At 43.3% G+C, this 40897-nt stretch carries 29 protein-coding genes and 2 pseudogenes (1 of these 31 running past the window's edge); 17 read left to right on the forward strand and 14 right to left on the reverse strand.

From position 1 onward, the window contains the following. The 5 genes and pseudogenes from UH38_RS12280 to UH38_RS12300 all read right to left on the reverse strand — a co-directional run. Nucleotides 1-258: the 5' portion of a helix-turn-helix domain-containing protein gene (locus UH38_RS12280; protein WP_045054938.1), read on the reverse strand. 234 nt of this gene lie to the left of the window's left edge; the window shows 258 of its 492 coding nt (coding positions 1-258); the start codon lies at nt 256-258; the stop codon falls past the left edge of the window. A 49-nt stretch (nt 259-307) separates the two neighbouring features. Continuing rightward, nucleotides 308-986 (reverse strand): annotated as a pseudogene (locus UH38_RS24820) (IS1 family transposase). A gap of 45 nt (nt 987-1031) precedes the next feature. After that, nucleotides 1032-2336, reverse strand: a complete 1305-nt coding sequence (locus UH38_RS12290) for a tetratricopeptide repeat protein (RefSeq protein ID WP_045054939.1) — start codon at nt 2334-2336, stop codon at nt 1032-1034. A gap of 386 nt (nt 2337-2722) precedes the next feature. Next, nucleotides 2723-4108: an S-layer homology domain-containing protein gene (locus tag UH38_RS12295; RefSeq protein ID WP_045054940.1), complete on the reverse strand. Its 1386-nt coding sequence runs from the start codon at nt 4106-4108 to the stop codon at nt 2723-2725. A 109-nt stretch (nt 4109-4217) separates the two neighbouring features. Further along, nucleotides 4218-6197 (reverse strand): hypothetical protein, encoded by a 1980-nt coding sequence (locus UH38_RS12300; protein ID WP_045054941.1) that lies wholly within the window; start codon nt 6195-6197, stop codon nt 4218-4220. A gap of 522 nt (nt 6198-6719) precedes the next feature. Here UH38_RS12300 and UH38_RS12305 point away from each other — a divergent pair. The 8 genes from UH38_RS12305 to UH38_RS12340 all read left to right on the forward strand — a co-directional run bounded on the left by UH38_RS12305 (nt 6720) and on the right by UH38_RS12340 (nt 15399). Further along, the gene (locus UH38_RS12305; protein ID WP_045054942.1) at nt 6720-8126 is read left to right on the forward strand and encodes an NADH:flavin oxidoreductase; all 1407 of its coding nucleotides are present in this window, start codon (nt 6720-6722) and stop codon (nt 8124-8126) included. 55 nt (nt 8127-8181) lie between these two features. Continuing rightward, entirely contained in the window at nt 8182-9648 is a 1467-nt protein-coding gene (locus tag UH38_RS12310) for a c-type cytochrome (RefSeq protein WP_045054943.1), read from the forward strand. Between the two features lie 15 nt (nt 9649-9663). Then, the gene (locus tag UH38_RS12315) at nt 9664-10107 is read left to right on the forward strand and encodes a hypothetical protein (RefSeq protein WP_045054944.1); all 444 of its coding nucleotides are present in this window, start codon (nt 9664-9666) and stop codon (nt 10105-10107) included. Further along, nucleotides 10094-11527, forward strand: coding sequence for a c-type cytochrome (locus UH38_RS12320; RefSeq protein ID WP_045054945.1), 1434 nt, complete (start codon nt 10094-10096; stop codon nt 11525-11527). The genes UH38_RS12315 and UH38_RS12320 overlap by 14 nt, the downstream gene beginning before the upstream one ends. Before the next feature lie 46 nt (nt 11528-11573). Further along, entirely contained in the window at nt 11574-12014 is a 441-nt protein-coding gene (locus tag UH38_RS12325) for an ester cyclase (RefSeq protein WP_052672363.1), read from the forward strand. Nucleotides 12015-12134: 120 nt separating this feature from the next. Beyond that, nucleotides 12135-12551, forward strand: a complete 417-nt coding sequence (locus UH38_RS12330) for an ester cyclase (RefSeq protein ID WP_045054946.1) — start codon at nt 12135-12137, stop codon at nt 12549-12551. A 75-nt stretch (nt 12552-12626) separates the two neighbouring features. After that, complete coding sequence (locus UH38_RS12335; protein WP_045054947.1) at nt 12627-14261, forward strand: lipoxygenase family protein; 1635 nt, start codon at nt 12627-12629, stop codon at nt 14259-14261. Between the two features lie 37 nt (nt 14262-14298). Continuing rightward, a complete protein-coding gene (locus UH38_RS12340) occupies nt 14299-15399 on the forward strand; it encodes a patatin-like phospholipase family protein (RefSeq protein ID WP_045054948.1) in 1101 nt (366 codons plus the stop codon). A gap of 25 nt (nt 15400-15424) precedes the next feature. Here UH38_RS12340 and UH38_RS12345 read toward each other — a convergent pair whose 3' ends face one another. Beyond that, on the reverse strand, nt 15425-15673 hold the full coding sequence (locus UH38_RS12345; protein ID WP_045054949.1) for a hypothetical protein: 249 nt from the start codon (nt 15671-15673) through the stop codon (nt 15425-15427). Nucleotides 15674-15845: 172 nt separating this feature from the next. On the opposite strand from UH38_RS12345, the gene UH38_RS12350 reads away from it, so the two are divergent. After that, nucleotides 15846-17282 (forward strand): RtcB family protein, encoded by a 1437-nt coding sequence (locus UH38_RS12350; RefSeq protein ID WP_045054950.1) that lies wholly within the window; start codon nt 15846-15848, stop codon nt 17280-17282. Nucleotides 17283-17301: 19 nt separating this feature from the next. Here UH38_RS12350 and UH38_RS25890 read toward each other — a convergent pair whose 3' ends face one another. Genes UH38_RS25890 through UH38_RS12370 form a run of 3 tightly spaced genes read right to left on the reverse strand, consistent with a single transcriptional unit; the run spans nt 17302 to nt 21172 of the window. Then, nucleotides 17302-19143: an ATP-dependent DNA ligase gene (locus UH38_RS25890; RefSeq protein ID WP_407640449.1), complete on the reverse strand. Its 1842-nt coding sequence runs from the start codon at nt 19141-19143 to the stop codon at nt 17302-17304. A gap of 23 nt (nt 19144-19166) precedes the next feature. Then, complete coding sequence (locus tag UH38_RS12365) at nt 19167-20222, reverse strand: ATP-dependent DNA ligase (protein WP_045054951.1); 1056 nt, start codon at nt 20220-20222, stop codon at nt 19167-19169. 11 nt (nt 20223-20233) lie between these two features. Then, nucleotides 20234-21172 carry an Fpg/Nei family DNA glycosylase gene (locus tag UH38_RS12370; RefSeq protein WP_045054952.1) on the reverse strand — a complete coding sequence of 313 codons (939 nt, stop codon included), beginning with the start codon at nt 21170-21172 and terminating at the stop codon, nt 20234-20236. A 334-nt stretch (nt 21173-21506) separates the two neighbouring features. Between UH38_RS12370 and UH38_RS12375 the strand changes: the two genes are divergently transcribed. After that, on the forward strand, nt 21507-22694 hold the full coding sequence (locus UH38_RS12375; RefSeq protein ID WP_407640450.1) for a histidine kinase: 1188 nt from the start codon (nt 21507-21509) through the stop codon (nt 22692-22694). Nucleotides 22695-22743: 49 nt separating this feature from the next. On the opposite strand, the gene UH38_RS12380 is transcribed toward UH38_RS12375, so the two are convergent. Together UH38_RS12380 and UH38_RS27240 are read right to left on the reverse strand one after the other, a co-directional pair. Continuing rightward, a complete protein-coding gene (locus UH38_RS12380) occupies nt 22744-24414 on the reverse strand; it encodes an alpha-amylase family glycosyl hydrolase (RefSeq protein ID WP_045054954.1) in 1671 nt (556 codons plus the stop codon). Nucleotides 24415-25275: 861 nt separating this feature from the next. Next, nucleotides 25276-25599, reverse strand: coding sequence for an MBL fold metallo-hydrolase (locus UH38_RS27240; RefSeq protein ID WP_052672365.1), 324 nt, complete (start codon nt 25597-25599; stop codon nt 25276-25278). A gap of 195 nt (nt 25600-25794) precedes the next feature. Here UH38_RS27240 and UH38_RS27885 point away from each other — a divergent pair, with 195 nt between their 5' ends. The 4 genes and pseudogenes from UH38_RS27885 to UH38_RS25375 form a co-directional block, all read left to right on the forward strand. Beyond that, the gene (locus UH38_RS27885) at nt 25795-25923 is read left to right on the forward strand and encodes a hypothetical protein (RefSeq protein ID WP_268748883.1); all 129 of its coding nucleotides are present in this window, start codon (nt 25795-25797) and stop codon (nt 25921-25923) included. Next, nucleotides 25916-29590, forward strand: coding sequence for a CAAX amino protease (locus tag UH38_RS12390; protein ID WP_045054955.1), 3675 nt, complete (start codon nt 25916-25918; stop codon nt 29588-29590). The genes UH38_RS27885 and UH38_RS12390 overlap by 8 nt, the downstream gene beginning before the upstream one ends. A 135-nt stretch (nt 29591-29725) precedes the next feature. Then, complete coding sequence (locus tag UH38_RS26290; protein WP_200892415.1) at nt 29726-29875, forward strand: hypothetical protein; 150 nt, start codon at nt 29726-29728, stop codon at nt 29873-29875. Further along, nucleotides 29866-30225, forward strand: a pseudogene (locus tag UH38_RS25375) (glycoside hydrolase 100 family protein); the annotation flags it as partial. The gene UH38_RS26290 and the pseudogene UH38_RS25375, both read left to right, overlap by 10 nt. Before the next feature lie 155 nt (nt 30226-30380). On the opposite strand, the gene UH38_RS12395 reads toward UH38_RS25375, so the two are convergent. Then, nucleotides 30381-32819 carry a GH116 family glycosyl hydrolase gene (locus UH38_RS12395; RefSeq protein ID WP_045054956.1) on the reverse strand — a complete coding sequence of 813 codons (2439 nt, stop codon included), beginning with the start codon at nt 32817-32819 and terminating at the stop codon, nt 30381-30383. A gap of 91 nt (nt 32820-32910) precedes the next feature. Here UH38_RS12395 and UH38_RS26295 point away from each other — a divergent pair, with 91 nt between their 5' ends. Both UH38_RS26295 and UH38_RS12400 read left to right on the forward strand, forming a co-directional pair. Beyond that, nucleotides 32911-33042, forward strand: coding sequence for an SDR family NAD(P)-dependent oxidoreductase (locus UH38_RS26295; RefSeq protein WP_144405672.1), 132 nt, complete (start codon nt 32911-32913; stop codon nt 33040-33042). Between the two features lie 334 nt (nt 33043-33376). Continuing rightward, nucleotides 33377-34054 carry a hypothetical protein gene (locus UH38_RS12400; protein WP_045054957.1) on the forward strand — a complete coding sequence of 226 codons (678 nt, stop codon included), beginning with the start codon at nt 33377-33379 and terminating at the stop codon, nt 34052-34054. A gap of 299 nt (nt 34055-34353) precedes the next feature. Here the strand turns inward: UH38_RS12400 and UH38_RS12405 are convergent, their stop codons facing one another. Both UH38_RS12405 and UH38_RS12410 read right to left on the reverse strand, forming a co-directional pair. Next, on the reverse strand, nt 34354-37290 hold the full coding sequence (locus tag UH38_RS12405; protein ID WP_045054958.1) for a two-partner secretion domain-containing protein: 2937 nt from the start codon (nt 37288-37290) through the stop codon (nt 34354-34356). Nucleotides 37291-37358: 68 nt separating this feature from the next. Then, the gene (locus tag UH38_RS12410) at nt 37359-39041 is read right to left on the reverse strand and encodes a hypothetical protein (RefSeq protein WP_045054959.1); all 1683 of its coding nucleotides are present in this window, start codon (nt 39039-39041) and stop codon (nt 37359-37361) included. An 838-nt stretch (nt 39042-39879) separates the two neighbouring features. Between UH38_RS12410 and UH38_RS25385 the strand changes: the two genes are divergently transcribed. Next, nucleotides 39880-40461 (forward strand): pentapeptide repeat-containing protein, encoded by a 582-nt coding sequence (locus UH38_RS25385; protein WP_045054960.1) that lies wholly within the window; start codon nt 39880-39882, stop codon nt 40459-40461. Nucleotides 40462-40897 lie beyond the last annotated feature (436 nt).

Consider the following 40897-nt stretch of genomic DNA (forward strand, 5'->3'; position numbering starts at 1 on the left):
TCTTGTTCTGCCTGGCGGCACTTTAACTTCTAGCATCGACTCGATACCCCCAACTCGATAGCGCCTTAACCACTCTTGCGCTGTCACTCGGTGGCGACCCAACAATTGGGCGGCCGTCTGTACTGTCGCTGCTTGCCCTGTTTTGAGCAGGTACAGTAACTGCATCCTCTCCTTACCTGTTGCTGTTGCTTGCGCTCCTAATAACTGTTTCAGCTCTGCTTGGCTCTCCTTAATCTCTAGTTTGTACACTCCTGCCATTATTGATGTTTGAACTGGCTCATTCCATTCTACTATCTGTAGCCTACCCTTAGAGAATTGGTATAAGATAGTGAAGTAGCAAGCGAATCGAATACTTCAGCATATCTACTGACGAGCGAGTAACACAAGGTTTGGCGATGTAACCGAGCTAGGTAATGGTGTAACCGTGTGTTTTCACGTCTTTACTCTCGTCATATATGTTTTATCCACAATATGGTCGGCATCATCAATGAACCTTTGATAAACTTTGTACCCATCTGTGACATAAAAGTAGCTATGCCAACAATGAACGCTCTGCCACAAGAGCTTGAAGGTTTCAACAAGCGCGATCGCCCAACACCCAACAAAGAATACCTAGTGTGAAGTGGTCTACCGCAGTCCACAGTCAGAGTTTGTTTTTTGAGCCAACGAAAGTTTGGAGTACACCCGCGTTCTGTAACCTCTGGAATTTTACTTTCTAGGGGTGCGTCTTCCAGGCGATCGCCAAGCTGTTTTACCCAGTGAATGATTGTAGTGTGATAGACGTGTTTGACTCGTTCAATTGCTCGAAAGCCCATCCCGTTGAGATCCAACTCAAAGCACTCTCTTTTGAGATTGTTGGAGTAGCCTTTGGGCGGCACGTGAACGCTCAAAAATTGACGCTGACAATCAGCACAGATGTATCTCTGTTTACCTTTTCTGCTCCCATTCTTACAGATATGAGTAGAGTTACACTCTGGACATTGCATTAAAAAACCTCTGTATTCCTCCTTCTATTATGCAACGCCTAATTGTTAGCTAGCTTGTAGTAAGTTTATGCTGTTACGTTGCATAGAGGCAAGATAACGACGGGCAGTAACGCGCTTTTCTAACATCTGCAATGCTTGATGATTTTGCTCGACACGCAACCATGCATCAAGATAAACTTGCTCGAATAAGTCGCGTTGAGCATGACTGCCACCAATCTCGTGCAAGCGTGACAAGATCGGACTAAATAGAGCGATCGCTTTTTGCCAATCTCCTCGCGCATGAGCATTCATCCCTCTAGCCGCAGGTAACGCTACTTCTTGCCATTGCGGTGATGCCTTCCTAGTATAAGCTTGCATACTAAATAGCATCTCGTTGACTAACTCAAATCTACCTGCCCGCGCCAAAGCGTAGACGTAATGCAAGTCTTGAAATGGTAATGCGTGTTCGTGGATTCTTGCCTTTAAGTATGGGGCAATTTGCTCCCAGCGATCGCCTACATCTATTCCTCTCAACTCTAAACGCAATAGCAATGAAATTGCGCCCACTTGATCTTTAGAAGATTCTTGCCAAGCTTTGCCCCAAATATGGCGATCGTATAACTCTAATACTTGCTTGACATCACCTTTTTCGAGGTAATACAACGCGATATGCCACCAATTATGGGTATATAGCATTGAATTACAATTTTCCCAAGTGTCAGTAAAGCTAGACATCCAGGCAATTCCTTCGTCAATCCGCCCTTGAGTTTCCATCACGTGAGCCACAGCGTGTTGCGCCCACGGATCGTGACGGTTGATTTCTAATGCTTGTCGCCCTACTATTTCAGCTTCTTGTAGTTGATGGCATTGTTCTAAACCAAAAGCAACCATGCCCTGCAAGTAATGATTTTCTGGCGAATATGGTAAAACTTTTTGGGCTATGTGTAGCAGTCGTTCTTTATTTCCTAGATAAAAATAGTGGTATTGTCCTCTTTGTACAGAGATCAAATCGCGGGGAAACTTCTCGGCTATTTCTTCGTGGTAGGCGATCGCCTTTTTTGTTGCACCTATAGCCCAAGCAGCAATAGCATAGATATATAATTGTTCGCGTACTGTAGCTGCACTTGCGTACTTTTGTGCTGCTTGAATATATGGAGATGCTTGGCGGCGCGATTGGGCGCTTTCTAAGGAAAGATAATGAGCCGCAGCATGAGCGTAAGAATACGCGCACGTTGGATCTATGGCGATCGCCTGCAAAATTATCTCTGCATTATTACCGTAGCTCAATGACTGCTCTGTATATAGATCGATAGCTGCGATCGCGCTTGAGGAATTAGTTGTTACTGCAAGTCCTTGGGAATCTTTTAGCATTTAGCGTTCTTCATCCTGTTGCTAGGTTTGGTTAAATTGCAAGTTTGCTGCATTCAACTAAATTTTTAGAGTTGAAGTTACAGTTGCCTGCAAGCGAATGTACTAAGGACAACAGCACATTCGTTGCCCTTCGTTTAACCAACAATTCTCAATTGCAACTCGCCCTACTTCGCCAGCGTGAAAGGATGTTTGCCCAGTGATGCGTTGCCGTTTCATGAATTCTGCTCTTTGTCTAATCCCCAGTTTATCGGTCGGAATACCGTAGTTAATGCTTAAGTAGATTGTACAGGGGTAATAGTGAAAACGCAATCATTTACACAAAAAAAATTAGGCGAGCAAATTGCAAATTCGCTCGCCTAGAAAGGAGAATTTTACGCCATCAGTAGTTATGGTGTTGTAGTTGGTGGTGATTCTGCTGTTGTTGGCGATGGTGCTGTAGGTGACGTTTCTGGCTGTGGCGTACTATTAGATTGCTCTTGGGGTTGATTTTTGACTTGCAGCACTTCTTTGGCGGATATGCCTTCGCTAGAGTTGCCAAAGTACCATAAAACTGCTGCTGCTTCAGCGCGAGTTACAGGTTTTTTGGGCTGAAATAGCGTTGTAAAGCCAAACGCCCGCCGAATATTCGACTGGTCGCTATTTTGGAAATCAGCAAGGATCGCCCGTAATGCTTTGGGGTCAATTTTACCTACATCCTGAAATCCCCAACTCTCTTTTACTGCCTCTTGTGAAGCCGCAGGCAGGGCTTGACGGGTATCCAAGGGAACTTTCCAAGCAATCAATTGTTCGCGCGTTAGCGGCGCGTTAGGGCGGAATAAGACGGCGCTACTATCTCCTGATAAAGAACTAGGAATTATACCTGCATCTGCTAATCCTTGAATAGCCGCAAAATCAGGATCGCTTGGTTTTACATCTTGGAAAGCACTTTGCGTTGTTGATGCCGCGCGAATTTGTTGCGCTGGACGGGTGCTATTAATTTGATTGTTTGCGGCGAATAACCAACGGGCGTATTCGCGGCGAGTAATGGTTTTTGTGGGATTGAATTGCTGCGCTGCGGTATTACTTTTGTTTGCAGTTGCTTGAGTTGATAGCACCCCTAGTTCTGCCAAATCTTGAATATAAGGACGCAATTCTGCTGGCGCTTTATCTATATCTGTAAATACTTGAGTTGATGATGGCGTAGTTGTATTGCTTGGTGTAGTTGGTTGCGGTGAAGATGGCGCGACAGGACCAATAAAGCCTTCTTCACCTTGTTGTGGTGCTGATGCTACTGGAGTATTAGCACTATTGCGGTTGTATTGAATCGTAAATTGCGTACTTTGCTGCCCTGTATTACCTTGAGTTGGAGCAGTATTGACCAAATTAGGTTCGATAACTATAGTTACTTGCAAATCGCCAGAACGCGCCTCGATGGTGCTGGTTTGCTCGTTACTTGGTTGGCTGAGAATTTCCCAATTTTGCGATCGCAATTGGTTTTCATAAAAGCTTTGTACTGCGGTAATCGGGTCAGAACTCGCCCAACGGGTTAATTGCACGTTTTCTTGCCCAGTTACTTCTTGCAGTTGGGCGTTTGGATACAGAGGAATCGTTGAGGGAAAATCGGCAGGTAAAGTAGCTGTGCGGTTTGGCGCATCTGACTGCGCCGCAGCTAGTCTCGGTTCGGCGCTAAGAATTTCTTCCAAATTGCTGCCTGTCGGACTATTGGCACAGGCTGTCAACGCAGTTAATAAAACTAAACTAACAAGTCCGGTAGCACGTCTATAAGGCAACACAGCAGTTTTAGGTTAGAAACTATACATATTTCTACGCTAGCGCAGATATACATAAAAGGGCAAAGGCGAAGGGAAAGGGGTAAAAATTTGCTCCCCTTCCCTTTCTTTTCTAGAAGGTTTTTACGAACTCGATGAGTGCCTTTTTGTCTTCATCTGATAAATCGCCGCCAAAAGTATGTCCTTTGTCTTCAAGAAAATCGGGAGACTGACTGACTTGTAAGAGCAAATTAGTGAGCTTTTCTTGAGACTTACCTGACAAATCTACTTTTTCTAAGAACTCCCTAGAAGCAACTTGCCCTAATAAATTCCTTTGGTCGAGATTTGCGAGCAAATTCACAGGCGTACCTTTAGCGATGGGAAGTCTTATGCCCAACGGCAGTCGCAAAGAACTGTCTGTAGTTGTGCGCTTGATGATTCCTTCGCGTTTGTCAGCCCAAAGCAATTTTTCCATTGCATCAGTATATGCATCTACTCTTGCTGCTACTGATGGATCTTTGACATATTTACCCAAAGAGTTGTTATGGAAAAATGGCGCTGTTGCCCATGCACTAACTAAAGATGGCGTGCGGTAATAACCCGTACCACCTGCTGGAACATCAAACTCGATGGGTTTATCTTCATCAAAGGGGTTCTCTAGAGTTAACTTCCCTGGGGATGGTAGTTGCTTGTACGTTTTAGATGAAAACTGTTCCCACAGATGTCCTTGTGTAGCATTAGTGCCTAACGCCCGCGCTGCATTCGTGCCAATTAATGTCACTGGGTAGCGTTTGTCGTCTGATAAGAAGTTACCATCCAAGAAATCAGAACTTAACACTGATTGTAAATACCATTGTTTCGCCTTTTCTGGTGCGATCGCAATTTCTTTGGGCGGCTGCTTGCTGGAATGACAGCTAGCGCAGCTATTAGCAAAGGCAATTTTACCCCGTTCTAATACTTTTTCATCCTTAATTAAGTGAGCTTTACCGCCTGGTGCATCGGCAAGATACATCGGTTGGATTGTCTCTAAAAATGATTCAGCATCAGGCATACGGGCTTCTGTGTTGCGCCAATCTTCGCAAGTTTTCCTAGCTGTATCGATATCAAATGGTCGCTGCTGCGTTCTGCCTTGAATTACATCGTGTCGTGTCATCCAGTAATCGCCGCAAGTACCGATATTGACATAGACGCGCAAAGAGGCATTGGCAACACCTGTTGAATCTGCACCATCTTTGAGGATGTGGTTTACAGCTTGGGTAGAACCATCGTTCATTACTTCTGGATAACGGGGGCGACTTCTTAAATTAAAGATGGGGTTAATCGCATTAGGATTATTGATATGGTCGTTGCTAATGCGCGAAGTATCAGATGTTCCTGGCTGTTGATTGTTAATGACGTGCCAGCGAAAATCATCTGGCTGCAAACTTGCCCCAAATAACTGCCCTTCTTCTAAATACTGGTTGCCCAAGCCTGCTACTAAATTCTCCCACAAGGGTTTTGCTGGATCTTTGGGCGGATTGAGAGGATTAAAGGCAATATGACAAACACCACAAGTCAAGCCGATGCGATAAGGAGGTTCCATATTTGGCTCTTGTCCGTATCTTTGCACGTCCCAATTTGTGGCAACGAAGTTGGGGTTTTGAAACTTACGCAATCCCATAATCCCTGTGGAATTGGGATCTCGGCATTTATCTAGCCACAACCCATATTCATCTGGTGCTGTTGCTTGTTCGCATCCTGGATCGTTAATCGCCCCGATGCGGCTAAAGCGTTCGTCATGTTGGCGCGAGTCTATTAGTGATAGTAAGTTGACTGCGCCGTTAGTCCTCTGTTTGAGAGCGTTATAGAACTTTTCGTTGCCACCAGTCCATAAATACCAAGTACAGCGCCCTTGATTTTCGGCTTCGCTCAAGTTTGGATCTGGCGGTAAATAACCAAGTTCGTTGCAGTAGTTGGCTTCTGTATCGTTCAGCGGTTGGCTGTATTGGCTAATTTGAGAGGTTGGTTCATTTTGGGCTGCTATAGCTGTAGGCGTGCCATAAAAGCTATTTACGCACAAGATTGAGGCGAGGATAATTACCCAGCCGATAATACCTAGACGTTTTTTCTTCATAAAATCTCCTGTTGTCAGGAAGAAACTTTTAAGTGGATATTCAATTTTTCACGAGCGAACTATTAACAGTTACTAAATAATTAGCAACAAAACTTTAGGTTGTAATTAGGGTTAATCTAACAGCAACTTTCGCTTTTTTATTTAGCTTGTGTCAGTGATGGTAGAGCAGACTTTATTAGTTTGAGGCGCAAAGCCTGAGAGACTCCAGTTTTAAGCTTTACTACTCAAGATTTTGAGCAAAGAACGAAAAAATGACCAATCTCTAATAAAAATTGTCCAATGCCGATGCAATTTGCGCCTTGTAAACTTGTTATTGAGATAAAAATACTTTCATTTTCTTATTTTCGATCTTTTTTGTTTGTTTTGTCAACTTAATTTATTAAAGAGGTTATTAAATAAAAAAATACATTTGCCAAATACTCAACTTATTTATAAATAGCGCTTAAAGCCAAATTTTGGCTTAACTTAGGCAGATTAAATAAGTACGATCGCCTGTACTTTGTTGTTCGCCAATTAAAAATAATGAAAACAAATATAATCTTTCAACCGCTTGATTTTACTATCCTTACAGTAAAAAATCGGATCTTTCGCTCTAGTATTTCTGGGCGGTGGGATAACTATGATGGTTCGGGAACGCAAGCGCGAATTAATTGGGAAGAAAAATTTGCTCGTGGTGGTGTAGGAGCGATTATTTCGTCTTTTGTGCCTGTGAATATTCGCGGGCGAATTATGCCTAATTACGCCACTATCCACTCAGATGAATGTATCCCTTTTTGGCGCAAAGTTGGCGAAGCAGTACATAAGTATGATTGTAAATATATTCTGCAATTAAGCCATTCAGGTAGGCAACAAGATATTGCTGGTGTAGAAAACCAAGAAGAGGTAGCTTTAAGTTCTACCAGTCGCCCAGAACCATTTCACGGTTTTCGCTGTCGGGCTATGACAGTTGAGGAAATTCACCAGACTGTGCGCGATTTTGCCAATGGTGCGAGAAGGGCAAAAGAAGCTGGATTAGATGGCGTAGAATTGCACAGCGCAAACGGCTATTTATTTACTCAGTTTCTTAGTTCGGGAATTAACGATCGCACAGATGAATATGGCGGTACATTAGAGAATCGCGCCCGCTTTTTGTTGGATGTCATCAAAGCTATCCGCCAAGAAGTAGGCAATGACTTTCACCTGCAATTTAAGATTAGTGCGATCGAATATAACAATGCTGTCACCTTTTGGGAACAACCTGGCAACACCTTAGCAGATTCAATCAAAGTATGTCAGTGGGCGGAAGCAGCAGGCGCTAATGCCGTTCATGTCTCTACTGGCAGTTTATTTCCCCATCCTCTCAATCCTATCGGTGATTTTTCCTTTGAAATTATCCGCAAAACTTATGATGCCATGCTTTCTAGCGGTATCTATGCGCTGCGTAACTATTTTTTGTTCCGTTACTGGCTATTAAGACCTGTTTTCTCGTTTTTGTGGAATAGAGTCAAGCATAGTTTACCACCACAGCCAATTACAGGCGACGAAGTATTAGACCCTGCGATCGCGCAGTTGTTAGCAGCAAATCAAGGGATAAATCTGCACGCAGCAGGAGAAATTAAAAAGCACGTCAATATCCCTGTGTTGTGTACGGGTGGGTTTCAGCAAGCTTCTTTTATTAGCGAAGCTATTAGCGATCGGTATTGCGACGCGGTAACAATTGCCCGTCCTTTGATTGCTAATAAAAATTTAGTGCAGTGGTTTGAAAAGGGAGAAGATTTGCCACCTCGTCCTTGTACCTACTGCAATAAATGCCTGTTGAATGTAATTGAAAATCCTCTCGGCTGCTACGAACAGTCAAGGTATGACAGCTACGAAGACATGATGAAGGATGTGATGTCGGTGTTTCAACCTGTAGAAGCAGTTGAAACTTTGGCTAAGTGCGATGTTTAATTTGCTGATTTAAAAGCAACTATTTCTGTTTTACCGAATAATAGCGGTCTAGGTCATGAGTGTAATAGGAACCCCCACATCACTAGCAAACTCGCTCAAAACAGCTTTCAAAAGGTTGTGGATTTTTGTATTAGTTGCTGTCGCCGTAGCAATCTTTTTTCTCTTCTCGGTGGTGTCCAACTCCCCAGTGGATTATGCCAATATTGAAGACCATTTTAAGTATGGTTCTATTGGTAGCGAACCTGTAAATGGTATTCCTTACTGGATTTGGAAGGTATTGCCAGAAATATTCCCCGATAAGTTGCCAGCTAGAGGTTACGAGTCTTTAGGTTTTATTAGCGAACCTGATAAAGATTTGCCTATTGGCTTTTCTAAACGGCGGGTATTTATTGACAGAGTAGGCTTAAATTGCGCTGTTTGTCATACAGGTACGCTGCGGGAAAAAGTAAGTAGCGATCGCCAAATTATCACAGCAATGCCTGCTAATGTCACCAACTTAGAAGGATATATCAAATTTATATCCGCAGCAGCGCTAGACGAACGCTTTACACCTCGACGAATGTTGCCAGAAATTGAAAAAATTAGCGGTGGTTTAAACCCGATTCAAAAACTGATTTATCGCTATCTTGCTATTCCGCAAACTAGAGATGCGCTGATTAATCAAGGCAGCCAACTAGCATTTTTAAATAATCAACCAGATTGGGGACCAGGGAGAGTTGACACTTTCAATCCTTATAAGGCGATGCAGTTTCACTTTCCGATGGATAAGTTGCGTGAAGACGAACTTGTTGGCACTGTTGACTTTCCCTCTGTTTGGAATCAACAACCGCGCGAAGGATTGCAGTTGCATTGGGATGGGAATAATAGTGTTGTTGACGAACGCAATAAAAGCGCTGCTTTGGGCGCAGGAGTCACGCCCACGACTATAGATTTACCGCGCATTCAAAGAGTTGCCGATTGGTTGTGGACTTTGCCTGCACCTAAATACCCTTATGCAATTAACGAGAGTTTGGCAAGCACAGGAGAACAGTTGTTTGCCAATAATTGTGCTAGCTGTCATGTTTTTGGCGGTTCGCAGGTAGGGAAAGTTGTCCCGATTGAGGAGATTGGTACTGACCCTTATCGCCTCAATTCTTACACTTATGAGACGCTATCTAATCAAAATACTCTCTATGCTGGCTATCCTTGGCGGTTTAAGAATTTCCGCAAGACGAATGGCTATGCCAATATACCGCTAGATGGTGTTTGGTTGCGTGCGCCATATCTGCACAATGGTTCGGTTCCTAGTCTGCGAGAATTGTTGGAAAAACCAGAAAACAGACCTGGGCAGTTCTATCGGGGTAACGATGTGTACGACCAGGAGAAGGTTGGGTTTGTGTCCAATGTGGCGGCGGAGAATAGCAAGCAGTTTTTTAAGTTTGATACTACTTTGCCAGGAAACAGCAATAGCGGTCATTTGTACGGTACGGAGTTAGGTGCAGATGAGAAGGCTGCTTTGGTTGAGTATATGAAGAAGCTTTGAAAAGGGGAAGAATGTATGAATTATGCTCGGTGGTTTAGTCGGGTGGTGTGGTTGGGTATTGCGGTTAATGTGTTGTTTTTTGTGATTCCTGCTTGCTTTTTTCCGGTGGAGTTGTTGTCTTTTTTGCAAATGCAGATTCCTGTGCCGATTATTTGGGTGCGGACTGCGGGGATGTTGTTGTTTATTATTAGTGCTTTTTATGTTCCTGGGGCGATTGACCCTTGGCGCTATCGGTTAAGTGCTTGGTTGTCTGTTTTTCCTTCTAGGGCTTTTGGAGCGAGCTTTTTTATTGTGTCAGTGCTGTGGTTTGGGCAGGATTTGGGGTTTTTGTCTATTGCTTTGGTGGATCTGTTTTTTGGGGTAGTGGAGGGGGTTCTATTGATGTTGGTTGTGCGGGGTGAGAGTAACGAACCGCAGAGGCGCGAAGGACGCGAAGGAAAGGGATATGAGAGTTTTTAAGGAGCGGTTGGGGAGAGCGATCGCAACTATAGTCTTAATTTTTCTTGTTATAGTTGGCATAGTTGGATATGTTGGCTGGTACAACTTATTTCGCGAGGTTCCCCAACAGTTTGCTTCGGCTGAGGAACAATTTAAATATGGTTCGATTGGTACTGAACCACCGCAGGGTATTCCTTATTGGATTTGGTTAGTTTTGCCGCGTTTGTTTCCCGATAAGTTGCCTGGTGCGGGGGGTTATGCTTCTTTAGGGTTTACTTGGGAGGAGGGTAAGGAAACTCCGGTTGGTATTTCCCAAAAGACTGTAGGTTTTCCCCGTGTGGGGATTACTTGCGCTGTCTGTCATAGCGGTACTTATCGCAAGTCGCAGCCAGATAAGCCGACTATTGTTGCTGCTGCGCCTACTACTAAGTTTGATTTGCAAGGTTATATTCGCTTTTTGGGTGATAGTGCTAGCGACCCCAGGTTTACAGCCGATTATATTATGAGCGAGATTGGTTACAATCATGAGTTTTCTTGGCTGGAAAATCTGCTCTATCGTTGGCTAATTATTCCCCAAACTAAACGGGCTTTGTTGCAACAAAAGGCTGATTTTGCTTGGATGGATTCTCGCCCTAATTGGGGTCCTGGTAGGATCGATCCTTTCAACCCAGTCAAGTTCAATACGTTGCGCTTACCTAAAGATGATACGATTGGCAACTCAGATATGATGCCTCTTTGGAATCAAAAGCAGCATCAAGGTTTTGCTTATCATTGGGATGGTTTGGAAACATCTTTGACAGAAACGGTGCAAACTGGGGCGATTGGTGATGGTGCTACTAATCAGTCTCTCCCTGTTAATGATTTACAAAAGGTTGAAGACTTTATTACTCAACTTCCGCCGCCTAAATATCCGTTTGCTGTTGATGAGCAGTTGGCTGATGCAGGTAAGCAAGTTTTTGATAATTCTTGTGCTTCCTGTCATGCTTTTGGTGGTGCAAGAACGGGTACTGTTATCCCGGTGGCTGAGGTGGGTACTGACCGCCATCGCCTCGATATGTGGACTCAGCAAGCAGCAGATGTTTACAACGAATTTTCTCAAGATTATCCTTGGGATTTTGACCAGCTACGCAAGACTGATGGTTATGTGTCGGTGTCTCTAGATGGACTGTGGTTAAGAGCGCCATATCTGCATAATGGTTCTGTACCATCTCTGCAAGATTTGTTAGAGAAACCAGAGAACAGAAGTAAGGTTTTTTATCGGGGATACGATGTTTACGACCCCGACAAAGTTGGTTTTGTTTCCCAAGGAACGGAAGCAGAACGGGTAGGGTTTAAATACGATACTAGCGTTCCAGCCAATAGCAATCAGGGGCATTTGTATGGTACTGATTTGGCTGCTGATGAGAAGAAGGCGCTAATTGAGTATCTCAAAGGTTTGTAAGGGTGCAAGCAAATAACACTAATAATCGCGTAATGGAGAAATCAATATGACTACGATCGCATCTGTAAATACTAATAAGGAAATCGCTCAAAGTATCTGTGCAGAGATTAACCAGAAAAATGTTGATGCGTTAGATAACTTAATTGCTGCTGATGTCGTCACTCACGGCGATGCATTAATTCCGACTGTCTGGGGACGCGAGGCTGTAAAAAATGGCATCAAAGCGCTGCTAGCTGCTTTTCCTAACGTCCAATTTACCGTAGAGAGATTGTTTGCTGAGGTAGATAAAGTAGTAGTCCATGTAAGAGCAAATGGTACGCATACAGGCGCGTGGTTAGGCGCTGCGCCCACTAATAGAGACATGGTATGGAATGCAAGTGCGATCGCTCGTTTTGTCGATGGCAAGTTGGTAGAAGTCTGGATTATTCAAGACGAACTAGGCATGATGCAACAACTAGGTTTAATTCCTACACCTGGACAACAATAGACTACTGCATAATACAAGTGCTTTCCACACCCTGATAGTATCAACACCGCGTAGGTTTTCATCTGCGTCCATCTGCGTTCGTACCATACATCTTATGCCAAAACACAAGGAGAACAAACAATGACAACTGAAGAAAACAAAACAATCGTCCGTCGCTTTTACGAAGAAGTTATCAATCAAGGCAATGTTGATGCCATTGATGAGTTGATGGATACAGAACATCAAGATCATGGTGAAGTGTTGTTTGGTAGCGTTCATGGTAGAGAAGCCATTAAGCAAGGCATTATCGCCTTTACAACAGTTGTTCCCGATTACCACGTCACAGTTGAAGATATGGTTGCTGAGGGAGACATGGTAGGAGTACGCGGCATCATGAGCGGTACGCAAAGAGGGGCATTACTCGGCGTTCCTGCTACCAATCGCTTAATGAGATGGCAAGGCATCGCGATGTTCCGTCTAGCTGGAGGCAAGATTGTCGAGCGTTGGTTTAACGCTGACAGTCTAAGCATTACCCAACAACTAAGCGCACCGTCTTAACAGTGACCAGTAACCAGTGACCAGTGACCAGTTATGTTTTGGTCACTGATTCAATTGTATTCATAGCTAGTAAACATGATAAAACCATATTTACCTCAACACGAGCCTGATGCGATCGCGCGGCAAAATCGCTTAATCAAAAACCGCGCTGATTATGTTCTCGACTATAACTATCTGCCACCTATTCCTTTGCAAACTCCTGTTCCTCAACAAGAACGTTTTTCTGCTGAATACACTGCAAGGCGTTTAGCTAGTTTTGCTAATCTCGTCCCCAATATGTTGATGGCGAGGGCGAGAAATGCTTTCGATCCTTTAGATACGTTAGAGGAATACGCGGACTTATTACCAGTCTTACCAAAACCTAATGTCATCAAAAATTATCAAGCAGATTGGTGTTTTGCCGAACAAAGATTATCTGGTATTAACCCGCCAGCTATCCGCCGCATAGATGCTTTGCCAGAAAATTTGCCCATCTCTAACTCTTCGTTTCAACACTCTGTAGGTGCAGAACATAATCTGGAACAAGCACTCAAAGAAGGTAAGTTGTATTGTTTAGACTACCCGTTGTTATCTGGTATTGGAGGCGGTAATTACCAGAATTTACCTAAATATCTGCCCAAACCGCAAGCGCTCTTTTATTGGCGTAGTGATAATAGCAAAATCGGCGGCTCTTTAGTTCCGGTAGCGATTAAAATTCTCAATGAATTGGGAGGGAAAAATTTAGTCTATACGCCCAATGATGCACCTCTCGACTGGTTTCTTGCCAAAACCTGCGTGCAAATGGCAGATGCAAACCATCAGGAATTAGGCACTCATTTTGCTAAAACTCATGCTGTTATGGCTCCTATTGCGGCAATTACAGCTAGGGAATTAGGCGAAAACCATCCTTTAACTTTGCTGCTAAAACCTCATTTCCGGTTCATGCTGTTTGATAATGAGTTAGGACGCACGCAGTTTTTGCAACCTACTGGTCCTACTGAAGAACTGCTAGCTGGAACGCTGGAAGAATCTGTGCAATTGGTCGTGCAAGCTTATGAGGAATGGAGTATAGATACTACTTTTCCTTTAGAATTGCAGCAACGGCAAATGCATGACCCAGAGATTTTACCTCATTACCCGTTCCGAGATGATGGCATATTAGTCTGGAATGCTATACATCAGTTTGTTACTGAATATTTGCAGATTTACTACCACACTCCGCAAGATATCAGTGCAGACTACGAGGTGCAAAATTGGGCTAGGGAATTGGTAGATAGCGGTCGAGTTAAAGGAATGCCAGAGAGCATTGATACTCTAGCACAACTAATTGACATTATCGCTGTAGTCATCTTTACCTGCGCTCCTCTGCATTCTTGCTTGAATTTAGCCCAGTACGAATACATGACTTTCGTGCCAAATATGCCTTATGCAGCCTACCACCCTATTCCCACTACTAAGGGCGTAGATATGGCAACTATTGTCAAAATTATGCCGCCTTTTCAAAGAGCGATCGATCAAATATTGTGGACGGATATTTTGAGCGCTTTCCAATATGACAAGTTGGGTTTTTATGAGGAAGATTTTGCCGATCCCAAGGCTCAGGAAGTGCTACAGCGCTTTCAAGATAACTTGCAGCAGGTAGAAGAAAAGATAGAAATGCACAATCAGATTCGCCCAATACCTTACAACTACCTCAAGCCTTCTCGGATTATGAACAGCATTAATACTTAAAGCGATCGCACATCTCACATCATTTTAGGAAAAATATATGACTTGCAAAGTAAGACTATTATCAATTGATGGCGGAGGTATTCGCGGCATTATCCCAGCAATAATTTTAGCCCAAATCGAGCAGCGTACTGGAAAACGCATTGTCGAACTATTCGATCTAATTGCTGGTAGTTCAACTGGAGGGCTGTTAGCACTGGGTCTAACTATACCAAATAGCGATCGCCCGAATGAACCCCTTTATACAGCCCAAGATTTAGTCAATCTCTATCGCCAGCAAGGAAGAAGGATTTTTACCGAAGATGAGCATTGGTTAGAGACAGTTGCAGAAAAATCTTATAACCAATTGCGATCGTCTGTGCAAACTCCGCCAGTATCGCTGCAACTACCAGAAGTAGATTTAAATAGTATGCGCGCTCCCAAGTTTATCTCTACAGCTAAAGACGAAGTTTTTACGCAGTTTTTGGGTGACACTCCCATAGCCAAAGCGCTTAAAGAAGTGTTTATTACTAGCTATGACACTGAACTGCGATCGCCTATTTTCTTCACCAGTAACGAACAAGCCGAAAATATCGGCATCAACTTCCGTAAGGTATGCAAAGATGTTTCTATGAAGCAAGTGGCGATGGCAACTTCCGCTGCGCCAACTTATTTTGCACCATATCAAGTCCCAACAGATACAACTGACAGCGGTTATTATTCCCTAGTTGATGGCGGCGTGTTTGCCAACAATCCTACAACTTTGGCAATGATTGAGGCAATAATTTCCCATAAAAGAAGTAAGCAAGAGGTTATCGGATTAAATGACATTTTAATCGCTTCCTTCGGTACGGGAGCGCTCAGGCGCATTTATCGCTATCAAGATATCCAAAGGTGGGGTAGGCTGCACTGGGTTAATTCACTGTTAAACATTACTCTAGACGGTCAAAGTGAAGCTGTAACTTGTCAACTAGAGCAATTATTCCCAGAAGTAAATAGTGTCAAACAGTATTATCGTTTTCAAGGTGCGTTGGATGAAGCAAACGATGATATTGATGATACGAGTGCAACAAATATTGCTCTGTTAGAAGAATTAGCCCAGCAAATTATTCAGCAACACGAGTCAGATTTGAATCAACTGTGCGAACAACTAATCGCATAGACAGTAAGAATAGGTTTTGGTGGAGTCATTGCTCCTGAAATTCGCGGATAATCTCGCGCGTTCCGTCTTTTAGGTGTCTGTATTCAAAGCAACGACCGTCAGCCAGTTCCATGATAAGTACGTCATCTCTTGAATAAAATATAGGACGACCATTCGCTTGATGAGTGACAATTTCTTGCTTCAAACCAGCTTGAGCAAGCTGCTCTAGTTCTTCAGCCCACTGCAAAAATTCACTTTTTGAGTCCCTAGAAATATCAACATTTGGCTCTATCATCTCATTTTCTCTTTAGCCACGATTGCAATTGACATTATTAAATACCTATACTACTATTGTAGTATGTCAATTCCCTAGTTTCAATGGGATATCTGCTCGTGCTTTGACTGTGGCTGCTGAACCCAAGTCGATCGCCTCACAACTAAAATTACTTAAATTTTTGACTTGATTCATGCAGCCGAAAAATCTTCAACGGCTTCTGCGAGCTTTGGCTCGGCAGGGGCTAGATGTGCAGTACAGTAATGGTGTTTATGCTGTGCGCTGGTTTGATACGCCTAATGCACCTAAAGCAGAAATTCTCTTACCTGACAATTTTCCCATCGAAGCCAAAGCTCTCAAGCAATTAGCTAATTTAGCCACAGTAACTCATCCCCAAGGCGGAATTAGCCGCGTTTGTGCTACTCCAGATTTCCATCCTGGCGATGCTGGCGTTGCAATTGGTTCGATTGTTGAAACTTCAGATTTAGTAATTCCGGCGGCTGTCGGTTCCGATATCAACTGCGGGATGCGCTTGCACGTTGCTGACTTATCTGTAGAACAGTTTTTGCAAAAACGCGATCGCTTTGTCGAACTGATGAAAGGCGATTACTTTTTTGGCAAACGCGATGTGACTATGACTTACCAAGCTATGCAAGCATTATTTGCACATGGCGTACCTGGTTGGCTAGATGCAATGCTAGATAACCCTACAGGCAGCGTTGTAGCGTCAGATTTAAGTCAACTAGCAACCGAAAGCGATCGCATTTTTATGGGCGGTTCGCTAGCAGGACATATAAAATGGTCGCCAGCAGAATTAGTCCCCAGTTCAGGATTAGTTAGAGATGGAGGACTAGCAACAATTGGTTCTGGCAATCATTTCGTTGAGGTGCAGCGGATAGATGCAGTAGAAAATCGGGCATTGGCGCATCAGTGGGGTATCCGCGTCGGGCAATTAGCATTTACAATTCATTCAGGTTCGCGCAATGTTGGTAAATACATCGGGGGAATGTGGCAAAGCCGCGCTCAAGCTGCTTGGACACCAGGGCTAAAATATCCTGTTTCCCGCCTATTTCCGCTCTCTGTAGCCACTCATGGCGATTTAGTTGCCGATTATCTCCAAGCAGAGGCTACAGCGGCTAATTATGCCTTTATCAACCGCTTATTGCTAGCTGAGTTATTGCGCCTGCGCCTGCGTCAAGTTTACGGGGATTTGGAAGCTCCTTTAGTCTATGATTTGCCTCACAATATTACCCTGAGAGAAGGGCAAGGGTGGGTAACTCGCAAAGGTGCTTGTCCCGCTCATAATGGTCAGCCTGTAATTATTCCTGGCTCAATGGGTGCGCCTTCTTATCTATTAGTGGGATTAGGTAATAGTGACTGGTGCTATTCTGCGTCTCATGGTGCGGGAAGATTGCGATCGCGTTTCGACCTTAGCCGTCAAGGTAACAAAGAAACTAAGTCCGATCTAGGTCTTATAGGAGTAGATTGCATCACTTTACGAGAGGAGCGCCGCATTGAGGAAGCACCTGCTGCCTATAAACCAATTACGCCAGTAATCGACGCTCAAGTAAAGGCAGGGTTAGTACAGGTAGTAGCTCGGATGCAACCAATTTTGACCTTTAAAGCTTAAATTGTGAGAAGTGCGATCGCTAAACATCAAACCCTAGTTTACTCAGTAGTTCGTGCCATTTCTCAATCGGTAAACTTCCACCAGAAGCGCTATCGTGACCGTGACCGTAGTTACCTTCGCCCTCCGATAAGTCTAAGTTGCCAAGGAAATCCAGCACGTTAGTCCCACAATCAGTTCTGACACTAAAGTTGACTCTACCAGGAATATAACCCTCATTAGCAGCAATGACAATATATTTGGGCAACCTCGTGCGCCAACTTTGGGCAATTAGCGGATGGATTTGACAAGGTGAATTCATCTGCACTAGGGCAACATTACCTGCAAACACAGGTGCGGCTTTCCTTGCTTGTTCCAAAGCAACTTTTACCTCTTCCCTCGCCGTGCGTAGTTGTGCTACCTCTTCGCTCTCGGAATTTACTAATTCTTTGGGCGAAGTATGAGTTAGTAGAGCTTTTGCGGCAACTTCTGGCTGATAATTAGCAGCACGCCGAGATGCATTAATTAGAGCAGTCGCTTCTTTCAAATACTTAGCAGTGTACTTGCTTTTGGCGATCGCCAGCATCTCAAATGGTGCTTTCTCCCCTAAGTCACTCATCGTACCAATTGCCGCAATCCAATCAATATCTGATACATCCACCAAACTCTTACACAACTCCCAAATTATTAGTGATGTGTTGGGAATGGGATTCCAAGTGTAAGCACTAATAAGAGTATCGCCCTTGGGTACTCCTTCAGGACGGTGGCGATCGATAAAGCAGGTAGCCACACCAGGAATAATTGGTTCTGACTGACTACCTAAATCTAAAACAAATAAACGCTCCGGTACAGATGCTTTAACGCTTTCTCGGTTGGCGCTTGTCCATGCATTGCGTTCTCGATCTGGTATAACTCGCGTTACTTTACTATACCCAACCCTAGATAAAGCTAGTTGTAAAACTACTCCTGCCGTAACTCCATCAGCATCAGAGTCATGCAAGATTGTTACTGGTTGTTCTGGTTTAATATTAGCGATAAAAGTTTGGAAAACACCCAGTGCAGCTTCTAAATCTGGTGTTGCAAATGCTTCTTTTAGCGTGTCTTGTGCTGCGGGATTGTTAGGTAAATCTTGAGAATGGGCTAAAGTGCGTACTGTTTCTAAGGTATCGATCTCTTCTGGTGGCTTATCATCTCGTATCCGCAGAATGCGAGGAAAGCGGAGTGCAAAGCCGCTATTGTGGCGATCGCTTGCTTGGACGCGATCGAATGTCACTTCTAAAACGATGCGAGGTTCGACTATACATACTTTGCCATGAGCTAGTTGTTCTAGAGTATGTGCGCGAAACCAATTGCTCAACTGCGTTACTTCTTCATCTGTCAGTCCTGAATATGCTTTGCCTACATTTAATAAAGTAGGATCGCTTTCGCTTTTACGTACGGCAAATGTATAGTCCGAGAGAAAGCGATGTCTTTTCGCACTACCTACTTCAGCCGCAGTCACAACTACATCTAAAGTTGCCAAGGCGCGTTTAATCTTCAACCACTCTCGCCCACGACGACCTGGTTTGTAGGTAGAGTTGGGATCTTTTACCATCAAACCTTCATTACCTCGATCTCTTGCAGCCATAAATTCTGCATCCAAACCAGAGATATCAACCATCTGTTGGCTGGTGCAACTGCGGACTTGCGCGTAGTTGAGTTGCAATGATTCTAGAACAGTTCGTCGCTCTTTTAGCGGCTCATTAATCAATACTCGATCTTGCGCGTACAACACGTCATAAGCAATAAAGGCAACAGGAACAGCAGCCAGCAATTCTGGTGAAACTTTCTTTCGTCCCAATCGCTGTTGCAGTTGTTGAAAAGGCAGAATCTTGTCGCCCATCATTGGCACTATTTCGCCATCTAGAATTAAACCATTTTCTTGAAGGCGAATGCGCAGAGCGTGCGCTCTGCGCAATCGCGTAGCGTGCGCTCTGCGCATTCGCCTGCGATGGGAATAATATTTGCCAAAGGTTCTATTAAGTCTGGAAAACTTGGTGTAATTTCGTCCAATGTCCGCGAGAAGATAGCGACGCGCCTGCCATCTGCAACTTTGCCATGTAAAACTGGATCGGAAGATTCTGCTAGTGGTGCAACATGAACTTGGGCGCGAATACCATCATACTTATCTTCCACCACAAACCCAGCAGGCAATTGCACTGCCACTTCGGTTAAATCGGCAACTGGACTTGCTAACATAAATTTTATGGGGTGAAATAGCTGCATCTTGGCGCGATCGAGGTGTTGGTGACGGGCAAGTAAGGCAGTTTCACCAATATCGCCTGTAAGCATATTTACCCATTGCACCAAAGATACATTCACACCAAATAGACGCGCTAAAGCATCCTCTACTGCACCTTCTTTAAGCCCAATGCGTAAATCCCCAGATAGTAGCTTGACTATATATTTTGCTTCTAGTGGCGTTGCTGAGTTTAGCAAAGAGGTAAGCAGTTGAGCTTTACTTTTTGTTCCTTTGGCGATCGCAAGTTCATCTAGTTTGTGCGATAACTCTTGCAAAGTGAGACTTGGCTTTTGAACCAAAGGGTTTTGAGTAAAAGCCAAAAATGCAACATCCCCTGGATCTCCTAGCTGTACCAACTGTTGCTGGAGCGAAGTTTTTTCATCGCCAGTTACTTGTGCGATCGCATTTAGCAATGCTGCACCACCAACATTAATAGTTTGTTGCGATCGTAGAGGAAAAACATAACCTGCAAAATAACGGGCGGCAACAGTAAGGTCGTTATCTGTTAAAGAAGTAAAATAGCTACCCAAAAGTGCTGCTTTTTGCAAGCGCTTAGTTGTAGCGGCAATTTGTTCGGCAACCTCAGAAAAACGAATGAATGCTCCTGCATCAACTTCTAAGATGCCATTATCAGTGTTTTGGGCTTCGCTAGGTAGCTGACTTAAACCTACTTGCTGACTCATAAATTACCTATTTAAATATTTTGCATTTTTGACTTCTTACTTCTTGCCTTGGTCAATTCCACTTGCGTATTCTGACAAGTAGGGCAAAAATAGATAATTCTGGTTTTCTCTTCCTCTAAATCGCTCCTAGTTACTTGGCGCAGTTGACGAATTGTAGTAGTACATCTCAAGCATGGTAGGTTAGTGCGACGAAAAACATAATGCCGACTACCAAAATCGCTACCCAGCCGATAAACAAGGGATTGGTCATTGAGTAAGCGCCTGCGATCTTCTGGGGAGACAGTAACGCCTCCAGTAGAGTATGCCCGTTGTGCCATCAAGACAATAGTATTGCATAGGCGCTCTAGATCGTCTGGTGTCAAGTCTGCAACTTTTTTCCAGGGATCTAGCCGACAATCAAAGAGAATTTCTGCTCTTAGGTAATTACCAATTCCTGCTACTATTTGTTGGTCTAATAAGGCAGCACCAATCGGGCGATCTAAATTTTCTGGTTTCAAAAGTCGAGTAATAAATCCTAGCTTGTCGAATGGTTCTTGTTCTGGGTACGGCAAAATGTCGCTACCCAAAGTTTTGAGCGCTGCAACTTCTACGAATGGATCGCCAATACCTAGCTCAAAAATTGGTGCTGACAAGAGGATGGCAGTTGCATCAGGTACGACAATTCGCGCTCGTTCCCGACGATCTATTTCTGTTGGTTCGGCTTCTAGGGTTATCCATTTTCCCCACATCATCAGGTGCGAGTAGAAATAGTAACCGCTTTCAATCCAACCGATCAAGTATTTTCCACGACTTTGTACCCGTTGGACGTGCTTTTGGGTTAAAACTCCAGGATGCTCAAGTAACCAAATTTTGGCTTTGCGCGTCCGTGCTGTTAGAGAAACAATCGGCTTACCAACCAGTGCAGCATTAACTAAATCTGCAAATCGTCTAACTTCTGGTCCTTCTGGCATTCGTTTCTCTATAAGTTTGGATTATTCCACTCTAAATAAGCTGCTTGATAGGAGACATCCGTCTGGGTATATAGCTGTACTATTGACGCTGTCTCCAGACGAATCCCATACTAATGAGTCCACAATTGGCTAAAGCTCCAAAGGGAATCGAGAAAAACCCGTATTTAGCCAGAAATTAGCTGATACTTAGATCGGGCAACCTGCTTAAGAGAGAAAAAGCAAGTTTTCTTGCTCTACCTATGTTCAAAATCTAAAATTGATATTAAATTTAGATAGAAGTAAATCTTACCGAATTGCTAAATTTACCCACAATATAAGGTATTGCCTGTTTCCAGTGCTAAAACAAGATTGCATGCAGGTTTCTCAGCCACCCACCCACTCTGAAGCGCCGCTTCAACTGCTATTATTTGTTGACGATCGCCCTAGTTCCCGCCAACAGATTCAGCAAATTCGTGCTTTTCTCAAACAATTACGACACGATTATGCTTTTGAACTTCAGATTGTTGATGTGGGGGAACAACCCTATTTAGCCGAGCAATTTAGATTAGTGGCAACTCCGGCACTAATCAAAATTCACCCCCAGCCGCAACAAGTATTAGCTGGTAGCGATCTAGAAACTCAATTAAAAAATTGGTGGCTGCGTTGGCAGCAGTCTGTAGAAAATTATCTCAAATTAACTGCACTACCCGAAAACGTTGCCGTACTTTTACCGCCAACGCCAATTCGCTCGATAGCTGATTCTGCTGAACTGCTCAAGCTAAGTGATGAAGTTTTTCGCCTCAAACGGGAAAAAGAAAAATTAATAGAGCAACTACAGTTCAAAGATCGGGCGATCGCTATGTTGGTTCACGATTTGCGAAATCCTTTAACAGCAGTATCTATCGCCTTAGAAACTTTAGAAACCAACTTATTACCGCAGGAAAATCGCCCCGCTCGTCTCAAGCCCGAATTAGCTGCCCAGTTATTCAAACAAGCGCGTAGCCAAGCCAGAAGTATCAATCGCATGATTACAGGGCTATTACAGGTAGCTAGCGGCACTAGCTCCGAGTTGCACATAGAACCAACTAAGCTAGATATGATCGGTCTTTGCCAAGAAATAATGGCGCATTTGGGCGATCGCTTGCAGGCAAAAAATCAAACTCTAGAAACCGATCTGCCCTGCGATTTGCCTTGCGTCTATGCCGATATAGAAAGGCTCAGGCAAGTATTGATTAACTTATTAGAAAATGCTATCAAGTACACGCCTGCATCTGGGACGATTCGCATTTCAGCGTTGCACCGCACTAGCCAAAAAGTGCAGGTAAGTATATGCGATACTGGTCCTGGTATTCCGGTAGAAAATCGCGATCGCGTGTTTGAAGAGCGCTATCGATTGCAACGCGATCGAGCCTTGGAAGGTTATGGCATTGGTTTAGCTTTATGTCAGCGCATTATTCGCGCTCATTACGGGCAAATTTGGGTAGATTCAGGACTTAGCTGCGGTAGTTGTTTCCACTTTACAATTCCGGTTTATCCTGTTTGAAATTGCACTCTAGAAGAGAGTAAATATTTATACTCTCTGCTAGTTCATTCTATTTGCTCGTAAATATCTTGGCTTCGTACGCGGCTAAGTTTATAGCTAACCCTTCCTCGTTAGCTGTTAGACTTTCGTTGCTGCCTTGCCACTCTTGCCAGGTTCCATCTGTGGGAAAGTGACTGACTATGTAGTTATCAAAAGTGCGATCGCCCATATTTACAACTACAACTACGCGATCGCCCGCTTCATGCCAGCGTACATAAGCAAATATTTTATCTTCGGGGTTTTCGTGGAAAAACTCGATATTGTCGCTTTGAATTGCTACAGATTCTTTACGCAAAGCGATTAATTGCTGGTAATACGTAAATAAATCTTTGTTCTCCTGTTGCTCTAATAACAACCAAGCAATTTTTTTCGGCTGAGTGACGCTTTCACTTTTGCGCTTGTGTTCGCCAAACTCCTCGCCCATCCACAGCATCGGAATTCCCATCGCTGTCATTAATAGTGCAGCGCCTAATTTAGCGCGTGTAAATGCTGCATCATCAAAGATACCGCGATCGCCTAATTCCCGCAACGTCCGTTGGCGATCGTGAGTAGATAGGTAGTTGACTACATTGTACGCCGTTGCGTAACCTTGTCTTTTGGGATCTAAAACCTGCTTAAGATTTTCTAAGTCGAAGTCACCACAAATTCCAGGCATGACAAAGTAGCGAAAACTCTCATGCCAGCAAGCATCTAAAGGTCCTTCGGGGGTAGTAATCTGGCTAGTATCGGGGATATGTTCGGCAATATTATAAAATGGCTTATTGGCGGTATTTTTCTTTGACTGATGCGCTAGCCATTCTAGAAACTCGAAATTAGCAAGTTGACGCACTGCATCAAAACGAATGCCATCAATATGATACTCTTGCACCCAAAACCGTACTACGTCACCGACATATTTCCAGGCTGGTTTTACGTCTAATTTTTCGTCATAATTGTCATAGTTAAACTCAGGTCCCCAATGATTTTGCGGATCTTCAGGATAATGCATATGCTCGTAGTACCAGTAGTTGCGGTCTATAAGCATCAAAGGGCATTCTTCATCTGTATGATTGTAAATACCGTCCATGAAGACGCGAATACCTCTAGCATGGCATTCATCGATAAAGCGCTTCAAATCTTCAGTCGAACCGTAGCTAGACTCTGTAGCAAAGAAATGACGCACTTTATAACCCCAGCTATAATCGCCAGGATATTCATTTACTGGCATTAATTCGACTGCATTTATGCCCAAATCGCGTAGATAATCTAACTTAGCGATCGCATCTACATATTTGCCTTTCTTGTCTGCATCCATGTCGCCGCCTGTAAAGTCAGCAATATGCATTTCATAGATAATTAATTCCTGATTTGGCGGTAAAAATGTGTCGTCGTGCTGCCAAACGTAGGTGTCGATTATGCGATCGCCGCCTTTTACTCTCACTATACCGTGATGTTTTTCCTCGTCAACGTCTGTTGCATAAGGATCGATAACATCTATCCACTCATCCTCTGCAAATTGCGGGCTTTTGGTTTGAATCCGGTATTTATATTCGTAGACACCATCTTCTAAGTCTACTTTTGTCCGAAAATAACCATCCTCACCTTTATCCATCGGGATATTTTCCCAATTAGAAAACGAGCCGATTAGTGCTGCTTGTTTATTTCGAGGGGCAAACAATTCAAACTCTATAGAACTTGCCATTTAATTCCTTTTGATTGATAGAAACAGAACATTTTCAATAATTGGGCGAGCGTGCAAGCGCAATTATTAAACTATCTAGTTTATTTAATTCCTGCTTCTCTCCTGAGAAATAAATAATACCATAAATGCAATTGTCTGGCTATTCATAATATATGCTATACTAGCAAATTTCTTTTAGTTGCTATTATTTTATGTATGTACTAAATACTAAATTCAACAATCACTAAAACGCCTTAATATATATGCAATTTTTTGGAAATATTAAAAAGTATCGCTGTTAACAGCAAAATTTTAAAGATAGATTTAATTAATAAATCATTTTTAGCAACAGCGTAGACAAATACGAATTACAAAACTAAAAGGTGGACGCGTCGCAAAACAATATGGTTAATGACTGGATTATCAAGTATAAGAAATTGCGATCGTTGTAGCTGAAAGTAATAGACTCAGCCCTTTGGTTAATCCTTGACGAATACTCCAAAATACTGTGGCTGGAAGATAACTTTTTTTGATAAAGAAATTGCTTTGGTCATTAGCGCTTGGATTTACAATTAGTGAAATTATCTATTAATAATTCAGCAATTTTTATATTTAGATTAACAGTTTATCTCGTCGTTATTCGCCTAGATAAATTTACGTTTTGCTTTGAATATGAGTAAATGTAATTCGCGCCAGCACAGACAGAACTCGCGATTATGAGGGTAAGCGGAGCTTTTTGATTAGGGCAAAATTTAAACTATAGTTTAGAGAAAATGATAGTAAATCGAGTTAACTTGTCAACATCAAATAATACTTGCGCTCCAGATATATATAACGAAAAAAGCAAATTAGATAAACCTAAGCTAGAAATCTGTAAATTGTCTAAAAGTTATGTGAATGTCCAGGAAGGTGCAATACTGCAAAAGGGCGATAGCCTAAATATAAAATATCGTCTTCTTGCAATAATATAGTAGGTTCAACAGCATTGAAAGTATATTGCGTAACGGTAAAACCAGGGTAAGGCAACTCGGCAAAATGTTCGTCTAATGCACCGATATATTCTGGCGCATACAATACAGCATAAGCATCTCCTTGTCTTAAAGCTTCTGCTTCGACTGGATGAATGGCAATTTCGTCAAATTCGTGAATGCCACCAGCACAGATAGTAATGGATATAAGATGCGATCGCCAGCAATGGTTTATCATTAAGTCTGCAATATGTTGGCGCAAACTAGCAACACCAAAGCTTGTATCGATGAGTAAATCTTGGGTTTTGCCTTTGATTAGCCGTAAATTAGCGCGATTCTATTCCTAATGTTGATGCGGTATAAAGAGTCGCTAGTTTTGTCAGTTACAAACCAGGAGTCGCAAACAGGTTTAGGATTGTGCGTAAAATAAACAGTGGGTAAGTTCCAAGGACAAACTGATGAATCGACACTTACCAAAATTCAGAGCAAGGCTGCTGCTTTTAGTTATTGGAGCTTAGTTGCGATCGCATTATCAGCATTTCATTACATCTGCTATGTATAAAACTGCCCTAGACCGATTTTGGGAACTATTAGGATGGGTTCTTGCCCTTAACTCTGAAGCGTTTGAGCAAATTAACACTCTGTTTCATGGCTCAACAGTAGCACTAATCGTTGTTCTGGCTGCTGGTTTATCCCAAGTTTTTGCTCAAAGCATTATTCTATTCATCAACCGTGTCAAACCAGTGCGCTTTGTTTTCAGCTTGCTGGTTGGCACACTCTTGTTTGCATTTGGCTATATATTCCTGGTTTTTAGTACCTGGTCGATCGGGTTTGCTCCATTTACAATCGAAGCTCCTTTTGGTGTTGTGGCACGTACTTTAGGATTTAGCTACGCACCGCTGATTTTTAGTCTTTTCGGGGCGATGCCTTACCTGGGAGAACCGATCCTAGCACTATTGTCGCTATGGCACTTATTGGCAATGGTGGTAGGCATCGCTGCGGCAAGCAATACGGGTGAATGGCAGGCATTTGGAACTGTAGCATTAGGATGGGCTACGCTGTGGGTTTCGCAGCGAACTATTGGCAAGCCAATTGCCTCTTTCGGTCGTTGGGTTGTTTCCCAGGTGGCAGGTGTAGAGCTAGTTACGCAGCGCGAACGGCTTTTAGCAATTGTGCAAAAAAGAAAATTACGTTCTTTGTCCGCCACTAATTTAACAGCATTTAGCGTACCGGAAACAGGAGCAGTCACCTCCCAGATGGAAGAGGAAACGCTCGGAGTTGAACAGCCGCCAACCGAGATGAAAGTGCGAGCGCCAAGTCCTAGATCTAATGCAGCACAGACTGATACAACCAAAAATCGCCGTTTTAGGTTGAGTAAGGTAACAAGACAATTAAGCAGCATACTAATCCTAGCTTTTGTAACTTTTGCTGCGATCGTCCTGCTTGCACCGATTCGCCACTGGTGGTTTGCCTGGTATAGAAATCTGGACGGGATTTTTAAGCTAGTCTTCAATTTGGTATGGATCGGCGTTATCGCCCTTGTGACTGCTGCACTCTTAGCTCCCCTAGAATCCCTTAGTTGGTGGGCGGGTTGGTATGGCGATCGAGTAGACACCACGCCCGATGCAAACAGAGATTCGCAACCTATCCCACAACAAACACCTGCTACTCGTTATGTAATTTATCTCGACGGCATCGGTCAGTCTACATTTGACTATCTGCCAGATATTCAAGAATTTTTAGACTCTTTAGCACCCGCCTTACCCGAAGACGTGCTGCTAATCAAAGACATCATGCCCTACTCAGTCCGCAATAACCCACTGACTGGAAACCGTCCCCTGGCATTCTTCTGGCGCTTGGCTGACTCATTTAGGTTAAAAAATCCTGCCAGCTTATTTGGTTACTTAGTCAATATTCGCAACGTTTTGGTCGTCGCGGTTTCTGCTGACAAACGCTACGGACCAATTTACAACCTGGGAATTGCCCAAGTAATGTATCAAGCCTTGCTTCGACACGGCTACCAACTTAATAGCGGTGTACCAATTAGCCTAATTGGTTTTAGTGGCGGCGGACAAATGGCAGCAGCAGCAGCCCCATTTTTACGACAGGCGTTGAGCGCACCTATTGAGGTTATCTCCCTTGGGGGGGTGATTAGTGGCAATATTAATGTCTTAAAACTCGAACATCTCTATCATCTAGTTGGTGACAAAGATATGGTTGAGCGGATTGGTTCGGGGATGTTCCCTGGACGTTGGGCTATTTTTTTCCTATCTTACTGGAATCGCGCCCAACGATTGGGGAAAGCGAACCGGATTTCTCTAGGTCCAGTTGGGCATCAAGTACCAGGAGGATTAATGGACTCCGAACAGTTTTTACCTGATGGTCGCACTCACTTGCAACAAACTATCGATTGGGTAGTAAAAATCTTACGTGGCACGAAAGGGCGCGCGGAACGGGCAACTCCTCGCCAAAGTAATTACGAATGGTATCGGCAAGCCGCCTTCAATCGACCGGATTTTTATCCAATTCATCAATCGGTATCACCAGAATATTACCAAGCGATCGCACCTTGGATGGGACGATTAATTTTGCCTACCGAAGACCAAAGGCAAGCTGTTAAAGGAGTGTTGTTTGAAGTCCATCACGCACCCTCCCAGTTTCAACATCTAGTCGGACAAGTGGTAATCTTGCGCCTTGGTGACGAGCCTCAAGTGCGGACATACGTCCAGGCAGTAACTAAAGACGTACATTTCAGCGCTCAAGCCGAGTACAGCGCGTGGCAGGGCAATATTCATCCGACTCGGATAGATCGTTGGCGACTTGTTAATCCCTTAGAATCGCTAGCAGGCTCTCATCCCCACGATGACGTGATAGTGATGTTGCCTGAGCCTGTTACTGGGCAGTCAAAAGGCGATCGTTCGCCACACATCCTGTATATCTCTCACGAACCAGTACAAATTACAGGGCGTTACTACGGATTAGTAAAGTTCGTTCAACCTGTTCGCCCAAAAAGCGATTTATTTAGCGTTGTTCACTTCAATCGGACTACAAAGCAATTTGATGGAGCAGAAGAAATTGTAAAGATGCCCTCTGTGGTAGCCAATCGCAATCGTACCTATCCATCCACTAGCAAAGACATTGAAAAATCTCCCCTCAACGCAACCGGATGGTATATCTATGGTGCGGCAGATGAGTCAGGGATATTTGTCGTGCAAGCTCTAGCTCCCCGCGCCTTGTTGCAACTTCAGCCAGAGCGTGCGATCGCAGATAAAGCAGTCAAAAAGTACCTCAAAAAAGAGGCTTGGAGCAACTTGGTTGCCCAGAAAGGTAAAATTAGCTCAGTTGTATCGGGTAAGACAATTCAAGCAAGAAGTGCTGCTTGGCGCGAAGGTCAACGAGCGTTACTAATTCACGTCTATGGTGGAATTGGTGGCAAAAAAACGGAACCAAAGGCAAAAAGTCCGCTCTATTTTGGTCACTTTGCTTATGGAATTGCTAAGGTTGTACGGGAACCATTAAGCGATGAATTGCGCTTTGAGATAGTTTATCACCAGATCTATACTCATAATACTGATGGCTTAATTGCAGGTAGCTTGCATTGGTCGCGTTACATGGGCGATCGCTCTTTTGGTTGGTTGGGGTTGCGTCCAACTTGCGATACTATAGTCGAACTCGATGGGTTTACTGGCGATTATCAAACCCAGGATGGCTGGAAGAAGTCGCCTTTAGACCAATTGATCTATCAACTAGAAATTATGGCGGCTCGCTACCGCATTGGCGATGGTACAGGCGGCACTTTCGTGGGACCAGCTAACAACTGCACCCAAGATGCCAATCAAGCTTTATATGCTGCGCTGAGGCAAATAGCCTTAGCAATTCGTTCTCACCCGAACGTCGAGGAGTGGAAACAACAACATCCCGAACAGTTGCACAGATTAGAGCAGCTAGAAAGGCTAGGTCTAGATCTCAAACGTCTGCTATTACCCTGGGGAACGGCACGAGCAGACTGGAAAAATCAAACTGAGGTATTAGGTAGCACTCTAGAAGACGATCCACTGCAAAACATAATCCGCAGTTTGCTCAGTTGGCGCACTATTTTACCTCGTCTTACTAGCGATGAGGTAGTTGAAACCTTTATCGAGCAGGGTGGCTCGGCATGGGTGTTAAGAACTAATCAAGTTGGTGGACTAGATCCTGATATTGAACCTATTGCGCCAATGACGTTGTAGTTGAAGCCTTATAAAAGGCAAATCCTACTCAACTCGCCCAGATGTTGGCTCTGGGCGAGTGTTATTTACTACCGATCTAACCAGTTAAGTAGCCCCAGTGAAGTAGCGCTGCCTACAAGGTGAGCGCCAATCAGATTGACTGCTGAGGGCGATTCATGGCTATGGCAGCGTCGTCTAGCTCAACCTGTTTTCCATCAAAAGAGGATTAACGGGTATGCAAGGGCGATGGTTGAATATACCGAACAGATGCTTGCAACCTGGCGCGATCGCGAAATCAAGGAGTAGAGTGGCGGATTGAAACTGGCTCAGACCCCAAAAATATTGCTTGGTCTTATCACAATGGAGGCAACTGGCCCGTAATACTATGGCTGTTTGCCGCCGCCGCGCAAAAAACAGGGCAGCAAGAACTAGCAAATCACGCGATCGCTCTTGCCCAATCTCGTTTAATTGAGGACAGATTTCCTGAATATTATGACGGCAAGCAGGGGCGCTTAATTGGTAAAGAATCCAGAATTTATCAAACTTGGACAATTGCTAGATTATTAGCTGCAAAAGAGATAATGAATAACCCAAAACATATTGATTTATTTAGTTTTGAGGAGGAAATTGAGAGTTTAGGTTGTCGGTTGTGCTAAAGAGATCGACTATATGCGATCGCACGAAGGAGTGTGGCTAACTACTTGCGAAGAAATTGCTAACTACTGCACAGCTAGCCGACACTCTGCAATTGAGCTAAAGGCTAATATTGCTTAAAGCAACTAAGCAAATCTTCATCCGCGTCCATCTGCGTTTATCTGCGTTCGCCAAAACTATCCAGAACCCCATAAACCGCCCAAATAGCCATCGGACGCAGGTAATGACAAGCCCGAAAAGTCCCCACAGCAGTAATAGCTTCAGGAGTGCGAAATTGCAGTCCGTTGTCATAAAATTGCTGCACAACTGTTTGGGTAAGCTTAAATGCTTCCTCTTTCATCCCCATTTGAATCAAGAAAGCTGCTATCCCGAAGTTAATACCCGTCCACACTTCCAATGGATGAGTAGCATCAGGGTTTTCAGGCGAACCATCAATTTTCAACCCATTAGCCGCACCGAAAGCGCCGTTGTGGAACTTGAGGAAGCAAGCCTCGTAGACAGTTTTCAAGCTAGATAAAGCGCGATCGCTAGGTACAATATCTGGCAAGCCCAGTAAACGGGCATAAAATTGTCCGCATAACTGATCTGCCATCACTACATCCGAACCGCTTTCGCTGTCAAGTTTGTAGTATTGACCATTCCAAAGTTTTTCTTGATAAATTGGACGCGACTGTTCTAACCAAGTTTGATAAGTAGCAATAGTTTCCGTAATTGGTGGTTGATTTAGAGGAGTAAGAATTTCTCCGAGCGGATGCTCTGGAGGGTAGCTAATTAAAGTTTTACCAATTGCGATCGCAGCTTCTAATCCTGCTAGCCACAAGCCGCCACAGTAAGCACTTACACCTTGCAAGCGCCAATCATCAAATGTCTGATCTGGTGCGCCAGAATTTTCGGGAATACCATCGCCATCAAGATCGAAAGTTTTGAGATAAGTTAAAGTTTGCCCAATCGCCGCCCAGCAATCCCACAATAATTCCCAGTCTGTAGAGCCTGTGAGGACAAAATCGCGGTAAACTTGCAAGACAAAATCGCTAGGCAAATCTTTCCATAAATTGCAATCTTGGTAGCTAGTGTAATTAGTTTTTTCCCAAGGATGCTCGTTCGGTGCGCCCAAATCGTGGGGAGTCGCGTTGGCAACTTTTCTTAAGCCTGTAGCTTTGTTATAGCCAATTTCTCTAAGGGTGCGATCGCTTGTAGAAATCGATCTTGCATACGCTCGTAAAATAGATTTATCTAATTTCGACCACAGCATCAAGAGCGCAAACGAGCCATATAGCCGCACATCTAAGCTTTCATACCAGCGGTAATCTATACACTCTAAAACAGCAAATTGTCCGATTGGATCGCGTTCGTCAGCAGCACTCCACAAAGTACCGCCGCTTGTTAAGTCGTAAAGCTCGTTAAATAGAGCCATTTTGAACCAGTTAGGCAAATCTTGTCGATCTACGATTGGTTGTTGCCAATCTTGGACTTGTTTTTGCCAATTTTGGTATTGTTGCAAAGCGGTTGTAGCGATTTTCCAAGCATTGTGACCGCTTTTGCCAAAAAAGTCTGTATAGCGACGATAATAATTTACTCCAGGGGCAAATTCAGTTATCGGGAAATCCCAAGCTATAACAAAAGGTATTTCTAGACTTTCACCAGGTTGCAAAGTAAATTTAATTGCGATCGCACTTGCTAATTGTTCGCCTTCAGCAATTGGAGTTTCATCAGTGTAATTAGGTAAAGAACCGTCAGTAGAGAAACTTTGCCAAACATCTTCCCCCGTACCTGTAGGATTCCAGCGCGTATGATGGAATTGGTATTTGGGATTAGTTGCAGTTGCGATCGCCCATTGTCCTAAACCTTCAGCAACTTCAGTGCCAACTCTACCTAAAACGCAACCGAAACTATTACTATCTTCGACCAATTTGGTGTAATTTCCCGCACTTTGTCCTAAACGCGGTTCGTACTCATAAACTGGACTACCATCATCTCTAACGCGCACTTTTGGCGATTTTATCGAGTTTGTAAACCAGCCCACCATATTTTGCCACGTCAGCATAATACTGAGCGTTAGCAGTTTATCTGTAGGATTATGGACATTCCAAACAAATATTGCCACCGGATAGCTAGTTTCCTCGTAATTTTCCGGCAATATCGGCGAAAACTGTTCGCAACTAAGCTGCGATTGAAATACATCCTCATAGACAAACCAACTACGCGGATAAAGAGCGTGATATGTACCCTGATTTTGCGGATACCACTGCCAAGCGTGTAAACTGCCGTCATCGGGTGCTTCAGTACATAAAGCATAGGCAAAAGTGCGTAGGACTTCGTCCTTGCCGCAGGCATCGCCTTGCTGCTCAAAAACGCTAAATTGACAAGCAGGGACGCTTTGAAAAGTATGTTCTCCGCCGTCAATATGCCACAAATTGAAATCCCCTTTAGAGGAACGCCCCATACAACCAGCGCCAAAGCCACCTAAAGGCATTCCATGCCAAGGACCATCATCAAGATTACTAGGATTGCGGACAGTGTAAGGTTTATCCCATCCTAAGCCAATGGGACGATTCCAAGTACAAGGAGGAAGTTGGGTTAAGTGGCGATCTTTCATAAAAACCTTACGCGAGCTTGAAAACCTAGCATCTTCAGCAGGATAAACTACTTCGTAGTAATTTGAAAGGTTAACTCAATATTTACCGACAATGAGCAAAACTATTGTAATTACAGGTGTAAGTAAAGGTCTAGGGCTGGCTATGACCGAACAGTTTATCAAACAGCAGCATACAGTTCTAGGTTGTGCGCGATCGCCCCAAGTTATCCACCAACTCCAGTAATACGGTCAACCGCACAATTCTAGTGTTGTAAATGTAATTGATACTTTGTGGGCATTGGGCTAATATCTGGGTTGAAGATGCACTTAAAGTAACCAGATAGTTATCTGTGTCAATTTCATAGTGTTCTAAAAGGAGCAGGTTGCAATCAGGAAGTGGGCATTGAAGGAATTCTACAGTTATAAGCTCTAAAGGTGTCTCATTCTTCTAGGATTATCCAGCGTATGACTAGATCGCCAAAAGCTCAGAAAAAACTTATTTAATTGTCGTTCAACATATGCGCGACTAACCGATATTTCTACTCCATATTTGAATTGATAACATCATCTAATCAAAAATGCAAAATCAACCAAGCAACAAGATTTTTTCAATCTCAGGTATTCATAATGAAATTGAAAAAATTATAAAATCTGTTGTTGGAGATATAAGCAAGCAGGGATTAAAAGATTTTATCTACCAAAGTTGGGACAAAGGAGAAATTTTATTTAATGTGGATGAATGCTATCACTCTAGCCTTGAATTCATTAATGGTTTAGATAAGGATAAGCGGTTTTCAACAGCCTCTTTTTATTTACCACATCAATTACCTTCTACATCAACTCTACTATACACGAAAGAGTTTGCGGCGAGGCTTGTCCATGATTCGGCTGGCGAAAAATATAAACATATCAAATTTAATGAATATAATATCGAGCCGCATCACCATGAAGTTGATTCAATTATTATTGCTACGTCTAAATGTAAATTGACGGATGCAGAATTTATAATCCATGACTCAAGATTAAAATTTGACACTGTGGTTAGAATACCTTTCGGTTTTGCTAGTGTAGTTTGCTTTCCTCGTTTTGTAAATCACACTTTTCTCCCGTCAGATGTAGGGCTTTCAACACTGAACATAACTGACAGCTATGTTCAACCGCATACTAATGGTTTTTCTCACCCAGCACCCTGCAACTTTGACGATGCAGTAGTAATGTCTTACAATGATTATCAAACAATGTTAAATACGCAATAACTCTTGCATAAAGCCATAAATTTTTTAAATTTTAGCTTGAAAAGATACATCTCATTTTATATATTAACTAATGTTTTTTATACATACTCATTCAATTGCAAAGTTATTATATTGCTTATTTCTAGTAAGTTCAATAATTACTGCAAATGAATCATTAGGAGCTAAACAGCATTACGTGTGACAAGTTCAACGTACGAGTGACTATGCTGCTCTACGCTCTATAGGGTCTGCTTGCCACTCAGCCTAACTAATTCCAAAAGGAAGATTTACTGATAGATGTTTATACCAGCATTTTTCAGTCACTTATTTTCTTGCTTCTGGCAAATTAGATTGGCTTGAGCAGCGCTAGTAGGAGCAGTAGCAATCAAAGTTACCTTACCATTTTTATCCACAATCCATCCTTGGGCTTCCACAATTGGCGCTGCTGTGGTTCTAGTTTCTGGAGTGGGGATAGTGGTGGTAGTTTTTTCTTGTCTGCTTGTTTGCTCTAATGTTACCCAATTCGCTAATGATTCATCGCCGACTAGCGAGTCAGTTGGGCTAGGTGGCAATCCGCCGCGTCCCTTAACGATAAACTCGCCCCGATTTTGCCTCGCTCCATTACTATCGCGACAGCCTTGAGCGATGCGGGAGCTAACATCAACAACTTCTTGTGGGAGTTGAGTTAAATCGCGTCTGGGGTCAATTTCTGGTAACTCAATATTCACATTTCCTTGCAATCCTTGTTCGGAACTAGCGGTGATGTCGTTAGTTATGGGATTATCTTGAGCTTGAAAGGCAATGCCAAATAGTCCTTGGCTATCGATGCTAACGTTGCCACCACTGCCAGTAAAAGCATTGGCTCGAATGTCGCTATTTTCTTTAGGGAAGGCGACAATCAAATCGGAGTCGATATTGATATTGCCACCGTTGCCGCCAGCATTAGCGGTTCCGGCGGTAGTGGAAATTAGGCTACTGTTACGTAACTGCAATAGCTCAACATTATTGAGCGTGATATTGCCGCCCTTAACTGTAGTAGTCTCGGCGCTGAGGCGGGAGGAGTTATTCAAATGCACTCTGTTGGCTGTAATGTCAATGTCTCCTGCTCTACCTTCACCCTCACTACTGACGGCAATTGTTGCACCATCGAATACTTCTAGCTTGCCTGTGGTAACTTTCACTGTGCCACCACTACCAGAAGAGTCAAGAGTGTTAGCATACAAGCCAGTTGCTTCGAGGTCGTTGATTGGGATGTTGCTCGGATTAGACCCAAAAAGTGTGATGCGACTTTTAGCATTAATAGTAATATTACCTGCCCCCCCTCTACCATCGGTATCAGTATTCACCTTTCCTCCCCCTATTGCCTCAAAGGTCTTAGCGTTAAAGGTGACGCTTCCGCCCCCAAAGCGACTAGAGGTTTCAGCAGAGACTACCGCTCCATCTGCAATGCGAATAGAATCGGCAGCAATGCGTATATCTCCGCCTTGTCCTTCTGCGCTTGCTTGGCTAGCAGTGATTATTGCACTAAGAAATCCTTGCTGATTTATTCCCTCTATATTGACGCGATCGCGGGCATCAATAATTACATTGCCAGCGTTGCCTTGTCCGAAGGTATTGGCTTGCAGTTGTGCACCGTCAGCTAGAGAGATGGAGCCTGCAGTGATGTCTATATTACCGCCCTCGCCTATGGCTTGCTTGTTATCCGCAGTGCCGACGGAGCTATAGATACTACTGTTATGGAGGGATACGCCTTCGCTAGCATTGATGATGACGTTACCAGCGTTGCCTTGTCCGATGGTAATAGCGACCAGTGCAGCACTGTCGGTTAGAGCGAGGGAACCTGTAGTAATACGGATATCGCCACCCTCGCCCACAGCTTGCATCGTCTCCGTAGTATCAACGGAGCTAAAGATAGCACTACTTCCATTTAAGGCAACGCCTTCGCGAGCATTAATAATTACATCGCCAGCGTCGCCTTGTCCGAAGGTATTAGCTTGGAGTTGTGCGCCGTCAGCTAGAGAAAGGGAGCCTGTGGTAATGTAGATATTACCGCCCTCACCTATAGCTTGCGTGTCCGCACTAACATCACCGACGGAGCTAAATATAATACTGTTATTCAAAGATACGTCTTTGCTAGCATTGATAAATACATCGCCAGCGTTGCCTTGTCCGAAGGTATTGGCTTGCAGTCGTGTGCCGTCAGTCAGGGAAAGGGAACCTGTGGCAATGCTAATATTACCAGCGTTACCGATGCCACTAACACGTACTTGATTACGAATACGGGCTGATTCTCTGCCACGAATAGTATTGGCAATGAGCGTAATGTCTCCTGCTTGAGCGCCAATAAAGCCAGAATTGCGACCAATTCCTGCCGACAGAACACTACCTGAAATCTCCAAGTCGCCAGCATTGATAGTAATACTGCCGCCACCATCTGCTGCTACATCAATGAGTGATTGATTCGTTAGCGACACATCTGCTCGCGCTATCCCATCTGGAAAACTTAGACTACCATCAGTATTACGGCTAACTGTTCCTGGTGCGCTCAATCCCCCGATCTCCACTCGTCCTCCTAAAGCATTCAATCCCCCACCGTCCATGCTGATATTGCCGCCTAATAGCGTCAATCCCTCTCCCTCTAGCACTCGTAAGCCAAATCCAGTTGCTCCTGATGGGTTATCACCCAATTCAATTTTTGAATTACTGGCAATGGGTGCGGGATTGATTTGATTGAACAAAAATGCTGATGGTTGCACCGTTAGCAGTGGTGGTGCGGTCGGATTGGTGGCGCTGAAATCGCCTCGCTCGCCGAACTCTAGAGCATCTGCTGTAGTTGCGGTAAAGGAGCCGCTCACATCCAATCGAGCATTGGCACCAAAGATAATCCCACTAGGGTTAATCAAGAACAAGTTAGCATTGCCTGATACGCCGAGTATGCCATCAATTTGCGAACTTGTACCTCCGGTGACGCGCGTGATGATATTGTCTACCCCTGGGTCGCTAAAGTACACGCTCCTACCTGGATCGACATTCAACTGTTGCAAACTATGAAATAAATTGTCGCCTCGTCGCGCTCCGCCTTCAATGCGATCGCCTGGTAAACTTGAGTCCAATGGCACGACTACAGAACGCTCGTTTCCCAGTGTGTCATCGGCAATTGGTCGGCTTTGTGCTGCTGCCCAACTTGTCCATCCTAGCAGCATCCTACCAACGATAATCCCACTTGTTAGTGCTAATTGCCAACTAAGGCGTGGCATAGTAGTAGTCCTTTCAGCATTAGTTATTGTGTTAACTCAAAGCATTCTTGCCATATTCCTTTTTGAGCCTACTTTTCATATTGCTCAATACAGATTTTGTCAATATCAAAGTCTTCCTTGCTTAGTTTATCGTCTGATACCTCATTATTAGAAATTCTAATAACTACTGCAAATGTATCATCCGAACTTAATCTTATTCTCTTTTTATTTTGTAATTCCTCATAAATATATTCCCAATGATGTCTGAAATACCATCCAAGCTTGCGCGTTGCATCTTCTGCTAATCCAGCCAATAGAATTATTTTTCTATTATTGAGTTCACATTTCGCAATTAACGCATATTCATGGTTCTTGTCTTGACCCTCTCTGTAAGTCACAACTTCTTTTTGGGCAAGATCGATGTTAGTATAGCGACTACTAATTTCAAAATAAAAGGGCTCGTACTCGCTTCTATTATTAGCACGGTAAAAGTCAATATTAAAACATTTTCCTTTTAATTTTTTATCTCTTATCCAAGTAAGAATTTTAAGGTTTGAAAAACCTAAAATAATAATAGTTCCTTCTCCTCGATCTTGGTAAATGATCGTTTCGATGTCGTCTGCAGGTTTAGGCAAAGGCAAGTTGTAGTGCTCAAATAAAGAAAGTATATAATATGAAGCAACTCCATCATTCTCGACGATAACCAAACAAGTAGAATTATCTCTCTTTTTCGCAATGTTATTCATTGCAGCTTGTTTTGTTTCTATCGCCTTTATTGGAAAGTTATCAATTTTCAAATGTTGTTTTATCTCTGTTTTTGTCATAAAATATGCGGGCACAACAACTTGCGGAATGTTATCGTCTATTTCCTCTTTATTCTTATAGCCTGTAAGCGTCAATAATCTCTGTTGTTTGGATTGATCGTCTCCTGTAATCGCCTTAATTAGATCGTAAATTATCTCACTAGAAAATTTATTGGCAAGAGCAGTAGTGAGGTTGACAGGAAGTGGATCGTTTCTGAAGTAGATAGGCGGTTTTTGATTGTTAAAATTTAAGCCATTGCCTGAGAAATATGCTGGTATCAAATGCTGTAAATTGTTATATTTTGCACTTTTATAAAACTTTTTTAAAAAACTATCTATCTTCGTATCGTTCCAGAATTCCCAATTATCGCTAAAACAAACTATGACTGAATTAGTCTGAGCGATCGATCGCTTTTCCCACGTTTCATAGGGTTCACCATAACGTTGGTTTTTGGTAGCTATATCTACTTTTAGTCCTTCTATTTTTAGTTGATCTAGTATCAGGTTAAGACATTCACCAATGTCGGAATCGTTTGGGTTGTAGAAAAATAAAGCATCCATTTGACTTTGAGATGCTCTCTGATAAGTTGAGGCTGAGATCTGAGAAGAATTACTTGATTTCTCCTTTTCAACCTTCCAGTTCTCAGTAAATGCCTGAGAATTTTTCTTCGCATCCACAGACCACAGCTTTAAGTCAAATGTCCAAATTACTGGGTATTTGCCAGATCTTTTTACCTTCTTATTAGTAATAATTTTTACATATTCAAAGGAGAAACTTATGGTTTCGCGTATTTGTTCTTCTGAGAATTCCCCCAAACTATCAGTCATAACCCATTGCTTCATTTGGTAAAGCGATGCCTCAACTGACAGGTAAGGTTGTTTTTCTGTGTTGTAGCGCATTTTCACGCCTTTTTCCTCCTTTTCTACACAGTTCATAAAGGCTGTCAGAAGCCTGACAGCTCGATTCATTGATTTATCTCCACGGCTAACGTTTGGCATTGTATTAAAGCTAAAGGATAATGTTGTTCCTTGTATTATACCTCATTTAAATTTTTACCCTATTTACTATATTGTTTAACCTTTTTACAAAAAAGATATTTATTCATGTGTTTGCAAGAACACGCTAAAACGGTTTTGCAGGAGTTTTGGCGCTTTTAATTACATTTTGTAACAAACTTTTGTTTAACCAACTTGGGACTTAGAATGGTGGTATTCAAATCTAGGTTTCTTCATGTTCAGGCAAATATCGGCTTTCCTACTTTCTAAAGTGGTCTTTGTAATGCGAAAAGACCCTACCGTAAGCGGACCAAATACAGTAGCAAACACTTTATGTTTAGCGTTAGCGTTAGTTATTACTCCTCTAGGGCATGTAGGGGATGATCTAAGTAGTAAGGCAGCTAGATCGCAAGCAGTAATTTCCACGATCGAATGCAAGCAGCAACCAAACGAATTGAAAAATACCAGAGTATCTCCAAGAGTTACTGAGAATCGTTTCCAACCACTTCTTGCAGTTCAAAGTGGCAATTTCATTCCAAAGACCACAACCCCCCCTCGACCATGCCCAAGCGATCTCTTTGTATCAAGATCTCCATGCCATTGTCCACCCAAATAAGGCTGATCTAGGGCAGCCTATCTTCCTAGTTTCTTTACCTGCTGGCTGACGTTGCGATCGCCAGCAGGACGACAAGGTAAGAAGACCACAAATCGACACTGCACATTGGCGATACATCGCAGGCAAAGAGTTCTACAAGGCTTGAGCCGATGTCGCCAATGTAAAACGCTTACAATTTCACGAGTCGTACAGTCAATGGATAACCAAAGTTCATCCATCCATATCGTCACGCGGTATCAGGCGGGAGAGCGGAATTTTAGTAACGCCAGCCTGGTTGATATAAATCTCTCTTGGAGGCTCTTACCGCAGATTGGGCTAGAGCGATCCAACTTGAAGCGAGCCAAGCTCGTTGGCTCGGATTTGGGAAGATCGATACTGAAGGGAGCAGACTTGAAAAACGCAACGTTGCACAGAGCTAAGTTACTACAGGCGAATATAGAGGATGCAAACTTACAAATGGCAATTTTAGCTTATGCAAATTTAGATTATGCAAATTTGAGCTATGCCAATCTAAGTGGAGCGCAGTTGCTACGAGCAACATTAAATAATGCTCATCTCTATAAAGCGAATTTAGCTCATGCCGAGCTGCGAAGGTCAATTTTAGATGGTGCAAACTTAGAGTGTGTAACACTACAACAGGCGGATTTAAGAGGCGCTTCTTTACGTGGAGCGAATCTTATTCAAGCAGACCTAAGAGGCTGCCGCTTAAGCAAAGCTAGCCTAGATGGAGCAAAGCTGCATCACGCGATTATGCCAGATGGCACTATCCACAATTAGCAAGCTGATATGCATTTTAATTGACATCATCTAATGACTACGGGAGTTAGTCAAGAGTTAGAAAACACAATTATCTTAACGACTGGACTAAATATTCCAGATTCTTTCTGTTGCAAGCAACTTGAATGCTGATGAGATGAGCATCCATTTGCGTCTGCTCAATTGCAGGTTGAATTAATTGGCACAGCAAATATTTTCACTAAAGTAATTAAGGATTAATTATGAACAACGACAATCAGCGCCGCTTAAAAATTGTGCTTTCTAAATCAGATTTAGGGGCAAGTACGAAAGGTTCTAGTTTAGGTCCAGGAGCCTATCCCACTAATATAAAAATCTGAGCTAGAATCAACGTAAAGGAGAAATAGACAGAACAAAGAAGAAGGAAAATGGCAGGTAGGTTTGAGGGGTTGAGCGACTTGGAATGGAAGTTATTTGA

Origin of the sequence: Aliterella atlantica CENA595 (genome assembly GCF_000952155.1) — a bacterium.
GTDB lineage: Bacteria > Cyanobacteriota > Cyanobacteriia > Cyanobacteriales > Chroococcidiopsidaceae > Aliterella > Aliterella atlantica.

Coding starts and splice junctions, on each gene's coding strand:
- UH38_RS12370 (WP_045054952.1), bottom strand. CDS start 21,172: ATGCCAGAAGGACCAGAAGTTAGACGATTTGCAGATTTAGTTAATGCT.
- UH38_RS27240 (WP_052672365.1), bottom strand. CDS start 25,599: ATGATAAACCATTGCTGGCGATCGCATCTTATATCCATTACTATCTGT.
- UH38_RS12335 (WP_045054947.1), top strand. CDS start 12,627: ATGATAAAACCATATTTACCTCAACACGAGCCTGATGCGATCGCGCGG.
- UH38_RS26295 (WP_144405672.1), top strand. CDS start 32,911: ATGAGCAAAACTATTGTAATTACAGGTGTAAGTAAAGGTCTAGGGCTG.
- UH38_RS12380 (WP_045054954.1), bottom strand. CDS start 24,414: ATGGCAAGTTCTATAGAGTTTGAATTGTTTGCCCCTCGAAATAAACAA.
- UH38_RS25890 (WP_407640449.1), bottom strand. CDS start 19,143: ATGATGGGCGACAAGATTCTGCCTTTTCAACAACTGCAACAGCGATTG.
- UH38_RS12400 (WP_045054957.1), top strand. CDS start 33,377: ATGCAAAATCAACCAAGCAACAAGATTTTTTCAATCTCAGGTATTCAT.
- UH38_RS12310 (WP_045054943.1), top strand. CDS start 8,182: ATGAGTGTAATAGGAACCCCCACATCACTAGCAAACTCGCTCAAAACA.
- UH38_RS25385 (WP_045054960.1), top strand. CDS start 39,880: ATGGATAACCAAAGTTCATCCATCCATATCGTCACGCGGTATCAGGCG.
- UH38_RS12305 (WP_045054942.1), top strand. CDS start 6,720: ATGAAAACAAATATAATCTTTCAACCGCTTGATTTTACTATCCTTACA.
- UH38_RS12365 (WP_045054951.1), bottom strand. CDS start 20,222: ATGAGTCAGCAAGTAGGTTTAAGTCAGCTACCTAGCGAAGCCCAAAAC.
- UH38_RS12410 (WP_045054959.1), bottom strand. CDS start 39,041: ATGAATCGAGCTGTCAGGCTTCTGACAGCCTTTATGAACTGTGTAGAA.
- UH38_RS12350 (WP_045054950.1), top strand. CDS start 15,846: ATGCAGCCGAAAAATCTTCAACGGCTTCTGCGAGCTTTGGCTCGGCAG.
- UH38_RS12300 (WP_045054941.1), bottom strand. CDS start 6,197: ATGAAGAAAAAACGTCTAGGTATTATCGGCTGGGTAATTATCCTCGCC.
- UH38_RS12290 (WP_045054939.1), bottom strand. CDS start 2,336: ATGCTAAAAGATTCCCAAGGACTTGCAGTAACAACTAATTCCTCAAGC.
- UH38_RS12345 (WP_045054949.1), bottom strand. CDS start 15,673: ATGATAGAGCCAAATGTTGATATTTCTAGGGACTCAAAAAGTGAATTT.
- UH38_RS12340 (WP_045054948.1), top strand. CDS start 14,299: ATGACTTGCAAAGTAAGACTATTATCAATTGATGGCGGAGGTATTCGC.
- UH38_RS12330 (WP_045054946.1), top strand. CDS start 12,135: ATGACAACTGAAGAAAACAAAACAATCGTCCGTCGCTTTTACGAAGAA.
- UH38_RS12320 (WP_045054945.1), top strand. CDS start 10,094: ATGAGAGTTTTTAAGGAGCGGTTGGGGAGAGCGATCGCAACTATAGTC.
- UH38_RS12395 (WP_045054956.1), bottom strand. CDS start 32,819: ATGAAAGATCGCCACTTAACCCAACTTCCTCCTTGTACTTGGAATCGT.
- UH38_RS12315 (WP_045054944.1), top strand. CDS start 9,664: ATGAATTATGCTCGGTGGTTTAGTCGGGTGGTGTGGTTGGGTATTGCG.
- UH38_RS12325 (WP_052672363.1), top strand. CDS start 11,574: ATGACTACGATCGCATCTGTAAATACTAATAAGGAAATCGCTCAAAGT.
- UH38_RS12390 (WP_045054955.1), top strand. CDS start 25,916: ATGTATAAAACTGCCCTAGACCGATTTTGGGAACTATTAGGATGGGTT.
- UH38_RS12405 (WP_045054958.1), bottom strand. CDS start 37,290: ATGCCACGCCTTAGTTGGCAATTAGCACTAACAAGTGGGATTATCGTT.